The sequence below is a fragment of the Microbulbifer maximicatervae (SeqCode) genome, assembly GCF_056231245.1.
In genome coordinates this window covers 2,844,369-2,902,039 of the sequence record NZ_CP174334.1, presented here as the reverse complement: position 1 = coordinate 2,902,039, position 57,671 = coordinate 2,844,369, and the positions used below count along the sequence as shown (strand labels likewise).

Annotated in this window: 43 protein-coding genes (2 of these 43 cut by a window edge); 34 read left to right on the top strand and 9 right to left on the bottom strand. The window is 45.6% G+C overall.

What is annotated here, in order from left to right:
* A protein-coding gene (locus ACJJIS_RS12490; protein ID WP_475708252.1) for a DUF4279 domain-containing protein crosses the window boundary here: on the bottom strand, positions 1-89 show its 5' end (the start). Its footprint begins 565 nt before the window's first position; the window shows 89 of its 654 coding nt (coding positions 1-89); the start codon lies at positions 87-89; its stop codon lies beyond the left edge, outside the window.
* A 94-nt stretch (positions 90-183) separates the two neighbouring features.
* Positions 184-2,415 (bottom strand): pre-peptidase C-terminal domain-containing protein, encoded by a 2,232-nt coding sequence (locus ACJJIS_RS12485; RefSeq protein ID WP_475708251.1) that lies wholly within the window; start codon positions 2,413-2,415, stop codon positions 184-186.
* A 548-nt stretch (positions 2,416-2,963) separates the two neighbouring features.
* On the opposite strand from ACJJIS_RS12485, the gene ACJJIS_RS12480 reads away from it, so the two are divergent.
* The 4 genes from ACJJIS_RS12480 to ACJJIS_RS12465 all read left to right on the top strand — a co-directional run bounded on the left by ACJJIS_RS12480 (position 2,964) and on the right by ACJJIS_RS12465 (position 6,924).
* Positions 2,964-3,557, top strand: a complete 594-nt coding sequence (locus ACJJIS_RS12480) for a TetR/AcrR family transcriptional regulator (RefSeq protein WP_444894188.1) — start codon at positions 2,964-2,966, stop codon at positions 3,555-3,557.
* 74 nt (positions 3,558-3,631) lie between these two features.
* Positions 3,632-4,762 carry a methyltransferase gene (locus ACJJIS_RS12475; protein WP_475708250.1) on the top strand — a complete coding sequence of 377 codons (1,131 nt, stop codon included), beginning with the start codon at positions 3,632-3,634 and terminating at the stop codon, positions 4,760-4,762.
* A gap of 303 nt (positions 4,763-5,065) precedes the next feature.
* Positions 5,066-5,890 carry a transporter substrate-binding domain-containing protein gene (locus ACJJIS_RS12470; protein ID WP_282933242.1) on the top strand — a complete coding sequence of 275 codons (825 nt, stop codon included), beginning with the start codon at positions 5,066-5,068 and terminating at the stop codon, positions 5,888-5,890.
* Positions 5,891-5,937: 47 nt separating this feature from the next.
* Positions 5,938-6,924: an SMP-30/gluconolactonase/LRE family protein gene (locus ACJJIS_RS12465; RefSeq protein ID WP_475708249.1), complete on the top strand. Its 987-nt coding sequence runs from the start codon at positions 5,938-5,940 to the stop codon at positions 6,922-6,924.
* Positions 6,925-6,930: 6 nt separating this feature from the next.
* Here the strand turns inward: ACJJIS_RS12465 and ACJJIS_RS12460 are convergent, their stop codons facing one another.
* On the bottom strand, positions 6,931-8,313 hold the full coding sequence (locus ACJJIS_RS12460; protein ID WP_475708248.1) for an amidase family protein: 1,383 nt from the start codon (positions 8,311-8,313) through the stop codon (positions 6,931-6,933).
* 180 nt (positions 8,314-8,493) lie between these two features.
* Here ACJJIS_RS12460 and ACJJIS_RS12455 point away from each other — a divergent pair, with 180 nt between their 5' ends.
* The 11 genes from ACJJIS_RS12455 to ACJJIS_RS12405 all read left to right on the top strand — a co-directional run bounded on the left by ACJJIS_RS12455 (position 8,494) and on the right by ACJJIS_RS12405 (position 17,348).
* Complete coding sequence (locus ACJJIS_RS12455; RefSeq protein WP_475708247.1) at positions 8,494-9,090, top strand: HAD family hydrolase; 597 nt, start codon at positions 8,494-8,496, stop codon at positions 9,088-9,090.
* A 471-nt stretch (positions 9,091-9,561) separates the two neighbouring features.
* Positions 9,562-10,008 carry a hypothetical protein gene (locus tag ACJJIS_RS12450; RefSeq protein WP_445356283.1) on the top strand — a complete coding sequence of 149 codons (447 nt, stop codon included), beginning with the start codon at positions 9,562-9,564 and terminating at the stop codon, positions 10,006-10,008.
* A 94-nt stretch (positions 10,009-10,102) separates the two neighbouring features.
* Complete coding sequence (locus ACJJIS_RS12445; RefSeq protein WP_252082835.1) at positions 10,103-10,639, top strand: hypothetical protein; 537 nt, start codon at positions 10,103-10,105, stop codon at positions 10,637-10,639.
* A gap of 206 nt (positions 10,640-10,845) precedes the next feature.
* Positions 10,846-12,210 carry an IS4 family transposase gene (locus tag ACJJIS_RS12440; protein ID WP_445359869.1) on the top strand — a complete coding sequence of 455 codons (1,365 nt, stop codon included), beginning with the start codon at positions 10,846-10,848 and terminating at the stop codon, positions 12,208-12,210.
* A gap of 49 nt (positions 12,211-12,259) precedes the next feature.
* A complete protein-coding gene (locus ACJJIS_RS12435) occupies positions 12,260-12,850 on the top strand; it encodes a hypothetical protein (RefSeq protein WP_475708246.1) in 591 nt (196 codons plus the stop codon).
* A gap of 113 nt (positions 12,851-12,963) precedes the next feature.
* Positions 12,964-13,197 carry a hypothetical protein gene (locus ACJJIS_RS12430; protein ID WP_444892212.1) on the top strand — a complete coding sequence of 78 codons (234 nt, stop codon included), beginning with the start codon at positions 12,964-12,966 and terminating at the stop codon, positions 13,195-13,197.
* A 99-nt stretch (positions 13,198-13,296) separates the two neighbouring features.
* Positions 13,297-13,692: a ribonuclease E inhibitor RraB gene (locus ACJJIS_RS12425; protein WP_475708245.1), complete on the top strand. Its 396-nt coding sequence runs from the start codon at positions 13,297-13,299 to the stop codon at positions 13,690-13,692.
* 612 nt (positions 13,693-14,304) lie between these two features.
* Positions 14,305-15,486, top strand: a complete 1,182-nt coding sequence (gene ltrA / locus ACJJIS_RS12420) for a group II intron reverse transcriptase/maturase (protein WP_475708218.1) — start codon at positions 14,305-14,307, stop codon at positions 15,484-15,486.
* 158 nt (positions 15,487-15,644) lie between these two features.
* Positions 15,645-16,250, top strand: a complete 606-nt coding sequence (locus tag ACJJIS_RS12415; protein WP_475708244.1) for a DUF4145 domain-containing protein — start codon at positions 15,645-15,647, stop codon at positions 16,248-16,250.
* Positions 16,251-16,343: 93 nt separating this feature from the next.
* The gene (locus ACJJIS_RS12410; protein WP_444958399.1) at positions 16,344-16,700 is read left to right on the top strand and encodes a hypothetical protein; all 357 of its coding nucleotides are present in this window, start codon (positions 16,344-16,346) and stop codon (positions 16,698-16,700) included.
* A 102-nt stretch (positions 16,701-16,802) separates the two neighbouring features.
* Complete coding sequence (locus ACJJIS_RS12405) at positions 16,803-17,348, top strand: SLATT domain-containing protein (protein WP_475708243.1); 546 nt, start codon at positions 16,803-16,805, stop codon at positions 17,346-17,348.
* Positions 17,349-17,876: 528 nt separating this feature from the next.
* Here ACJJIS_RS12405 and ACJJIS_RS12400 read toward each other — a convergent pair.
* The 4 genes from ACJJIS_RS12400 to putA form a co-directional block, all read right to left on the bottom strand.
* Positions 17,877-18,560 (bottom strand): hypothetical protein, encoded by a 684-nt coding sequence (locus ACJJIS_RS12400; protein WP_444913475.1) that lies wholly within the window; start codon positions 18,558-18,560, stop codon positions 17,877-17,879.
* Positions 18,561-19,275: 715 nt separating this feature from the next.
* A complete protein-coding gene (locus ACJJIS_RS12395) occupies positions 19,276-21,255 on the bottom strand; it encodes an alkyl/aryl-sulfatase (RefSeq protein WP_444932897.1) in 1,980 nt (659 codons plus the stop codon).
* 556 nt (positions 21,256-21,811) lie between these two features.
* Positions 21,812-22,201 carry a hypothetical protein gene (locus ACJJIS_RS12390; RefSeq protein ID WP_475708242.1) on the bottom strand — a complete coding sequence of 130 codons (390 nt, stop codon included), beginning with the start codon at positions 22,199-22,201 and terminating at the stop codon, positions 21,812-21,814.
* 254 nt (positions 22,202-22,455) lie between these two features.
* Positions 22,456-25,602 (bottom strand): bifunctional proline dehydrogenase/L-glutamate gamma-semialdehyde dehydrogenase PutA, encoded by a 3,147-nt coding sequence (gene putA / locus ACJJIS_RS12385; RefSeq protein WP_475708241.1) that lies wholly within the window; start codon positions 25,600-25,602, stop codon positions 22,456-22,458.
* A gap of 141 nt (positions 25,603-25,743) precedes the next feature.
* On the opposite strand from putA, the gene ACJJIS_RS12380 reads away from it, so the two are divergent.
* The 9 genes from ACJJIS_RS12380 to ACJJIS_RS12340 all read left to right on the top strand — a co-directional run bounded on the left by ACJJIS_RS12380 (position 25,744) and on the right by ACJJIS_RS12340 (position 41,732).
* Positions 25,744-26,253 (top strand): Lrp/AsnC ligand binding domain-containing protein, encoded by a 510-nt coding sequence (locus ACJJIS_RS12380; protein ID WP_108732847.1) that lies wholly within the window; start codon positions 25,744-25,746, stop codon positions 26,251-26,253.
* A gap of 254 nt (positions 26,254-26,507) precedes the next feature.
* Entirely contained in the window at positions 26,508-27,662 is a 1,155-nt protein-coding gene (locus tag ACJJIS_RS12375; protein ID WP_413665396.1) for an acyl-CoA dehydrogenase family protein, read from the top strand.
* A 175-nt stretch (positions 27,663-27,837) separates the two neighbouring features.
* Complete coding sequence (locus ACJJIS_RS12370; RefSeq protein WP_444932900.1) at positions 27,838-29,844, top strand: alkyl/aryl-sulfatase; 2,007 nt, start codon at positions 27,838-27,840, stop codon at positions 29,842-29,844.
* A 67-nt stretch (positions 29,845-29,911) separates the two neighbouring features.
* Complete coding sequence (locus tag ACJJIS_RS12365) at positions 29,912-31,138, top strand: phytanoyl-CoA dioxygenase family protein (protein ID WP_444959627.1); 1,227 nt, start codon at positions 29,912-29,914, stop codon at positions 31,136-31,138.
* A 36-nt stretch (positions 31,139-31,174) separates the two neighbouring features.
* Positions 31,175-32,401, top strand: a complete 1,227-nt coding sequence (locus tag ACJJIS_RS12360; protein WP_445358569.1) for a phytanoyl-CoA dioxygenase family protein — start codon at positions 31,175-31,177, stop codon at positions 32,399-32,401.
* Between the two features lie 617 nt (positions 32,402-33,018).
* Positions 33,019-34,971: a hypothetical protein gene (locus ACJJIS_RS12355; RefSeq protein WP_475708240.1), complete on the top strand. Its 1,953-nt coding sequence runs from the start codon at positions 33,019-33,021 to the stop codon at positions 34,969-34,971.
* A gap of 363 nt (positions 34,972-35,334) precedes the next feature.
* The gene (locus ACJJIS_RS12350; protein ID WP_475708239.1) at positions 35,335-40,158 is read left to right on the top strand and encodes a DUF1308 domain-containing protein; all 4,824 of its coding nucleotides are present in this window, start codon (positions 35,335-35,337) and stop codon (positions 40,156-40,158) included.
* On the top strand, positions 40,159-40,443 hold the full coding sequence (locus tag ACJJIS_RS12345; protein WP_475708238.1) for a hypothetical protein: 285 nt from the start codon (positions 40,159-40,161) through the stop codon (positions 40,441-40,443).
* Between the two features lie 314 nt (positions 40,444-40,757).
* The gene (locus tag ACJJIS_RS12340; RefSeq protein WP_475708237.1) at positions 40,758-41,732 is read left to right on the top strand and encodes a DJ-1/PfpI family protein; all 975 of its coding nucleotides are present in this window, start codon (positions 40,758-40,760) and stop codon (positions 41,730-41,732) included.
* A 749-nt stretch (positions 41,733-42,481) separates the two neighbouring features.
* Here the strand turns inward: ACJJIS_RS12340 and ACJJIS_RS12335 are convergent.
* Complete coding sequence (locus tag ACJJIS_RS12335; protein WP_475708236.1) at positions 42,482-44,011, bottom strand: flavin-containing monooxygenase; 1,530 nt, start codon at positions 44,009-44,011, stop codon at positions 42,482-42,484.
* Positions 44,012-44,126: 115 nt separating this feature from the next.
* Here ACJJIS_RS12335 and ACJJIS_RS12330 point away from each other — a divergent pair, with 115 nt between their 5' ends.
* The gene (locus ACJJIS_RS12330) at positions 44,127-45,164 is read left to right on the top strand and encodes an AraC family transcriptional regulator (RefSeq protein WP_444912791.1); all 1,038 of its coding nucleotides are present in this window, start codon (positions 44,127-44,129) and stop codon (positions 45,162-45,164) included.
* Positions 45,165-45,186: 22 nt separating this feature from the next.
* Here the strand turns inward: ACJJIS_RS12330 and ACJJIS_RS12325 are convergent, their stop codons facing one another.
* Positions 45,187-46,719, bottom strand: coding sequence for a DUF1254 domain-containing protein (locus ACJJIS_RS12325; protein WP_475708235.1), 1,533 nt, complete (start codon positions 46,717-46,719; stop codon positions 45,187-45,189).
* Between the two features lie 880 nt (positions 46,720-47,599).
* On the opposite strand from ACJJIS_RS12325, the gene ACJJIS_RS12320 reads away from it, so the two are divergent.
* The 9 genes from ACJJIS_RS12320 to ACJJIS_RS12280 all read left to right on the top strand — a co-directional run.
* Positions 47,600-49,075 (top strand): class I adenylate-forming enzyme family protein, encoded by a 1,476-nt coding sequence (locus ACJJIS_RS12320; RefSeq protein ID WP_475708234.1) that lies wholly within the window; start codon positions 47,600-47,602, stop codon positions 49,073-49,075.
* Between the two features lie 92 nt (positions 49,076-49,167).
* A complete protein-coding gene (locus tag ACJJIS_RS12315) occupies positions 49,168-50,316 on the top strand; it encodes a type III PLP-dependent enzyme domain-containing protein (RefSeq protein ID WP_475708233.1) in 1,149 nt (382 codons plus the stop codon).
* Positions 50,317-50,319: 3 nt separating this feature from the next.
* Complete coding sequence (locus ACJJIS_RS12310) at positions 50,320-51,360, top strand: hypothetical protein (protein WP_475708232.1); 1,041 nt, start codon at positions 50,320-50,322, stop codon at positions 51,358-51,360.
* Positions 51,357-52,190, top strand: coding sequence for a hypothetical protein (locus ACJJIS_RS12305; protein WP_475708231.1), 834 nt, complete (start codon positions 51,357-51,359; stop codon positions 52,188-52,190). The genes ACJJIS_RS12310 and ACJJIS_RS12305 overlap by 4 nt, the downstream gene beginning before the upstream one ends.
* Complete coding sequence (locus ACJJIS_RS12300) at positions 52,187-52,717, top strand: hypothetical protein (protein ID WP_475708230.1); 531 nt, start codon at positions 52,187-52,189, stop codon at positions 52,715-52,717. Before ACJJIS_RS12305 ends, ACJJIS_RS12300 begins: the two co-directional genes overlap by 4 nt.
* 2 nt (positions 52,718-52,719) lie before the next feature.
* Positions 52,720-53,739, top strand: coding sequence for a hypothetical protein (locus ACJJIS_RS12295; protein WP_475708229.1), 1,020 nt, complete (start codon positions 52,720-52,722; stop codon positions 53,737-53,739).
* Positions 53,732-55,594: an acyl-CoA dehydrogenase family protein gene (locus ACJJIS_RS12290; RefSeq protein WP_475708228.1), complete on the top strand. Its 1,863-nt coding sequence runs from the start codon at positions 53,732-53,734 to the stop codon at positions 55,592-55,594. The genes ACJJIS_RS12295 and ACJJIS_RS12290 overlap by 8 nt, the downstream gene beginning before the upstream one ends.
* Positions 55,591-57,558: an NAD(P)/FAD-dependent oxidoreductase gene (locus ACJJIS_RS12285; protein ID WP_475708227.1), complete on the top strand. Its 1,968-nt coding sequence runs from the start codon at positions 55,591-55,593 to the stop codon at positions 57,556-57,558. Before ACJJIS_RS12290 ends, ACJJIS_RS12285 begins: the two co-directional genes overlap by 4 nt.
* Positions 57,555-57,671: the start of an alpha/beta fold hydrolase gene (locus ACJJIS_RS12280; RefSeq protein ID WP_444959618.1), read on the top strand. 798 nt of this gene lie beyond the right edge of the window; only the first 117 of its 915 coding nucleotides appear in the window; the start codon lies at positions 57,555-57,557; the stop codon falls past the right edge of the window. Before ACJJIS_RS12285 ends, ACJJIS_RS12280 begins: the two co-directional genes overlap by 4 nt.

The following is a 57,671-nucleotide window of genomic DNA, read 5'->3' as shown; positions in this document are numbered from 1 at the left end:
ATAACCTGCAAGTGCTGCATTGTTAGTTCAAATGTAGGTTTGTTAAGTTCTTGAGTAGCTGCTGAAACATACGGCTGCGGATCGGTCATTTTGTATTCAATGATAGGTGTCAGAAAAATAGAGTGGGCAGTAGTGTCAATAAAGGATGACAATCCTACTGCCCGATCACTAGTTATTTATACTTCAATAATCAGCACTAATCCAAACATTTTCAAAGTCGGTATAACCATAGATGGTAATATACCAAGTGCCCGATTGAGGAGCGTTCAAATCTATGGATTCATAGTTGCCCCAGTTTTCAGAAGCGTAGTCGGCATTTGATTCAGTGGCGGGTTCACCGTGCTTGATGTAGAGATCTGCATCACCAACGGAGTTGAATAGAGCTGCGCCCGTAGCTACAGAAAGCTGGGTCGCTCCTTCAGGAACTTCAATCTTAAACTCGAATTGATCTCCTGCATGGCCATTCAGGTCAGAGATAACCTCGCCGGGGATTAAAAATTCATCAGTAGATGATTCAGTAAAAGAGCCGACCAGGGATACTTGATCGAAGTCTGTATAGCCGTGGAGCATGACATGCCAGATTCCGGGAGTTGGGTTTGCTATAGCAACGGACTCCTCATTGCCACCTAAATAGGGCCGATAATCATAGACCGATTCAGTTGGTCTGCTAGCAAAACGAATATAGAGATCCGCATCGCCACTACCACCGGTTATCTCAAATGAAAGGTCGCTGGCATTTTCCGGTACTGTGATGGTGTAGAACAACGACTCTCCTGCACTGGCATTAAGACCGCTGACAGGTTTCTGATTAACCAGAATATTGTCGGACTGATCAGCCAGGGTTACCGTTGCCGTTAAATCTACACCCTCGAAGGAGCGTTCGATAGGAGACAGTAATATGTACCAGCGGCCGGTTTCCGGCGAAGTGATCTCAATATCTTCAATATTACCGCTATTTTCAGAACTGAAGTCAAAATCGGCTGGGGTAGGTTGGCGATTATAGGCCACGTACATATTCATTTCACCGCCCAGTTCATCGCCTGAATTGTCAGTAATAACTGTCAGGGTTTGAGCATTTTCGGGCACGTCAATATGGAATACTTTTTCGCCTTTGCTACTTAAGTTCTCTCGCGTTTTTGATGGGAGGAGAGTTAGCTCTGCCTCCTCATCACAAACTAATGAAATACCCCCTTTAGCGGGGCTGAAGCTAATGCTCCCTTCATTAAGATAAGAATCAATTAATTCAAGCGCTTCGCAGGAGTAGACATCGAGGAGATTGTCCGTAACATCAATATCAGTTAAGAAATGTCGATCCATTACCCACTCGAATTGCGCAGTATCCAAGTAGTTGCCGGCAATATTTAACGTTTCTAGACGTTTAGGTAATTCGGGTAACTCTGTGAGGTTTTCATTAACAGCGGTTAAGTGCTTTAAGTATCGGAATACGTGAATACCTTGCAGTGACTGGATTTCCCCGTTGCCAGGAGTGCGAATTTCTTCAATGCTTGCTGCTTCCAGGCTGTCAATTTCACCATCGTTGTTTGTGTCGAAATAGGACGTCAAATATGACTTGAATGCAGGGTCAGGAATATTAATATTGATCGTGCCATAGTGCGATGCTGCTGCAACCTGATCACCGCCGCCCAAGTCGATACGCTGGGCCATTATACGGCTGAAGTGCTCATAACCCGATTTAGGGATAATAGTCTCTTGCCCATTAACCGAAAATGCACGTGATGGATAGTGCATTACAGACAGGAAGTCATAGTTACTGTAGTTGTGGGTTTGCCGTATATCAAAATTGTGGACATACTCGGGTTTAATATTATCCTCAATGATTTCGACATATTCATCACGATCAGATCGCTGATGTTCATGCCTCATACCAATAACATGACCCAATTCATGGACAATAATGTACTTGGTATCCCAGTTGTTCATGCTGAAGAATTGCCCGCCGCCAGTCTTTCCAACCATGGAGCGGTTTTCAGTTCCGTTTCTTACGTGAACGTAGTCAGATTGATCAGTGCGTCTTAAAAATTGTAAGTCTGCAATTTCTTCCCAGACTTTGGTGGCGTCGATAAAACGCTGTTGATTTTCTTCAGTGACACTATCGTAAAAGTCGTAATATATGATTCCATCAGGCCACTTATTCGCTGATATTTCAACAGCGGACATAATGCTAACTTGACCGGAATCCTCTTGAACTGGCTCCAGCATATCTCCGGTCAGCTGGTATAGCTTGCCATCAATAATGACTTGGCTCGATTTGGGTTGCTCTTCCAATTGAGCAAACTCATTGCCGGTGTAGCTTGGTATCGTTATATCTACAGCCTGGCTGTATGCCATTGCAGACTGAAAAGTTAAAGTTAGGGTTGCTGAAATTCCCAGTGTGGTACTGGTAAATAGTTTCATTTTCATGTTCCTGCTTTGAAAATGTTTTTAAAGTTTTGCCAAACTTTTATCCATAAATAGTCGAGTAGGAGGCATGTCTGATTAACTCTGGCAACAAGTTAAATCAGGATGAATATGCCGCCGCGCGGGAGAATACCGATGTTTGGATTTGAGGTCGATAGGTGGTTTTAAGTTGATTCAGAATGCGAGATTTGATTCGTGGCATTTCTGGAAGGGCGAACTCACGAACGAGATAAAATGTAGAGGATGACTATCAATTTTCGAGTGTATATCTTGGTGTTATTAGCAATACTTGTGTTCTGAATATTAGGGATCACCCAGGTGCTTTGTTAGCTGGGTAAATAGTGCCAGATTCAAATCCACTTGCTCTAAACTACGAATATCTTCGAGACAATTTCATATGAATGAGTGGGGTCGTATCCAGTTTGAGGATATACGGCCACCTCAAGCAGTCGTACAAACCCCTCAAATTGAACAACAAATGGCCTGGAAGGCAGTAGGGTACCCTGTTAGCCTCTCTTGCAAGCTAGATAGGAAGGAGCGGGCCTATGCAGGAGTCGGATGTTGCCAATCGGCTAATCGATGCGGCGCGAGAGTGCTTTTTGAACGATGAGTACCACCGGGTCACAACTCGCCAGATCGCTGCTAAGGCTGGAGTGGCGGTATCGATGATTCGATATTACTTCGGTAGCAAGGATGGCCTCTATGAAGATATGATCCGCCAAACCCTTCTGCCATTGATCGAGGCCGTAGAGCAACTCAGCCTTGATGGCGATTGGGATTTTGGAGATTTCTTTGCCCTTTACTACTCCACCATGCAAGAGAATCCCAAGTTTCCGGCTCTGATCCTGAAAGTCATGGCCCTTAATCAAGGCCCGGGGAAAAATGTGATCCGTCAGCTCCTGGAGCGGGGGCGCCAAAGAGGTTCTCGGCGGTTAGCTGAAATTAAAGGTGAAGAAGCCGAATCTGAAGACCCCAAGTATGATTTGCTCAGGATTTCATTTGTCAGTTTGGCTATGTTGCCGATGTTGGCCAAACCCGTCCTGGAAGAGCAGATGGGGCACGTTATGGACCCCGATTTCTTAAAACAGCTTGCAGAGTTTAATGGCCGACTTCTGAAGTCAGGTTTGCAAAGCTTATAACGATATGGCCTCAGCAAGTTGAGGCCGGTCCCTTATATCTATTTTTAATCAGATGTTATTTCTGAGGAGTTCTTATGCCCCAGTCGATGCAAAGAAATAGGGCCGTAAATTGGGTCTTTCAACGCGCTTCTAATATGATTAATAGTATTTGTAATATTCCTAATGCTCTGATGCCGCCTCCATTTCGAGTAATGCAAATTGGATCGCTATTTTGGCAGTCTAGATGTCTGTATACGGCTGTCCGATTAAATATAGCTGATCATATTAACGGTGAAGTCGTTCCCGTAGAAAAACTGGCAAATGATTGTAATGCAGATAAAGAGCATCTATATCGATTGATGAGGATGTTGTGTGCAATGGGGATTTTTAAGGAGGTAAAAGCAAGGCACTTTTCACATAATCGAAACTCTGAAGTGTTGCGCAGTGATGCCAGCAACAGCGTAAGAAGCATGGTGCTTATGCATAACTCCCCTGAGTTCAGTAAGCCTTGGTTTAATGGGTTTGAAGACCATATTAAAGATGGGAGTGTGCCTTTTGAAGGTGTTTATGATCAGGAAATGTTTGATTATATGAATGATCATCAATCTGTTAGCACGCTGTTTTCGGACGCTATGGATACCGTTGATAATCTTACCGGGCTACAGTATTTACAAGATTTTGATTGGAGCAGGTTTGATAGAATTATTGACTTGGGTGGGGCAAAAGGCAGCAAAAGTGCGAGTGTCCTCTCTTCATATAAAAACATAACGGCGATGGTGGTCGACAGGAATAATGTTGAGGGGACGGCAAGAGAGTACTGGAAAAACTCACTGAGTGATTCAGTTGAAGAGCGATTGGACTTCTTCCCAGCAGATATTATTAACGATAGGCTGCCGGTAGCTAATAGTGATAAGGATATCTACTTGTGTACGGCCGTTTTCCACTTGCTGAATGACAGTAAGGCAAAGCGACTCCTCAATAATATTTACTCTGCCATGCAAGGGCAAAATGCTACGCTCGCCATTGTTGACGCAGTATTACCTGAGAAGGGCGCAGACCTTAATTTGGCTGCCATGGACATGCAGATGTTGATGGGAACTCGTGGGCGGGAGCGAACGTTGAGTGAATGGAATCAACTGTTTGGTGATAGTCCTTTCTACTTGGTGGAGACAGTCTCCGTGCGTACCTTTGCAAAACTGATGGTGTTGAAAAAGAGAAAGGGTTAGGTGCTAAGCAGTAAGTGGGTGTCAACAAGCGCAATGTTATTAATCGTGAAAATGAAAAAACATTGCGCTTATTGTATTGGTGGCACGAATAGTCTGCTTATCAACTATAGATACGCCAGCAAGCCAATATCCGTAGTAGCTTAAAGTGCAGTATCACCTGTATTGGTTTTATATACGCCTATATTTACCTATAGCCTCTTTCTGCTAGTCGACTAAGGTTTCGGCCTTTGGTGTCTCAGTGGATATTACAGAATTACTTAGGGGGCTCTGAGCCAATATATTTGAAATTACTGGATCTTAGCTATGTATCTAGTGTCCCGTCTAATAGGCAGCTTGCTAGTTTTATCGGTTATTTATGTGGGGTATGTTTGGGCTGATCTTGAGGATCGAGAGCTAGTTGCTGGGGTTACTTATGATATTCCAGGGTTGGCGTATAGAGAACCCTCTTCTGGCGCTATAGAAGGCTTTGAGCCTGACCTGGTCAGGGCAATTGGGGAGAAGTTATTTGGCGGCCCTGGCTATATAAGGCTAACCCGTGTGCTGGATGAGGATCGTATAAAGGCACTTGAAGACGGAAGAGTGGATATGGTGGTATCCCAGTTTACCATCACTCCAGAGCGCGAAGAAAAAGTGGACTTTTCGATTCCTTATTACGTCACTGGGGAGGGTTTATTGGTCCATAAAGATAGCGATATTGAGAGCTTTATCGATCTGGAGGGTAAGATAATTGCTGTTACTAAAGGCTCACTTTCCCTAAAAAGAATGCGTGCTGTCCTGCCGTCATTGGAGGGGGCAAGATTGGTTGTAGCGCCCACAAGCTCAGCGACCTTAGAGGCTGTTCAAAGCGGAAATGCTGATGCTGCCTCCAATGACATTATTAACCTGGTACTTTTGCGTAAGGCATCAGCCTATCCGACTTTATATCGTCTGGTGAATATTAGTGGAGACTTCCCGCCAAAGCCCTTTGGTATCGGTGTTAAGAAAGGGAATAAGGAACTGCTCGAACGACTAAATGCCGCTCTAGAGAGCTTAAAGGAGAGTGGGGAGATCAATAGAATGCTGGATAAGGCCGTTTCCAGTGTGGGGTCAGAGAATGACCCTGATGATACCTTCAGCGGCTCACAGTAGAGTAGTCGCAGAACTATCCGTACAGATAAAGTCTAATTAGGGGCGATATGACTACTAAATCCTCCAGTGCCTTCTTTTCTTTGCTTTTCAGCTCAGTCCTTTTCTTGGCTATTACTTACAACAATTATCTACTGGGGAATTCCCCGATGCAGGCTACCCATTCGATCTTGGTGGAAACGGATGCACATGAAGGGCTTGTTTATGTACCCTCCCAGAAACGTCTCTACTTCACCAGTGTTCCAGATTTAGAGATTGAGAATCCACAGATAGCGATCCGTTACTACGACTTTATTACTGGCGAAGTTGTAACCTGGAAACACCGAAGCAATATGGCAAACAGCATGTGGCTTAGCAATGACGGTGAACATTTACTGGTTGCAGAGCAGGGGAAAGGAGCAACCCCGGGCGCTATCAGCCGCAGAAGCCTTTCAGGCGGGCAACGAGAAGTGCTAGTAGATGCCTATAAAGGTAAGCCATTTAATTCACCCAATAAAGTTGTACAGTCACCCTCTGGCTGGATCTACTTCACCGATCCAGATTATGGCTACAACCAAGGCTTCAAGCCTGAGCCAATGTTAACGCCAGCTGTCTATGCTTTTGATCCTTCAACAAAAAAGTTAATTCGCTTGTCAGCGGAGTACATGATGCCTCATGGGTTGGCAATCTCCCCAATAGGCAACCAAATCTATATTGGTGATACTGCAGCTATCGATGGAAAGAATCCTTACAACCCCAAAAAAACAAAAGACATTTATGTAAGCGCTTTGCCATCCCCGGAAAAATTGGAAGAGAAGCAATGGGTGTTGTCGGTACCAGTAGGGATTCCTGATGGTTTTATTGTTACTGGCCCCAAAAATGATCTGTGGGTGGCGGCAGGTGACGGACTGCGACACTATCGAGAGAACGGCTCCCTGGTTAATCTTTACCCTGTTCCCGGCGGTGTATATAGCGTAGCAACTGACGGTAAAGCAATTTACTCATCAAGTAATACCGCTATATGGAAGACAATTCCCCGAGGGGAAGAGGGGGGATAGTTCCTCTTACTTTTGGAGTGTTATTACCTGTTCGATCTGTCTAGCTACGGCAAGTAGTGCCAAATCCGCTCCAGGTAACCCATCTATCTCCAGGCCCACCGGTAATCCATTGGTACCAGGCCCGATGGGGATGCTGATGCTTGGGGCACCGGTAACTGGTGCGGAGACATTGTTGTATATCAGTGTGTCCAGGGTGGGGAGTGTCTGTCCATTTAGCTCCAGTTGGTATGAGGATGTTTCCAGGGGTTGCGCTTCGATTGGCGCAGTTGGAAATACGATCGCGTCCAGTTGATGCTGCTGGATGATCTTCGAATAGCTGTCGCGCACAGCAGGTAACTTCTTTAAGGCCGCTTGATAGGCTGAGTCTGGCGGTGACTTAGGCCCGAGCACTGATTCCTGATAGACCGCTTTCACATCCTCACTCTTGATCATTGCTACCAAACCCTCTAGTTGAGTTTGTGGTTGATAATTCGCCAGGAAATGCCCCATGGCTGTCCGCATCTGATGAAACCCGATGGGAAATCCGATTTCGAGAGCGGCGCTGACTATTGGCGAAAGGTCTACTTCTACCAGGTCTACTCCGGCATCAATAAGGGTACTTATTAGAGCCCTGAAAGACTGGCTTACTCCAGGTGAGAGGTTGTCAAATAGAGGATGGGCTAGCCCCAAGCGCAACTGATTGATTGGCTTGCATTGGGGTACGGAGACCCCTGTCATCACTTCAAACAGATAGATGGTATCTTCGACACTAACAGCCATAGGGCCGATTGTGTCAAATGCAGGCACAGAGGGTACGACTCCGTGGCTGCGAAGGCTGCCAGTTGAAGGGCGAAAGCCAACAATACCAGTTAACGCCGCCGGTAATCTGACGGAGCCGGCGGTATCGGTGCCGAGGCCAGCGGGCACAATCCCCGCAGCTACAGCAACAGCGGTGCCCCCCGATGAACCGCCGGGGAAGCAAGCGATGTCCCACGGATTCCTTACGGCACCAAATGCAGCGTTATTGGAGGTTACGCCAAAGGCAAGTTCATGTAGATTGGTCTTCCCAACCACTATGGCCCCACATCCCTCGAGTCGCTCAACCACTGGGGCAGAGGACTCCGGCAGAAAGTTCATGCCAAGGGTCCCAGCAGTGGTATGCATACCCTTTACATTGATGTTGTCTTTAACAACGATGGGGATACCGGCAAGGGGCCTACGGTGGCTACCGGAGGCCAATTCCCTGTCAATGCATTTGGCTTTTTGAAGGGCGCTATGCCGATCGAGGCAGATAAAAGCATTGAGTTCGGAATGAGCAACTGCATTGTCACAAGCTTCTTCAATCAGTGATACTGCGCTAATCTTTCTTGCGAGCACTATCTCCACAAGCTCATGAAGGGAAGTCGTCATAGTTTGCTTACTAGCTTCTGATTGTACTTGGGATCTTAGATCATAGAGAGGAAGAAAGTGGGACGATAAGAATGATATTGGCTAATTTGATAGCACTAGCCTTGATCTCACCGAGGTGTATCTGATGGTGAGGAGTGAGCAGCGCGTTTCTGACCGTTGAAAATATGAGGGTTATGGGTTTTGAAAGTTGATGTATTACTGTTTGATCTCGGCGGCGTACTAATAGAGCTAAAAGGCCGTCCATTACCAACCGGTAAAGCGCCTGTGACTGATGTTATTATCTCCGGTCCGGTAAGGCAGTTTGAGAGAGGAGAAATCACCACAGAAGAATTTGCAAACGCTTTAAAGTCTCAATTGGAAATAGAGGAATCGATAGAGACGATAATCGATCATTTCACAAACTGGCCTACGGGATTCTATCCAGGAGCAATTGAATTACTCAGTTCTCTAGAGAAAAATTACAGAGTGGCCGCATTGACAAATACCAATGAACTTCACTGGCCACGCATCACTCATGAATTTAATGCACATAACTATTTGGGCCCAATATTCGCTTCCCACCTTATAGGTATGGCAAAGCCCGATGAAGCATTTTTCAAGCACGCGCTTGAGCAGCTGGAAGTTGAAGCCAGTAGTGTTGTCTACATGGATGATATCCCTAGAAATGTAGAGGTGGCGAATAAGGTGGGTATGAATGCGTTTCATACCAAGGGCTTTGATTCGGTGTTGGAGGTTCTAGAGCGTATTAATATTCAAGAGAAGAGCTACAAAAATTAAGATAGATGGGGAGTCTAACTGACCACCTTGAGAGGATAATTTTCTAATTTCTGAAATCTATTCATCCTCCCCAGCAACATACCCTCAAGATGATTGCTGCTATCTAAATTAGCATTTTCAGGGGGCACTCATGATTCGGCTTACTCAATTATCGGGGCAAGCAATATGATTTATGCCAGTTAGTAAGCGCCAGCTTGGTTAAATATGATCATGGTGAGTGTTATTTCTGAGTTAGGCTGAAATTTTGTGGGAAACACCCTGAAATCATTGGGTTACGTGAGCAGGGCGAAATTGAGATAGTAGTCATAGTGATCGTTTTTGTAGTTTGTTCGATCGTGCCATTTTAATATAACCACTTGATTTTCTATGGGAAACTGTAGTGGTGGCGGTAGATTGATTATGAGATAGTAGTCAATATAATAGTGATCAGAATGATTACTATATAGCTGTTAGAAGTACGAAGGAGAATTCGTGGGGCATCATATAGAAGCAATTGTAGCCAAAGGCGATATCGATGCAGAGCTACTAAGGAAATTCGAGTTGCCGTGTGTCAACCATGAGGGGTTCTCGATCGTAGGTCTAAATGCAGGGCATTCAGATCATTGGGCAGAAAAACTGTTAATATCAAATGAAAGTAATGGGAAAATTGTTTTAAACTGCCCTGTTACCCATTATTTTGCTAAAGAGCTGGGCTTAAAGAGGTATGCAATTATTTTTACCGACTACTTTGGTGGTATCGGTAAGCAATACGCTGCGGTGTATTCTGATAGTAAAGTTGTAATGGAAGAAACTGAAGGCGGTATTAACCAAGCATTAAGAAATATTGGTGTATTCAAGAAAAGAGATCTAGACGAGTTTGATACGATCTGTCTTGGTCGCTACAGGTCATTTGATGAGCACTTTGCACAATACTTCTAACAAGTTTGTCAAACACCGCTACACACCTTCGGTGCTCCGCTGGACTCGCTCTTGCGTCGCTCGCCGTTTACAAAAGCGTTAGGGCAATTGGTAGATGAACGTATTTAAGAGGTTAGAAGAGCTCAGTAATGATGGTAGCTTCTACCTGAAGGCCTTTGATTTGAGTTTTCAACCATTTGAAGTAGAAAGTGATCTTTCTATCTTTAGTGCTCTAGCTACTGAGCTTGAAACCGAACATGCAGGTTATGAAACTCTGCTACTTGATGTGAATTGGCGTTCGCACTTAATTGCATGTATGTGCCTCATTGTCTCGGAGAATAAGTCGCACCTGGAAGAGCTAAAGAACCGCTTCAAAAATGGTAGTATGGTTAGCCCACAAATTGCTGTTGCAATGGCTCGCCTTCATTTCAGGGAAATGATGGACTTTTTTCCCAGCTATATAAATGGCGGGCATGGGCCGGAGTCTTCTACCCAGATAGGGGCGGCACTAGTACTCTTGCAATCGATGTTCGTGCGTGAATTCACGTTTCCAAAATCACAGCTGAACATCGAGCGTTTCTACTTAGGGCTGTCGGTTGCACAGCATCATTCTGGGTTTTGGCTTAAGCATAGAGGCAGTGCCCGGGGTTAGCCCTAACAAAGCGCTGCAAGGCGACGTCTTACTTTGTGCACTTTATGCGCAGTCGCTTTGCTCCTATTTTCGCGCATAAAGCGCCCAAAGTAAGCCGCCTCTGAGCGCGGCGCTAAGTTTTATACACAAGTTTTTTCAGTTTTATTATAAAAATCAATGAGTTACAGTTTGTACGTTATAGGGGCTACAAATTTGGCTGGATAATTATGCAGGACTGGGTCAGGGACGAAGTGAAAAATCAGGTTATGGGTGATACACGATTGAATAAGCGCTTGTCCAATATTCTCAGTAATTTAAGTTCCGACCCAAAGGGTAGCATTCCCTGTGCAAACAAGTCTTGGGCAGAAACCTTTGCAGCCTATCGATTTATCGAAAATGATAAAGTCAGCTTTGACTCCATTATGAGTGGCCATAAATCAGCCACTCTTGAAAGAATCAAGGTTCAACCAGTTGTTCTTATCCCTCAGGATACCACTTTCCTAAATTTTGCTACCGATTTAGAAAGCAAAGAAATGGGAACACTCCGACGCAAAGAGACTAATCAGCAGCTCCTACATACGTCTATCGCTATAACACCATCCAGAGATAATCTGGGTATTATTGAGGGTAGCATGTGGCAGCGAGATAAAGAATCTAGTGCTAATTCTCGCTATACCAAGTCGATACAAGATAAAGAGAGTCGACGCTGGTTAGACCATTATGAATCAGCTTGTGAGATACAAGAGCGCTGCCCTGAAACCACGATTGTGAGCATCGCGGATAGAGAGGGGGATATTCATGAGTGGTTTCAATTAGCTGAAGATCAAAATGAACAGCGGCGTGCAAGCTATATTATTCGAGCCAAGGCTAATCGTAGTTTAGAGATCGAAGGAGAAGATACGACTTTACTTTGGGACTATATGACCAAGCAGAAGTCCATCGGGAAATACTCAGTAGGTATCCCCAAAAGGAATGGACAGCCAGAAAGGGAAGCTAAGGTCAGTGTATCCATTGCAGAAGTAAGATTGCAGGGAAAAGGAAAATCAAAACGACCTCTTTCTCTCTACGCAGTCTTTGCTAAGGAATTAAGCCCACCAGAAGGGGAAAAAGGTATTGAATGGATGCTGCTGACCGATCTTGCAGTTGAGGACTTTAAGCAAGCGAGGATCATTATTGAGTGGTATCGAAGTCGATGGGAAATTGAAACCTATTTCCGAGTGGTGAAAGGCGGATGCCAGATAGAAAGTAATCGCTTTAGAACCGAGCAGCGAATGCTGAACTGTATTGCAATCTATATGATTATTGGGTGGCGTCTACACTCCATGACAACACGGGCACGAACGCTTCCTGATACGTCGTGTACGAAAGTCTACTCTGAAAAAGAGTGGCGTATGATATGGATAATGCAAGCTAAAACCTCCCCACCAAATGAAGCTCCAAGTATGAGAGATATAACTCGTATGTTGGCAGGACTTGGAGGCTTTCTGGGGCGGAGCGGCGATGGTGAGCCTGGAGTTAAAACCGTTTGGCAGGGGTACACTAAACTTCTCCATTATATGGAGGCAGCAGAGGCTTTAAATGAACTTAAATGATGTGTATAAAACACAGGCGCGGCGTTACCTGTCTAGGAGAAAATAACATATGGGTTTGCATGTGCACTCGTTGACTAATATTCCCAAAAGTGAAAATAGAGATTATTTGATCTATTTGCTTGAGTATGGGTGGCATGAGTCTTTAGCCAGAGCGCTAAACGAAAATTTCGATAAAATGGCAAACCTTGCTGCCCAAAATCGGGCTGTAGTAATAAAGGGGACTGAATTGGCTCATTTTGATAATGAGGTTTTTTCTTGGCACCAAATTAACAATGAAAGGGGCGAGGATGTATTGCCAGCGATATTGGTTACAAATGCGCACCCTTCATATTTCTTAGAAAACAATCATGGCTACAGTCGCAGGCGAGGTCTATACCGGGAGCAAGAGGAGAGTGACCTAAAACTTGTTCTAATTCCCTTGAAAAAGTTTTGCTCTACTACAACCGAGGTTGTAGCTTTAGTCGAAAGACTATTTTCGGACATAGAATTAGGGAAAGACCTTTCTGACTTCAGCATTGCTAAAGAAGCACAGAAAGGAATCGGGTCGGCTATTGTAGATTCAATTATATTAGAGCCAAATATATCAGGGGTGGGGTTTAGTTTTAAAAAATTGGGGAGCTTCTTACGTGGCAACAGGTAACAAGTCAAATCACTCGGACTTGGTAAAGCTGTCACCTTTTTTGTTCCAAAAAAGCCGCCAACATCACCAATCCGGTGTTTGAGGCGTTATAGCTCCTTAATGGATAATGCGGAATGTACGAGCTGTTTAATATTTCCAATATCGAAGCCCTGGGTATATTGCTATGGTTTTGTGTTGTATTAGCTCTTAGCTATATGCTAGCTATCAAAAAAACCTTAAAGGTTAAACGAGCGGTTGTAGTTGGTGGATTTATGGCATTATTACCTCCTCTGGCAATTATATATTTGGTCTCGCTGCTACTTAGAAAAAGCCTTTCTGTATCAGAGAGATTAGATGAGACGTTATAACAAAACGCTGAAAATTCGCCCCCAAAAAACGTGGGCTGGACCTCCGGCAAAAAAATGCCTCCGGCCTTTTAGCTTTGCGTTAAATTACCAAGGAAAGTCATGAGGAAGCTTCTTATTTCAATAATGGCCGCGCTAGGGTTTAGTGGCGCTCAAGCGGCCGAATTTCCACCAAATATGGAAATGAATGGCAAAACGATTCAAGCGCTCATTGATGCTGGTTCTGATCCAAGTAAACCGCACCCTCTTGAGCATCATTTTTATTGCTTTAGCTCTAACTCACTTAAAGAGCTTATGGCTAAAGGAGAATCTCTTGGTTACCGTGTAGCTAATGTCGGTGACAACGTACATGAAGGCACTCATTACTGGTATGGCGACTTAATTAAAGAGACCATTTTAGACATTAAAGTAATTAACAGTGAAAACTCTTTAATGCTCAAGCTGGCAAACGAGTTTGATGCTGATTATGACGGCTGGGGAACTCCGGTTGTTGAGTAATTTAACAAGTCAATTAACTACGCGCCTACGGCGCCGGACAGCTAAAAGCGTGGCTGCGCCACAACGCTGCCGGTTATTGAGGCGTGTGTGCCAGGCATGGCATTTAACTAGAGAGGTGAAAGTCCTCTTACCAGGTATTCGTGGAGCCGAAGGTTAGCGAAAGGGCAAGGTTAATATCGCGAGGTATTAGCTGGAGGAAGCTCAACGCAAATTCACGGGGTGATGAACAAGAACTGGATATGAGGTGTGACGTAGGTGGAGCCAGTGGGCACGTGACCATAAAGCTCTCCATCCACAATTGGCCTACGTTTTATAAATCCAGCATCTACGTGAAGAAAGTTAAATGTCTTACCCTGGGAGGTCTATGGGTTGTTAATGGAATAACTGAAAACTGAGAGATTGGTTTTGACCGACCCATAGAAGTCAGCAGAGGGCATAGTAGGTAGATTTCGTGCTACTGAAGGCCTGAACAATTCTGGACAGTATTATTAATGCAGAGCTTGATGACTGCATCTGACAAGTAACTTAGTTGCCAGAAAAAAAATATTTTTTTCTGGATGAACATCAAACTGGAAACTTAATCATACATTGTCCAATTTCCCATCTCTTTTAATGCAGCGAATTCTAGATAGGAATAATCTGTTTCGAGCATTACAACAAGTTTCTCGTAACCAGGGTGCGCCAGGTCTCGATGGTATGACGGTAAAACAGTTGCCGGAACATCTTAAGCAGACCTGGATTGCTACCCGACAAAAGGTGTTAAGTAGTAGCTATCGTCCTCAACCGGTGAAACGCGTCTTTATACCAAAAGGCAATGGAGGCCTGCGTCCATTGGGTATACCCACTGTGCAAGATAGGTTGATCCAACAAGCTATCGCACAGATACTCAGTGAGCAATGGGAGCCGAAGTTTCATGCTCTTAGTTTTGGTTTTAGACCAAATCGATCGGCACACCAGGCGATTAGACAGGTCCAAAACTTTGTCCGGCAAGGAAAGCGCTGGACGATCGATATGGACTTGAAATCCTTCTTTGATGAAGTGAATCATGACAAGCTCATGCTAACACTGAAGCAAAGCGGAATACCGGCTGATGTGCTGGGGTTGATAAACCGATACCTAAAAGCGCCAACGGTAGTCGATGGCAAGGTAATAGCTACAATAAAAGGCGTCCCGCAAGGTGGGCCGTTATCTCCGCTTCTAGCGAATATTGTGCTTAATGAACTGGACTGGGAGCTGCACAAGCGGCAACTCAGTTTTGTACGATATGCCGATGATTTTCAAATACTGGTGGGAAGTCGTCGGTCTGCAGAGCGGATAAAAGTAAGCCTTACGCACTTCATCAAATGTAAGCTGAAGCTCACAGTAAATACTGAGAAGAGTGCAGAGGATCACTTCTGGAAGCGGAGTTTTCTAGGATTTAGATTGCTGAAGAAGGATGCCCGGATAAAGGTATCAGAATCATCGATTAATAAATTGAAGGCAAAGATCAGAATGGTCACCCGCCGAACACGAGGCCGCAAGTTTACTCAGATCATAGAAGAGTTAAAGAAGTCCCTGCTTGGTTGGAAAGCGTACTTTGACATCAGTGAAGTACTGAGCCCTCTGAAAGATCTGGACAAGTGGATAAGGCGGAAGTTGCGATGTTATTTATGGAAGCAATGGGGACGTAGTGGTTACCGCAGATTAAGAAGGCTGGGCGTTGATCGTTTTTTTAGCGTGGAACACGGCCAAATCAGCGCATGGACCATGGAGGCTAAGCAAAAGTCCTGCCCTTTACAGAGCATTGCCAAATAGATACTTTAGGAACTTGGGGCTGCCGGAATTGGCAGATAGGAAGGGGAATAGAATTGAACCGCCATGGTACGTGACCCGTATGCCTGGTGGTGTGGGAGGAGGGGCATCGTGAGGTGCCTCCCTATCCCGATTAGGCATAATCAAATCGGAAGAAATTTATGCAATTTTTTGAGAAAGGAAAGTACAACTGGCGATCACTTCAAGATATTCCAAATGTACCCTTTGACTGTGGTTATTGCGGCGTTTACGTCTCTTCTGACAAAGGGTATAAAATAGGAGCGCACGGTGATGGCAGCGGACAACAAGTTGGTGGCATTTACATTTGTTCAAATTGTCACGGACCGAGTTTTTTTGACTTAAGTGCAAATCGGCATCCGTCAGCATCATTCGGAAATTCAGTTAATCATGTTCCCGAAGAACTTGAATCGCTTTATAACGAAGCTAGGCGCTGTACATCACAGAACTGCCATACAGCAGCAGTATTACTCTGTAGAAAAATGTTGATGAATATCGCGGTAAACCAAGGGGCCAAAGAGGGGCTCCGTTTCATTGAGTATGTTAACTACCTTTCCGATAACGGGTATACACCACCTAATGGAAAGCATTGGGTCGACCATATTCGTAAAAAAGGCAATGAGGCAACCCATGAAATCGCATTAATGAACGAAATTGATGCAAAAGAGCTTATCGCTTTCACTGAAATGCTACTCAAATTTATTTACGAGTTCCCTGCAATTGTCCCTCAACCAGAGCCAGCTGCCTAACAAAGCCAGCCAGAGGGACCAAAAAAACCGCCGCTTCGCTCTGGTTTTTCGGCCCCTGCTGGCAACGTTAAACACCTAAAGTATGGAGCAGCAATGCTGCAGAAAGTTGGATTAATTCATCTACTGTTTGCCATTTTCACGTTAGCTTACTGCGTGTTTGCTGTTGTGATCGGTAAAGTAATTGGTTATAAACGAGCTGGGCTCTCAGAAACAATCAGTATTGATATTGAACCAGAGAGATTTTGGGGTATCGTGTTGCTTTATGTAGGTATAGCATTAATTATGGTTATACTAAGTATAAAAAAGAACTTCCCCAAAAAACTTTATGAGCTCATTGATTTTGGTATCCATTCCAAACTATCCATTTTGCAAGTTATATTTATAATCAGCTTTACCGCTTTAATGTACATCACTATTTTTTGGTTAGCTGGGGTGTTAGCAAATGCTTAACAAGTACAAGCAGGTTACTGCGGGCCTTTGGCCCTTCGCGGGACAGCCTACGCTACGCTCCGGCCACCCCTGTTGTAGTCGTTAGCCTTACAAGGAGGAATGATGGATAAAAAGGAAACACTCCTAATTGAATTTGAAAGGATAGAGATGAATGCAGCAACTTGTAAGTTTGCGCATTTTAAATCATCCAGCTCCAAACAAAATCTGACGCTAATTCTTGGAGTTCCGGTTGTTATAATAAATGTATTTATTGGCTCAACCTTGATTAAGTCTTTAGGCGATTATTCGGGCACAATAATCTCTGTGTTATCACTTCTGGCAGCAACTCTTGCAGGAGTTCAAACATACTTAAGCTACCAGAAAAAATCTATGCTACATATTGAAGTCGGTAATTTGTACTCTGACATTGAGAGAGAGTCCAGGATATCGAAAGGAAAAATAAAAGCAGATGTAATGAGCATAGAAGAAGGTTGGGCATCAGTTTCCGCGTTAGAATCAAAATATAGCGAAGCAAATAAAAAGGCACAGGAATGCCCAATATCTGACTCAGCTTTGAGTGGCGCTAGAAATAAGTTTCACTCGCTAAAAAAGGCTAACAAGTCAAACCAAAGGGCGAAACAAGGCTGCGCCTCTGCTAAAGGAAGTTGAAATCTCTCCTTTTCGAGTAGATGCTTGCCTTTTGAATAGGGTAGAAGAGTGCGCCTAAAATAGTAAGTGAAAAACGCGTTATTGGGTACGCATCAGAGCTCAAAGTTGGAGTTGTAGCTCCAGCTGAAGATCTTCAAGTCGATATGGTTACTATTGCCAAATTAATGAGAGTGTATCCAGTGGTGATATTTACGAGACGACAAATAACTTAAGTTATCGATACTGCCCAAATCCTAAACATGGATAGGCAAATAAGGTTTGGCTTTCAGTTGGTAAATATTTAATCAGATGACTTGCTGAATGTTAGCTAACAGTTCTTGCAAAAGCTCTCAGTGCAGTTAGGTGGATTTATTTATAGCTTGTGTTGCAAATAGAATCATAGAAATATAGATGGAAACTGACAAGGGCGCTCAGTGCTTTATCTCTGCCGCCCTTGCCACTAGCAATAACTCATGCAATTAAGTTGTACTCTAATTTTTAACTGCATACCACAATGAACTCGATGTATTGTTGGAGTTGTTAATTTTGTTAGTCCTCAGGGGGTGGCGGTGGTGGTGGAGGGGGCGGCGGTGGTTCGCTAGGGCTGTGCGGTGCGAGGGCAATTAGTAGAGTAACAACGCAGATTGCCTTCATTGTGAGGCCGCCAAGCAAACAAAAAATTAAAGCAAGAGAGTCGTCGTGAAGGTAGGTTAAGACGGGAAACAGCTGTGGTCTTTCCGGTGGTCGACCTTCCTGAATAGCCTCAACTAGGCGCTTTCCTTCTTCGCTAATTTCTATTCTGCTTAAAAGTGCTTGTCGAAGAGTTAAGAGCCATTTCTCCGTAGTGCCATACTTTTTTAAACCTTCTTTAAGCGCTGTCGCCAATGTTTCATCGACCTCTGTATTGGCGCGTATCTGTATTAAAAGTGAATCCGCATCAAGCCTTAGAATTTCTGAAAGACTATCCTTGAGTTGATCAAGAGATTCAAGTGCAACCTGAGACGCTTCAATCATGCATTCAAGTGATTGAAGCATATACAACGACCAGACATTTAATGCCCCGGAGGAAGTTAGCAACTCATCGTAGTATTTTGAATCTACCGCAAGACCATCTTCAATCCTTGTTGCTGCAAGGATTTTGGTGCGAAATGATCGATAAGACTTAAAGTCCCTGGCTGTCGTATCTGTTGCAGCAATCTTTGTTGCTACCGAAAGTTCCATTATATCTTCCATTGTCCATTTCCATTGTCCAATACGATTTAATAATGCGGTGTGGACAGTAAATATTTTATGTGAGCCAATCAAGCCGTTGTAAGGTTTTGTAATTTTCGATGTTGACGGCTAGAAGAACTATTACGTATTTGTTGTTTGGTGCGTAATATCAATAAATAGTAATAGGTTTGATTTGTGCGTGTTGTCTATTTCTATTGTGAGTAAATTGAGGGTTTTTAAGTTGGATTTAATATATGGTTGGCTTAGGTTGTGATTCTGCGGTTATAGGTTTTATTCGTGGTTTATAGCAGGTTGGCTTTTAGGGCGGAGTGAGGTGGGGTGGTGAGTAATCTTATTATGTGCCGAGATTATCTTAATCACTGCAGAGGCTGTTTTAGAGGCTCTTGTAAATTAATCTATCTAAGAAGTTTCCTGCAGAACTTTGCATTCTGTGTGTCATGATTTTCAATTTGGTTGAACAGTTATTGAATGCTGATGCAGGTTTGAAATAGACGAATGGGTAGTTAGTTTGGCAGATGGGTTCACGTGCTATGCGGGGCACATTCTATCAATCGGTAGTATGACTTTCTTGGGTAGGGAGAATTTAGCCTTGTAAACATACAGAGCCCAAAAGGCTCTGTATTGTTTGGGTTGGTATGGGTCAGATATCTGCTGTTATCAGGCGTATTACAGTTTGTGGTTAGTTAGAATTTTACACGCTGGGCGCTTAACTTCTTCAAGGTGTTACAAGGCTAAAATTACGATCAAATTTATCAAATAACCGCCCAAATTTTATTAGTGCCAAAGGATTTCCGCTCACCTTGAGTCTACCATCTTTGATTAGAGTAGGGGCGCCTACTAACCCGCTAAACATCATACGTAAGTCGGTACTGTTCAGAGCGAGGCTGGCAGAGGGCTCGCTACTGTGTCGGCCTGGGTAGCCGTGCAGCACCCCATTTTGTACTACGACTAAGTACTTTTCTCCAGTGTCAGTCATATCGATATTTAAGCGGATATCTGCATCTGCCGCTTTCTCACCATTAAGGCGCACCGCCATCGCGTCGAAAAGCAGCTGGAGAGGGACTCGTGCTACTATTTCTTCATCGGGCAGTATTTCTTCACGGTATTCAATACCATGGCGTAATTCCTTGGCTCCGGAGAGATAAAAGTTGCGCCAGATACCAGATTCTGCCTGGTAGCCGAGTTGCTCCAAGCTATCAGCCAATAGATAACGGGCTTGCTCGTTCTCAGGTTCAGCGAAAACCAAGTGCTTTAGCACCATGGCTACCCAGCGATAATTGCCCTGGGCAAAATCCTGTCGGGCCCGAGCCATAATGGCTTCTCCCCCGCCCATGTAGTCGATGTAGTGCTCTGCAGCTTCTTCCTGAGGAATAGGGTGGAGGTTTGCTGGGTTGCCATCGAAATAACCCAGATAGCGATTGTAAACTGCCTTGGCTCCAACATTGACAGTGCCGTAGTATCCTCGATTGGCCCAAGCCTGAGAGAGGTTCTCGGGCAGCTCAAGGCGCTCTGCGACTTCGACCATATCGTAACCGTGGTTAGCTAGGCGCAGGGTTTGGTCGTGGATGTACTTATAAAGATCCCTCTGCTTAGCCAGGTAATCCATTGCTTCATCTTTGCCCCAGGTGGGCCAGTGGTGGCTGCTGAAAACCACCTCGGTCTTATCGCCAAATTTCTCCATGGCGTACTCAATATAGCGACTCCAGGCCTTGGCATCGCGGGTTTTCGCACCACGCAGAGTGTAAATATTATGCAGTGTATGGTTGGCGATCTCACTCATGCAGAGTGCGTTAAATTGAGGGAAGAAAAACACAATCTCTGCGGGTGCTTCGGCCCCGGGCGTGTTAATGAAGACGATGTCCACTCCATCAACTGTCATCTCTGCACCGGTTTCAGTAATCTCTATTGTTGGCGTAGCTATTCCGTGCTCACCATCTGATACTCGGTTGCCTAAGCCGGAAGAGACAAAACCCTCCGGACTGGAGGGCAGTAAATTTCCAAATTGGTATAACGCACGGCGTTGCATCACGTTTCCGGTGCGCACATTCTCGCTAATCGCCTCCTCAGCAAAACCCTCTGGTGCAATAATGTCGATAGAACCGCTCGCGAGCTGTTCTTTAGTTAGAACTCCAGTTATTCCGGCGAAATGGTCTGCGTGGCTATGGGTAAAGATAACTGCACTTACCGGTTGCTCTCCTAGTGCCTTGTTGGCCAGTGCAAGTGCTGCGGCTGCAGTCTCCGCAGAAGTGAGAGGGTCGATAACAATCCAGCCGTTTTCTCCCTGCACCAGAGTCATATTGGCCAGATCCAGCGAGCGCACCTGATAGATACCATCTACCACTTTGAACAGGCCGTTATTCAGGACGTTGAGCTGGGCCTGACGCCAAAGGCTGGGGTTGACGGTATCAGGAGGGGTACCTTGTAAAAATTGCATCTGGGATAGCCCATAGACTTCCCGACCTTCGGTATTTTTCACTTGGGCGCCGGGAATAGATTCAATAAAGCCTCGTTTAGCCAGCAGAAAATCAGTTTCATCGCCGAAGGGGAGTTGTTTTGCCAGGGATCTATTGTGGGAAATAGTTGCCTTGGAGGCGGGTTTGATCTCGGTATTTAAATTTTCTGTGTGAGTTTTCGGTTCACTACCACAGGCAATCAAAAAGAAGGACAGCAACCACATCAGTATCAGCGAGCGCATTGAGACTCCCCAAAATCGGTGTACATGAAACTTCATTTTTATACTGGGACAGGGTTTTTATTGCCCAGAGTGGCCTTAGCTTCTCCCACCTGCGGTGGCGCGTCAAGACAAGAATTGTCCCTTTGGCGGCGTAAAAGTCTTTCTGCAAGGGAAGCAGTTTCATGTTACCCACTGGTTAACCAGTTTTGTCATTGGGCTTTGTATTTTCTACCAATACAGTCACGATTGTCGGCATTGTGATGTGTGAAGAGTTTGTGGTTCCTGAATCGAAGACGCTGGATTGTCGTAGCTGATAGTTTAATCTGGTCTGTTTTTATATGCCCTTAGGGATTTTATATTTAACAGGTTTAGGAAGGTTTCTATGATAGTAGATGGTCGTAAAGGTAAGTTTATTTTTAGCTTTTTTCTGTTGGTGCTAGTACCAAGCTAGCCATTCAAAACAGGGTGTCTTATTTATCAAATTCTATTTTAAAAATAAGACACCATCTGGCTGGAATTTGAACAGGTCGCCGATCAAAAATTCTTTAACTTCTATTAATCTTAACTCGAGAGGTAATTAAGCGGCAGGTGATATATTTACGCTCTTTCTAGAGAGCGTTGCGCTTAAGAATGCGCAAAATGCCAGAGCTACGATATGAGGCAGGTAAAGTGTGTATTCACTGGTGTGGAAAAAATACAGAGTGGCTTCGCAGGCAATAATGGCAATTGCTGCAGTTGCCCATGGATGCAGTTTTATCAGCCTAGATGCTAAGAAAATGAGTGTGAAAACAATTAGTCCATATCCTAGTAAATGGACAACAAAAATTTCCCAAAGGACAGCCCCTCCATCTGAAAGGAGTGCTCTGAAAGCTTCGGGTATAGCGATGGCTGCAGAATATTCTGTAATTAATGGGCCTAAGTATCCGGCGACTAAGCCTATTATTATTCCAGCTATTGTATTTTTCATTGAATCCATTCTATTTTTATAGAGTTGGCCAACTATACCTTATGTGGGGCTGTTAAAGAAAATACATGGCTTGTTGCTGCAAAAGGCTGCGGTTGAAATTGAAGTAATTGCTTTGATTCATCCGATTATTTTACAGGGGCTGAGAAATTTACGGGGAAGGGAAGCTTGGAGTTGGTACTTTGTGGGTGGTTAGCGAAATGTTTCTCCACAAAAAAGCGGGCTAAAAGCCCGCTCTCTCGTTGTTTTATGGGAGCTTATTGCCCCAATGTAAACAGTGCAGTGTTACCGCCGGTGGCAACAGTGTTAATAGTTTTGGTTTTTTCGCTGGCGAAGCGGAATAGGTAGTGCGGGCCACCGGCTTTGGGGCCGGTGCCGGATAGGCCGTGGCCGCCGAAGGGGTTAACACCTACTACTGCACCAACCATATCGCGGTTTACATAGCAGTTGCCGACGTTGATACGCTTGAATACCGCGTGGGCGCGGCCTTCGATGCGGGAGTGCAGTCCGAAGGTAAGGCCGTAGCCGGTGGCATTAATGCGGCGGATTACGTCTTCCAGCTCGTCTGCCTTGAAGCGAACTACATGTAGGAAAGGTCCGAAAGTCTCGCGCTTGAGCACGGAGAAATCTTCAATTTCTACTACCTGCGGGCCGAAGAAGGTGCCTTTGCTGGGCTTCTTCGCTTCCTCAAATGCAAATAGCGGCTTGGCTTCTTTCGCCATGCGCTCGCGGTGGGATTCCAGCATGCCGAGGGCTTTTTCGTCGATAACCGGACCGATATCGGTATCCAGTTTACCGGGATCGCCGAGGGTCAGTTCTTCACACGCGCCTTTCAGCATATTCAGCAGGTTATCGGCGATAACATCCTGTACACACAGGATACGCAGAGCGGAACAGCGCTGACCGGCACTGAGGAAGGCGGATTGAATCACATCGTCTACCACCTGCTCGGGCAGGGCAGTGGAGTCTACGACCATGACATTCTGACCGCCGGTTTCGGCGATCAGCGGTACAATCGGACCTTCTTTCGCTGCCAGCTGCTGGTTGATCAGGCGTGCGGTTTCGGTGGAGCCGGTGAAGGCTACACCGCCCAGGCGGGGATCTTCGATCAGCAGTTTGCCCACTGCAGCGCCGGTACCTGTGATCAAGTGCAGTACTTTTGGCGGCACGCCGGCATCGAGCATCAAGCGCACGGCGTGTGCAGCGATGATGGGGGTTTGCTCTGCGGGTTTGGCCAGTACGGCATTACCGGCGGCAAGTGCGGCAACTACCTGGCCGGTAAAGATTGCCAGGGGGAAGTTCCAAGGGCTGATGCACACGAAGGTGCCACGGCCACTCAAATACAGCTGATTTTGTTCACCGGTAGGGCCGGGTAGTTCGGTGGGTTCACTGAAATGCTGGCGTGCGCCGTTGGCGTAGTAGCGGCAGAAGTCGATAGCTTCGCGCACTTCACTAATGCCATCATTTAGGGTGCGGCCCGCTTCAATGCAAATAATTGCAGCCAGTTCATTGGCTTTATCTTCGTAGAGATCAGCAATTCTATCGAGAATATCCGCGCGGTGTTTTCCACCCTGGCGATCCCAGTCGATCTGCGCTTCAGTGGCGGAGGCATAGGCCTGCTCAATCAGGTGTTTATCAGTATTCGCGGTGTGTCCAACTTTTTCGCCGGTTGCCGGGTTGAAAACCGGTTCTTCCGCTTCGCCCATGGTGCCGTTGACGATAGGGCCACCGAGGAAATGCTTTTCGCGTTGCTGCTCAAGCTCTTTCAGCAGGGGATCAACGGAGAGTGGATCAGTCAGTTCGATGCCGTGTGAGTTTTTCCGTGGCAGGGCTTCTGCGCCCATATAAATATTCTCCGGGACAGGAATTTGCGGGTGACGGTAGGGGTTGCAGGCTTCGCTTTGTTCCAGGGTGTCCTGGACCAGGGCTTCAACCGGCGTTGCCTCGTCCATAAAGCGGTTAACAAAGGAGCTATTAGCTCCGTTTTCCAGCAGGCGGCGAACCAAGTAGGGCAGTAAGTCACGATGTGCCCCTACGGGTGCGTAGACGCGTACGGGTACACGCTTGCCGTGTACCGCTTCAATTTGTGCGTACAGCAAGTGGCCCATGCCGTGCAGGCGCTGGAATTCAAAGTCGGTGCGGCCATTAGCCAACTCAAGAATCAGCCCGACGGTGTAGGCGTTGTGGGTGGCAAATTGTGGATAGATTGCATCGCCAGCTTCCAACAGTTTTTTCGCACAGACCTGATATGACAGATCGGTGTGGCATTTGCGCGTGTACACCGGGTAGTCCGGCAGGCCCATCTGCTGGGAGTGTTTGATTTCACTATCCCAGTAAGCGCCTTTAACCAGGCGCACCATCAGTTTGCGGCCGGTATCGCGGCCCAGGGCAATCAGCCAGTCGGCGACGTGGGGGGCGCGCTTTTGGTAGGCCTGGAGTACAAAGCCCAATCCTTGCCAGTCTTTAATTTCGGGGTCGCGGGCGAGGGCCTCGAAGATATCCAGCGAGATATCCAGGCGGTCTGCCTCTTCTGCATCGATATTCAGGCCCATATCGTATTGGGCTGCGGCGACACAAAGACGCTTCACCTGGGGCAGCAATTCGTCCATTACGCGATCCCGCTGCAGCACACTGTAGCGGGGGTGCAGGGCGGAAAGCTTGATGGAAATACCGTTGGCCTCAACCACATCCCGCTGGGTGTTGTCTTTGCCGATCTCTTCGATAGCCATCATATAGGCATCGAAGTAGCGGTGGGCGTCGGCCATTGTGCGGGCGCCTTCGCCCAGCATGTCGAAGGAAAAGCGGGTGCCCGGGAGGTTTTCTTTGGGGCCGCGTTTCAGGGCTTCCTTGATGGTGCGGCCGAGCACGTACTGGCCACCCATAATTTTCATGGCCTGCATCATGGAGGTGCGCACCATGGGCTCGCCGATACGGCTAACCAGGCGTTTCATCCAGTGGGAGGGACGCTCGGTGATATCTGGGTCTAGCTCCACCACGCTGCCGGTGAGCATCAGGCCCCAGGTTGAGGCGTTCACAAACAGGGAGTCGGACTGGCCACGATGGCTGGACCAGTTGCCGGAATGCACTTTCTCGGCGATTAGTTTGTCGGCAGTATCGGCGTCTGGTACCCGGAGCAGGGACTCCGCCAGACACATCAATGCAACCCCTTCCTTATTGGAAAGGCCGAATTGCTGAAGGAAAGCGTCCAGCGTTCCGCGCTTGCTGCGCTGCTGTCGCGAATGATGAACCAGTGCGCGCGAGGTGTTCAGAATTTTCTTGCGCATCTCGTCGCTGGGGCGTGGCGCAGCCAGCAGCTCGCTCACGCAGAGGTTTTCGTCGGCGTGCAAATACTCGCGTGCCCGGTCTCGGGCATTCTGGAGGTCTCCGGCGAAGTTTGTCGACATATCGTCTCCCAAGCTCTATATCTAGGGTCAGAATAAAAAACCGGATTATGTGCGAAAATCGTTAGAATTAATCGCCATAATGTTGCGAGTTGTGGTTAAATATCACGCCTAATTGCGTGATTACCAGTAGGGTATTTTGTAATGTCTCGACAGTTGGAAGATCTTGATCGTATTGATCGCCAAATACTGCGAATTCTGCAACGTCACGGCCGCTTGCCGAATGTGGAATTGGCGCGCCGGGTTAACCTTAGTCCCACCCCTTGCCTGGAGCGAGTCAAGCGGCTCGAAAGGGAAGGATTTATTCGCGACTATGTAGCGCTACTCGACCCGCTCAAAGTTCATGCGGGCCTGGTGGTCTATATCCAGGTGACCCTGAACAATACTGCAACTGAGGCTTTGGAAGCCTTTAATGAGCATGTGGCTGGACTGGAGGAGGTCCAGGAGTGCCATATGGTTGCCGGTGGTTTTGATTACCTGGTGAAAATTCGTATTAAGGATATGCTGGGTTATCGTCGCTTCCTCGGTGAAAAGCTGGCATCCGTACCGGGAGTACGGGAAACCCACACCTATGTGGTGATGGAGGAAGTGAAGACTGATACCGCTGTAGCGGTACCGGACCCAGAACCCAGTGTGAAAGGTTCGCGGCGCTAATTGAGCGCAGTCAAATATCCTGTGCGGAGTGAAAGAACTGTAGCGATTTTGCTGGTTGGCTTTTTTATGAACCTGGGTAGGAATCTGAATTCTCTCCTCAGGCCTCAATCATAGGGATTGATTGCTGATTTCATGGATGAACAGATGGAATTGGCAACCATTGTCGGCGCGGTTTTTATTATGCTCGGCATAGCGATGCGGTACCAAGGTGGGTGCCGTGTGATTTGTCCGTAATAACTATAAGTAGGTACTGTATGGATTTTTCACTGAGCGAAGAACAGCAGATGATTCAGGATGCGGCAAAGCAATTTGCTGACAGTGAACTGAAACCCATTGCTGCCGAACTCGACAAGACCGGTAATAGAGAGCTCTTGTTGGAGAAGCTCAAGCAATTGGCAGAGCTGGGCTTTATGGGAATCAATATTGATCCCAATTACGGCGGTACTGGTGCTGGTACTGTCGCATTCTCCCTGGCGATTGCCGAGCTGGCGCGGGGCTGTGCCTCTGTTGCAACGACCACGTCCGTAACCAATATGGTGGCAGAGGTTATTCAGGCGGTAGGTTCGGAAGAGCAGCGCCAAAAATACCTCCCCAAAATCTGTAGTGGAGAATACCCCGCGGGTTCTTTCTGTCTCACCGAGCCCGGTTCCGGTTCGGATGCGGCCTCTATGCGCACCCGCGCGGAAAAGCAGGGTGATGAATACGTTCTTAATGGCAGTAAGCTCTTTATTAGTAGCGCCGAATTTGCCGGTATTTTTGTTGTTTGGGCAGTGACAGATTCTTCCGCGCCTAAAGGCAAAGGTATTTCCTGCTTCCTGGTTGAAGCCGGCACACCTGGCCTGGTGATTGGCAAGGCCGAAGAAAAAATGGGACAGAAAGCCTCTGTTACCAATGAGGTTTCTTTCGACAATTGTCGTATTCCTGCCTCCCATCTTTTGGGTGAAGAAAATCGCGGCTTTCGCATTGCTGCAGGTGAACTCGCAGGAGGTCGAATCGGTATTGGCTCCCTGGCGCTGGGTATCGGCTTTGAAGCTCTGGATTGCGCCCGGGCCTATCTGCATGAGCGGGAGCAGTTTGGTAAAAAACTGGCGGAATTCCAAGGGCTGCAATGGCAGCTCGCCGATAAATATACTGAGATGGAAGGTGCGCGACTCCTATTGCTGCAAGCCGCTTGGCAGAAAGATGCCGGAATGCCGTTTGGCCCTGCCGCTTCAATGGGCAAACTGTTCGCCAGTGAGAAGGCTAACGAGGCATGTTATTTAGCTCTGCAAATGCACGGTGGTGTGGGCTATACCCGTGAATATCCACTCGAACGTATGAGTCGGGATGTGAGAATCACTACAATCTACGAAGGTACCAGTGAGATCCAGCGCCTGATTATTGCCAGGCATTTGCTGGATGTCAGATAATATTTAATGACAAAAAAGCCGGCGCTCTTCGCCGGCTTTTTTGTTTCTTTCCCCTAAATTTGTCAGATATTCTTCTGATACCGGCATAAATACCCGCCCGCTTAATAGTTTCCTACCTATCCTCTACAAGGGGCTCTGCCGCATCACTTTGCGAATCATGGAAAGGAAACAACTGATGAACGTTAACAAGCTGCCGCTGTTTTCGCTGTTCCTAGTATTCCTTGCCTGTTCGCTAACGATCGTAAGTGTCATGGCGCAAGAACCCAATCCCGCCAGTGTCGTCACAATGAAATCAAACCAGGCTGTACTGAAAGAGCTCCCCTTTGCAAATCGGAAGGACTTTGAGGATGTAAAGCGGGGGTTTATTGCTCCTCTACCAAATAATGGTGTTATTAAAAACAGCAAAGGCGATACGGTATGGAACTTGGAGCAATTTCAATTTGCTCGCGATAAAGAGGCTCCTGACAGTGCCAACCCCAGTCTGTGGAGGCAACTGCAATTAATTTCGGAGGGAGGTCTCTATGAGGTGATACCGCGAATCTACCAGGTTCGCAGTGCGGACCTCTCCAATATAACTTTTATTGAGGGCGATACCGGGGTCATTGTTATGGACCCGCTGATTTCTGCCGAGACGGCTGAAGCAGCGTTGAACCTCTATCGGCAGCATCGCGGAAACAAGCCTGTCGTTGCTGTGATCTACACCCACAGTCACGTTGACCACTATGGGGGTGTTCGCGGTGTTATCGACGAAGAAGATGTAAAATCAGGCAAGGTTAAGGTAATAGCCCCGCAAGATTTCCTGATTGAAGCTGTTAGTGAAAATGTCTTTGCAGGAAATCATATGGCGCGTCGTGCCAGTTTTATGTACGGGAACCTGATCCCTAAAGATCCCAAAGGTACCTTAGGGTCTGGCCTCGGTCTTGAAACCTCCACTGGCACCATCACACTGATAGAACCGACAGACTCCATTGTTGAGACCGGGCAAACTTTGGAACTGGATGGACTTATCTTTGAGTTTCTCTTGGCGCCGGGCTCTGAAGCGCCGGCAGAAATGCACTTCTATATTCCTCAACTCAAAGCCGTAACCGCTGCTGAGAATGCAACCCACACCTTACATAACCTTTACACCTTGCGGGGAGCAAAGGTCCGAAATGCTCGTGACTGGTCTCGCTACCTCAATGAAACCGTGCAGCGCTGGGGTGGAAAAGCCGAAGTTCTGTTTGCACCCCATCATTGGCCAACCTGGGGACCAGAGAATGTGGTGAATCATCTGAAAAAGCAGCGAGACCTATACAAGTACCTCAACGATCAAACCCTACGATTAGCCAATCACGGGTACAACATGGTTCAAACGGCTGAGCTGATGGAGTTGCCTCCAGAGCTCTCACAATATTGGGCCAATCGCGGCTATTACGGCAGTGTAAATCACGATACCCGTGCGGTATGGAATTATTATTTAGGGTTTTTTGATGGCAATCCCGCTCGCCTGTATCCAATGCCACCGACGGCCGCGGGAATAAAGTACGTCGAGTATATGGGCGGGGCCGCCAATATTATCAAGCAAGCAAAGAAAGACTATGAGGCAGGAGAGTACCGCTGGGTTGCGGAGGTGCTCGATAAATTGGTTTCCGCAGAGCCTAATAATCGTGCAGCAAGAGACCTATTGGCAGATGCGTTAGAGCAATTGGGTTATCAGCAGGAGAATGGCACCTGGAGAAATTTTTTCTTAAGTGGTGCCAGGGAGTTGCGGGATGGTATCCAGAGATACCCTGTCCCTCTGACTGCGAGCCCGGACACTATTCGCAGTATGCCGGCTGGTTTGATTTTTGATTATCTGGGAATTCGACTCAACGGCCCAAAGGCAACTGGCAAAAAGCTCTCCATCAATATCAATATGCCGGACGTAAAAGAAAAGTATGCGCTTGTGCTTGAGAATGCGGTGTTGAACTATGGCCCCCCAGTTGAGAATCCAGGAAGCAGTGTGCAGATAAACCGCTCAGATCTCAATGATATCATCTTGGGTAGTGCATCTATCCAGGAGAAGATGGAGGATGGGAAAATCAAAATTGAGGGCGATGCGGGAGAGTTGAAGATATTACTTTCTTTAATGGACCGGTTTGATTTCTGGTGGAACCTGGTTACGCCTGAACCGATGGATAAGATGGTGCCAAAGGATTTCTAAGATCGGGTTGACTCAGAAGTAAGCGGATTGCGAAAAAGTATTGATCCATAGGAATAGGGTGAAGTGAATGGCAAATAAGGGAAGTACTCTATCTGAGATGTTGAAAGGGATAGGTACTTTGGAGGATAGTGCCGATTTCACTATTTCTTGGTTTCAGAGGTTACATATATATTTGGCAATCATAGGTTTTGTTATCTATCGCCTCTTGATTACCCCATGGAAAGTGCGGAAGAAAAGGAAATTCTTTTCAGATCTGGATGCCCTGAAGAACTTGCCTCTTAGACTCCCACAGCCTGATGAAATAAATGAGGAGGGGGAGAGCAACTTCCTTAAACAGGGTGAATTGGATTTCTTCAAAAAAAATGGCTTTTTGGTCCCATTTTCTGTTGTTTCAGAGGGTGAGGCTGTCAAGCTGAAGGGGCTTGCCCTTGATGAATATGATAAAAGTTTCCATGGAATTAGTTTTCTCGGGGATAAGGTTCGTGATATCGGAATTAGGCATGGGGACTGGCCGATAGAAGATGCTGGAGCCTATCAGGCACTAAGTCCCCCTTCATTTCGAGAGCTTCTAAGAAAGCCTAAAATATCGCACCGTTTAGCTAGTCTACTTGGCAACGAAGTTATTTGTTGGCGAAGTCAATTTTTCCATAAGATGCCGGGAACTGGCCCCACTGTCTGGCATCAAAATGCAACTTTCCGTGAGACAGGTAAATATGCCAAGCTTCAACCAGCGTTAGATGCAGACCCAGCGATAGTTCAGCTGAATGCGTGGGTGGCTCTAACTGATGCTGCTCGTGAAAATGGCTGCTTACTTTTACTTCCTGGATCGTTTTCGGATGCGAGAATTAGTTACCTATATGAATATATGCAAACCAATAGATTCTTCTATCTGTCGCAGCTTCCGCTTTCACTTCCTCATTTATACTTTATGGCAAAAATCGGCTTCTATGGCTCTATATTTGCAAAGAGTGCCTTGGTGTTTTTCACAGCTGTGGAGATTTTAGGGGAGGATTTTTTTGAAAATTTCGAGGTTCTTGATGTTGAAATGAAGGCGGGAGAATGTCTTATTTTTTCTGCCTTAAATATGCATGCATCTTACCCGAACATAACAAAAATTGACTGCCGGTTCTCCTTTCTTGGGAGGTGTACCACAACTCATGTAAAGGTTTCCCCTTCTGGTAAAGATAGATTTCCTAGTGCTGAAGGCATGGTTGAGTTTGAGTTGCCAGAGGTTAGTTCATTTCAGATATATGGTGGTGATTCGTATGGGTACAACAAAGTAATGCGAAACTAGTGGGGGGTAGTCATTACTTGAATGAGGTTAAGTTTTATGGAGACTGGAAAAAGTACTTTTTCGGAGATGCTGAAGGGATTTGGTTCTATGGGGGATGCTGCAGATTTTGCGATCTCCAAAGTGCAAGCCTTTCAAGTTCTAATAATGATCACTGTTGTTTTGCTTTATAAGCTATTAATCCTCCCATGGCGTGGTTCGAAAAAGAAGCAGATGTTTGATGAGCTGGATAAGCTTAGAAATATGACGGTGACTATTCCGAGAAAAAATGTCTCAAGGGATGGTGGTAAGGATGATTTCCTAACAGAAGAGCAAATTTGTTACTTTGAAAAAAATGGTTATTTGCCACCATTTCAGTTGGTTTCTGAAGATCAGGCAGCAAGTTTACGTAAAGAGGCTGAAGACGCATTTGCTGAAGACTTTCAAGGGGTAAGCTATGTTGGCAGTAAAGTAAGAGAGATAGAAAAGCGGCATGGACAATGGGTAATTGAAAGTGCTGGACTTTACCAGGCTCTTAGAATGAAGTCTTTTAGGGAGCTGTTGAGGAATCCAAAATTATCGCACAAGCTTGCCAGTCTATTGGGTGATGAGGTGATGTGTTGGCGATCACAGTTTTTCGATAAATTTCCTGGTGCTAGCGGCACTATATGGCACCAAAATGCGACTTTTAGGGAGACTGGTAAATATGCGAAACTGCAGCCTACAAAAGATACTGATCCCGCAGTGATACAGCTTACTGCTTGGGTCGCTCTATCAGAATCTACTATTGAAAATGGCTGTTTGAGATTTTTGCCGGGGTCGTTTAGTGATGCAAGAATGGATTTTCTATACAGCTTTATACAAGATAATAAGTTATTTTATATTTCTTTGCTTCCTTTTTCATTCCGATATTTTTTTGATGTTTTTAAGGTGGTTTTGTTTGGTCGGATTTTCACTAAGAGTATATTTGTCTTTCTTACGGCAGCGAAGCTCTTAGGAGAGGATTTCTTTGATAAGTTCAAAGTTAAAGATATGGAGATGAAGCCGGGTGAGTGCATTGTGTTTTCATCTCTAAATATGCATGCATCATATCCAAATACATGTAGTAGTAATTCTCGGTTTTCCTTTGTGGGAAGATGTACGGCAAATCATGTACGGGTCGCACCGGGAGGTAAGGATGTATACTCAACAGCGGAGGGAATGGTGGAGTATGAACTTCCAGAGGTAGGTAGCTTTCAAGTTTATGGTAAGGATTCTTTTGGCTACAACAAGATATTGAAAGATTAACCTTTATGTACCTTTAAAAGAGAGCGTCTTACTTGGTCTCTTGTAGTTTGCTCTTTATATTGTGTTGTAGAGTTATATGCGGTCTGCAGTTGGAAATCCTCACTTGTTACTTTGCTGTATAAGTTTTCTGGCTGAAATACTTTGAAAAACCAGCCTCTTCTTCAGGTGTAGTTGATGTGTTTGACCTATCTATGATAGGAGAGAGGCTGAATTCAGGTGGCGGAGTTTTTGACTATATTTGTGTGTTAGTTTGGTTTTTTATTTGCTTTTCTATCCTATCATTAGGTTAGTGTTGGATACTGCCCTATTTAATATCTTTTTATCTTTTTATCTTTTTATCTTTTTATCTTTTTATCTTTTTATCTTTTTATCTTTTTATCTTTTTATCTTTTTATCTTTCGATGCCTGGAGTTTGTACGCCTTATTTAGGGTCCTGTCGGTGTTGAATGTCTCATTTTTAAGCTTCCTTATTGTGTTCATATTTTTTTAAGTTACGCACAGAATTAAATTTCGTTTCCGCTAAAATTTCGCCCACTTTTGCATTTCATGACTGTCCGGAACTTATATTTTGGACAGTACCTAACACCAAAATAAAAAACACGGCACTTAAGGCGATTATGGAAAAGTTATTCGGGCAGAAATTATTGGTAATTGCACTAACCGCGGCACTTGCAGCTTGTGGTGGAGGGGGAGGTTCGTCGGATTCTGACTCCGATTCACCACCTGTGAGCGATGGCGGAGATGATAATAGTGGGGGTAATCAAGATGGAGGAAGTGGAACAGGTGATAGCGGGTCAGATGATAGCGGGGATGACTCCTCATTGCCTGATAATGACCCATCGACTGTAACCGTTGGAGATGTGTCAACAGCTGAACTCGGGTTTGCAACAATTACCGCTACAGATATCACTTTGCCTAACGCAATGGTAAATGCTCAGGAAGTTTACCAGCTGGCCCACTATATTGGCCGTACGGACAGTGAGCAGGATGAGGAAAATATTGATATTCCTATCCGTAGCTATACGGCCTCCTGTGCTACGGATACTGCCCAGCCAAAAATGTATGTATCCACAACTTTGTCAGAGGGGAATAGTGCCTCTGATACAACCTATGGGTCCGTTTACGAGCTTCAATATAACCCAGATAGCATGAGCTTCGAGCAGACGGGTAACGCCACCATTCTGAATCAATGCTATGAGTCACATGGTATTACGGCCAGTTCGGATTGCTCCAGGGTAGCTGTTTTATGCAATACCGAATATAAGGCCAGTGAGCGATATGATATCGAAAAAGATCTGGTAGAAGAGTACGGTACAACCTGGATGAAGATTGAAGACAATCTTGACAGTGTTGCAGGCACCGATAATGAGAAGAAGTATAATGACCAGATCTGGCTAATGGAGTGGGATAACAAGCCTATAACTGAAACTCCAGATGCCTATGTTGTCAATAAAATGCACGGCGGGACTCATTTAGGAGCTCAAGAGCTATTGTACGTAGAGGCTGATAGCCAGGGGCGCACAAGTTATGCGTTTTCCGTGACAGCTCGTGTTCTTGTTAGCGGTTCGCATTATTCGGCAGGGCTGACAGTTATCAATCGGGATGACTGGTCAATGTCCTTCTCTGGAGATGATCACCGGGGTTGGTACTGGGCGTGTGGCCATGGCCACGTTCTGAATATTCGAGCCTTTTACAACCCGGGGAATGAGATGTACGGGGCTCTGTGTACCAGCGACGGAAATAAATATTATCCATCCCCGGGCCTGAATGCGATCGCCATTAAAATGGAGGACAGTGGATCTTCTGTTTATGAAGGCACCTATAATCATTTAGTGCCCTCGACAAGTGCAATGATATCCAACGGTGGTGGCCATACGGTTGTCCCGGTTGATGCCGATACAAATCTCTCAGTTATTGTATCTCCGAAGTACATTGAAGATGCGAACATGGATATGTTCTTACAGGACGAGCTGGGCATCGATATTAGTGGCGATGGACCCTTCGATGAGCAATGTGCTGATAGCGGCATTCGCAATTGCTTCTTCTCATATATCGACAGTGGTGAATATCCCGTAATTTCGAGGCAGGGTCTCTACTCTGGAGATGCCTTGGATACTACTTCCCTGACACGTGTAGGTATTGCAAAAGTTGATGGGGAAGGCAGTATTGAAGGCAATGGTATTGAGTGGCTGGCAACGGATTCCGATTGCCAAATTAGTGATCCTCAGTTGGTTGATCTGAAAAATGGCCGTTACTTATTTGGTTACGCACAGTTCCAATGTATCTCCGATAACCTCCCGTACAATCGCAGTTACAATAAGAGTGGTGATGCCATGCGTATGCTGGTGCCAAAAGCCTACTATGTAATGGAAATTGATGCAGACTTAAATGTACTTGAGGGGCCGGTAAAACTGACTGACTACGGTTGGGGTGGTTTGGATGAGCCTATGTACTTGGGTAATGGTAAGGTTGCCTGGAGCTATATTAAGAATCCTACCCTGGATAATTATATAGGTGGCCAACAAAATGTTTGGCAGGCAATAGTTTATCATTCTGACAGTGTAAATTAATTGTGCTGATTTGGGGTAAGCTTAGGCTTGCCCCAAATTAAATTATACCTCTGCATCTGTGGTATTTATCTCCCTCCCTTTAAGTTGTTTCCGTAACTCATATATACGTGCCATTACAATAGGGTGCATCATTTTTTATTGTGCTCCTGTGTAATCCATTTCCCAATTTTACCTCAGTATAATCGCGCGGCTTTCCCGTTCCGAAAAATACTTTTCGTTTACAGCGGTGACAGAAGTTGCGACTCCCTGAGTTGCGAAGACTGAAATTGGAAATGACAGAGTATTTTAGTGGACTTTATTTTGCTTTGAGCTGGCAGCGAAGGAATGTTGCATGGCTGGTTCGTAATCAATAAAGAGTGAGCTATGCAGCTATTTGTTGAGAATACATATGGAATTGTTTACCTGGCTCGAAGAGGGGGCGGTTTTAGCTCCGGATACTCACTGCCAACTAGTGCTGAGCAAACCCTGGAAATGTTCAGTGTTTCAGCTCTTCAAGAAATTTACGATTACTTCCTGGGTATGGGAGGGAGTTGTTCAGATCCTCTTCAACCAGGCAAGCAGCCTGATAGGTGGGGTGATTTATCAGCCTCATTCCATTTAGATGTTCCTTCAAGCTACTCCTGGGTTGAGAGAGCTATTTATAAGGAGTTAGTTCAAAACCGCTTGGTAATCGAAGAGGCTCCATTTGCTGATGCGGTGCTAGCCGACAAGCAGTCCCAATTGATTCCTAAAGTCGATACAGGCCTTCAGTATATTGTTGACCTAGGGCGAGTTAATTCAAGGTTATCGAACAATGAATCTACTGATCAGAGTGACTTTACCGGAGGGCTAGCAATATGGCGTAAAGATTTATCTGAAGTAGAGACTTTGGTGAGTTCTATTCGCCCTTTGATGGCGCAGGGGTGCACCGCTAAGAACTATCTGCTGTATGAAAAGAGCATTGAAAAGCAAGATGAAAAATCTATACCGACTTCTAGCAGATCCCTAGTAGATGCGCTTGGTTTCGATGCCAATAAAGTTACCCAGCAGCACTTAGAGTTAGCCTTTGAAGTAGCTGAAACTTTATACCAGGATGCGAGGATACGTGAAACAAGTTTACGTTTCTTCCGCGATTACTTAAAAGCTCTATACGCATCCGAGGTTGCCCTACCAGAAAATGGCCTTTTTGAGATTATCTTAACATTCGCCATGGTGGCATCCGTGAGCGATTCCAACGCTGTCGAGATTTCCAAAGATAATGCAGGCTTACTGAGGTCTCTTCAGGGCGTTAGTAACCTAATGCTGGAATTTGCCAAAATCAAAAAGCGTCGCAATGTATTTTTCCATAAACGCGCAGGAAATGCTGAGGGTAATAAGGCGAGCTTCTCTGATCTGAGTTCTTCTGAAGTTGTAGTACCATCTTCCTCCGGCGGGCAAACATCAAGTACAGGAGCGTCGCAAAGCGGTAAAGGAACAGTCAACGATAATTCTGAAGCGGGTTCTGAAAGCAGCCAGGGTTCGCAGAGTTCTCAGAATACAATCTCTGACCAGCCTGATAAAGCTGGGACCATAACCGGCACAAACCATACTGGGAAGGAAGTTCCTAATAATAGTTGTGCTATTGAAGGCGGTGATCCCATAAACTTAAAAACCGGGGAAGAGCGTTTGACCTTAGTTGATACGCTATTAGACGGACCACTCCCCCTTGTTTTTGAGCGCACTTACCGCAGTAGTAATCCCAAAGATTTCGGTTTGGGTCATGGTTGGACTCACACCCTGGGAGAGAGACTAATACCGGCGACCAATAAAAGCGTACAGTTTATGGACGCTGAGGGTCGGATAATTAGTTTTCCCTCTCCGGGGGATAGTGACCGCAGCCACAATGTTGTTGAGCAATTAACACTTACTCGTGTCGCCGGCGATCATTGGATTATTACCCCTTACGGGGCTCCCAATGGCGTGCAAAAACACTTTAAGGCAACCGGTGTAACAGGAGGACTTAAGCTTGCGGAAATACGTGATGGTTATGGCAATTACTACCTGTTTCACTATATCGGTGAACGTTTAATATGCATTGAGAGCAGCCTCGGTGAAGCCCTGCATATCAGCCCTCCGCAAGGGCAGCCGAACAGCCTGCGTATCGGTGAGCTTAAGAAGGAAACTCGCGACGGCCACATTAAATTACTCGCAAGCTATGAGTACAGCGATGTTGGCGACCTGGTTAAAGCCACCGACGCCGATGGTTACAGTGAACAGTACCAATACCATCACCATGTAATTAAGCAGCGCACCTTAAAAACTGGCTACCGTTTCCATTTTGAGTGGGATGTCGAAGGCCCCTCCGCCCGCTGTGTGAGACAGTGGGGTGACTCAATCGATGGTCAGGCGACTTACAATTACCAGTTTGACTGGGACGATGATGGTAAGGGCGTTACTGTTACTGATACCCGTGGTGGCAAAGAGCGCTACCGCTTTAACGACCGGGCCCTGCCGATCTATCACCGCGATCCCGAAGGTGCAGAGACTCTCTACAGCTACAACAACCTGGGGCAGGTTACTCGGGTAGAACTGCCCAGCGACGATGGCAGCCTTCGTGAGGAAATTTACCAGTACGATGACCAGGGCCGCCTGATACAAAAGAGCGATGCCGCCGGCAATAACCATCGTATCGAATACAATGCTGAAGGCCTGCCCGCAAAAGTTACCGACCCCGCTGGTAATAACTGGCAAAGGGAGTACAACGAAAATGGCCAGATCGTGGCCAGCAAAGATCCCCTCGGTAACAAGACCCAATACGGCTATAACCCTGTTGGTTTGATCGGCAGTGTTACCGATCCTCTCGGCAATACCACGCGTTATCTGTGGAACCCCGAAGGCAAGCTCGCCGCAGTAAAAGACCCTATGGGCCGTGCCCAGCACTACCGGTACGACAGTGCTCGCCGACTGGAAGAAGTGCAACACGCCCCCGGCCAGCTGACCCGCTATGAATACGACGCTCAGGATCGTATCCATGCGGTGACCACTCCAGACGGTGCCCGCACACAGTACAGCTACAACCCCCATGGATTACTTACCGAAGTCATTGACTCTGAAGGCCGCAGTACCTGCTATGCCTACGATGGCCTCAGCCAGGTAAAGACCCGCACCAACCCGGATGGCAGCTGCCTGGAATATCACTATGACGGCGAGCGTAACCTAATCGGGCTCACCAATGAAAACGGCGAGCGCTACCAGCTAAAATACGATTTCAACGAACGCCTGATTGAAGAAGTAGGCTTCGACGGCCGCGTTACCCGCTATGCCTACAACCGTGCCGGCCACTTGGTAAGCTCCAGAGCCGTGACCGATACGGACAGCGGTAAAGGTATCGATACTATCTTCGAGCGCGATCCCTTTGGCCGCTTGTTGGAAGAGGTCACCCCGGACGGCAATACCAATTTCCGCTACAATCGCAGTGGGCAATTGATAGAGGCGGAAAATGCCCACCGCAAATTGCGTTGGGAATACGATGCCAATGGCCGAGTTACCGGCGACTGGCAGGGCAAAGAAAAGCTTAGCCACCGATACGATGCAGCAGGTAATCGTATTGCCACGACCTTGCCCGATGGAGAAGTACTTAAGTTTACTTTTAACCCTGCCGGACAATTCCAAAGCCTGCACCGTCGCCCTTTAGGTAGTGATACTGATGAGTTAATCACCCGTGTCAGCCATGATGAACAAGGTAGGGAAGGCCTTCGTCAACACGGCAATGGGCTGGAAAGCCAGAGAGACTACGATCCCCAAGGCCGCCTGCAGAAACTCAGACTGGGCAAAACAAGTAATTTAAATCAGAAACCAGTGTCCGATCCCACTTCAGACACAAACCCAGTCCTTGAGCGTGGCTACCAGTACAACAAAGCTGGTCAGATAGCCAAAATTGAAGACAGCCTGCGCGGTAATCACAGCTACCACTACGATGCCCTGGACCGCCTTACCCAGGTAGAGGGCCCCAACCCAGAGTATTTTGTACACGACCCTGCGCACAATATCCTTGCCGCTGCCAACTCAAAAGACGAAGCCAAACAGCAAGCCAGCGCTACCCAGGTAAAAGGCAATCGTCTCGCTTTTCGCGGTGATACTCACTATCGCTACGATATTCATGGTAATCGGATTGCTGAACTGCGTGGTAAAGGACAAAAACTGCAGACGCGTTATCACTACAACAGTCGCCAGCAGCTGGTGCGTGTAGAGAAACTAAAGGTGGAAGAGGGTGTAGAACACCTTCAACAAGATATCCACTACCAGTACGACCCGCTGGGTCGCCGTATTAGTAAGGCTGTAAACAAAGAGAAAAATGATTTCCTTTGGGATGGCGACACTCTTCTAAAGGAAACTAATACCGATAATCAAACCAAACAGGACCTCAGCGCCCGTACCTACTACTTCGAACCGGGCACCTTTAAACCGGTTGCTCTAAAAGAAAGTAATCTAGATAAAGAAGAGGTCTACTACTATCACCTGGACCACCTTGGTACCCCAGATACCCTTACCAACCATGCTGGTGAAATGGTATGGAGTGTTACTTACAAGAGCTATGGCAATATCGCCTTAGCCTATGAAAATCAGATAGAGCAGCCGATCCGTTTCCAGGGGCAGTATTTTGATGAAGAAACTGGGCTGCATTACAACCGGTTTAGGTACTATGATCCGGGTGTTGGGGAGTTTACCCAGCAGGATCCGGTGGGGCTTTTGGGGGGAGTCAATAACTATCAGTACGTACCAAATCCAGTAACGTGGGTTGACCCATTTGGGCTTGACTGTAAGGAAATAAATATTGATACAGGTAGTGCAATAGCATTTATTTCTGAAGGGTCGTCCCAGAGGGGTTATCTTAAGTCAATTGTAAAAGATAAAAAAATGATAATGACTAAAATGGCCAAGGCCGAATTTGAGAATATAGTCTCTGGCGTGGCTGGAGAAAAAGAAAAAGCTAGAGCTAAGCGATTTCTTGAAAAAGTCAAAGTAGTAGAGGATGATCCATCTGAAAGAGCGAAAAAATTGATCCCTAGTAAAAAGGTTGGTGAAAATGATATTGTTATCTTTGGAACGGGAGATAAAAGGAGGGCCATTACATTGACGGCAGATAAGAAGTTTCTAAGTGGAGCCTCTTATCAAAAGGTTGATTTTGATGCAATTGTTCATGATCCAGTACCACTTAAGGGGGATTGAGTGAGTATACCTCAGCATTTGGTTACTACCGTTCGGCTAATTCAGTGCGCCTTTCCTAAAGGTATAGACGAAGTTTCTTATTTGATTTTAATCAAAATTTTGAGTGAAGAAATGTCAGATAGAAATCTTGCAGATTGTATTTCTTATTGTTCGGAAAAAAATCTATCAGAAGTGATGAATGATGTGTATAAGGCGCGGTGCGCAGATTATTCTCATCAAGATATAAGTAAAGTGTTACATAAGTTGGAGGGTTGCGGATATAATGAATGGCTAGAAGAAGAGTGAAAGAGTTGATTGTAATTAATGCAAGAGTCCAGGTGTTTGCGTCAGTTAAGTAGTATTATAATCTAGCATTTATAGAGAGTGTTTAAAACTCTCATATTTATCTCAAAAACTATCATTGAGACATGAATCTTTTACATTCAATTATCGATGTCTGAATTTGTCGACTTTATGTCATTCGTGATCAAATTCACTAGCTTACACTTCCAGCTGTATCCCCAATAGATACCTTGATTATATGTTTGCGCTTAACGTGTGATATCCAATAAACGCTAAAGCATATATCTCTACTTGCCTAAAATAAAAAGGAAATAGCCATGCGGTCCTTAATCTGGGCTGGCCTATGTTCGCTACTGTTTAGCAATATGGTCTGGGCCCACTCCACATCTAAAGATGCCTTTCATATTGGAATATTATTGTACGATGGTGCACAAACTATTGATTATGCCGGGCCCTATGAAGTTTTTGGGCAAGCCAATTATCGTTTAACAACGGTTTCGGAAGATGGTGGAACCATTACTTCAGCCATGGGGCTTAAAGTGGCTCCAGATACCAGCTTCGATCAGGACAATCAATTTGATGCTGTAATTATCCCTGGGGGCAGTATTAATGAAGCAATGGAGAGTCCGGAAGTATTACAGTGGATTAAAGAGCAGTCCAAACAGGCTCAGTACGTTCTATCGGTATGTAACGGTGCCTTTATCCTGGCAAATACTGGGCTTCTGGATGGTAAGAAAGCAACCACCATTCGCGGAGCATTTGGTTCTTTCGAGAAGAACTTCTCAGATGTTGAATTGGTAAAGAATAAAAAGTTTGTTGATAACGGCAAGTTTATTACTACAGCTGGCCTTTCATCTGGTATAGACGGCGCTTTATATCTGGTAAGTAAGGTTGATACGATTGAAAAAGCCAAAAGTGTTGCAGCGAAGATTGAGTACCTGTGGGTGCCAGAGGGGGGCTATATCCGGGGGATGATGGCGGATAAAATCATGCCAAACCTTGGTGACTTGCCTGAGTCAATTCAGTTTGTTTCTAAGGAGTATAGCTATGGTAGCCTGGAAGAATGGTACACTGCGTTTCAGCTTTCCGGTAATGTGGAAACTGTAAAAGCCTGGTTAAGTGAGCAAATGAAAGAAAATCCTGAGTGGAGTAAGGGGCAGGGTAAGTCTATTGACAATAAATGGGTGTATCAGTTTTCTGATGATCGTACTGTATTGCAAGTTGACTTTGTTGCTCCCTCTGATATCAATCCTTGGGTACTTAAGTTAAGCATATTAGATCAAGCGTCATAATTTGGTAGCTTTCATTAAAGGTGTGCGGGTTTTGTACTCAATTCCCACTTTAAGGTTTGTTTTGTGCAGTTGTAGCGCGGGCGATATCTGGTTGTCGTGTGCTAGGCGAAATCTATAAAGGTAAAGGTGGAGACGATAAAACCTAGAATATAGGAAAAGTATTTGCTTTCTGGTCTTCAGATTGAACATACCGTTTGCACCGCCACATCGTCATTTTTGAATTACATTGGGAAGGTTCTTCATTCCGGCGATAGCATATTTGATAGGGCTTGGAAATTGACCAGCCTCTCTTAATGTTATTAAATGTTTGAAAATTTGTGAACGACGGGTTTTTTCCGCCGGTAACTTGAATTTGACAAATTCTGTCCCAGTTTTCTAGTTGTATACTTACAGAAGACGCCATTGAAGCTATTGATAGCGAGGACAAAATTAAAAAAATACTCACAGCTCTCACAGTAAGCCATCCCGTCTGGTGACCTAATATTCGGATTTGCTACCCCAAGATTATATGGTTACGTGAAGCCCGTAACGAATTTCGAGAAGGCATCGGTGGCGGATTAATTAGAAGTGTTTGTTACTTTTTTGTGAGGCGCGACTGTTAGGTCAAATTATGTTGATAGCGGTTGTTCACTATGGGGTTTTAGTCTGAGCTTGGAGTTAGGGATTTTGTGCGGCCTCTATATCCGTCTACCTGATGAAAAGTAAAATAGATGCGAGCCGAGGCTCGCATTCTTAATGCTACCTGAAATTTAAATACTGCTTACTTCGATAGAGGATATGTTGTTTTTATCTTGTGCCTTTTGAGTTTTCTCGGTGTCAATTTGGTGGGGCAAAAAAGTTAAAAATTCATCCTCAATCGCTGAATCAAGGAGTATCTTACAGTCCTCTTCATAGTTATTTAACAGGCGCCATGGATAGCGCTTACCTTGCCTGGGAAGTTCTCCATTTGCCCGTTTTACATAGCCAGAGTCCAGGCTGCTCATTACCGAACCTTGTTCAGAACTGCCTTCGCTATCTATCGCTGTACACACTTGAAAGTTATTTGTTTCCATATACTTGAATAATCGGCAAATATAGCGAGCGGTAATGTCTGCTTTAAGAGTCCAGGGAGCGTTGGTATAGCCGAATACCCATGAGATGTTAGGAACCCCCTCCATTAGCACTGCTTTGTAAGTCAGCTTTTGATTGACTGCTACCGGTGCACCATCAATACAGAGCTTGATACCTCCTAGCACTTGTAACTTTAATCCGGTCGCACTGATAACAATGTCTGCGTCTAATTGTTGCCCTGACGTAAGCAGGATACCCTTATCTGAGAAAGTTTCTATTTCACCGGTGGCAACAGAAGCTTTTCCTGAGCAGATTGAGGAGAACAGATCTCCATCGGGTACAACGCAGAGACGTTGATCCCAGGGGTTGTAACTGGGATCGAAGTGACTGAGATCGTAATTAGCTGGAAGGCTTTTTCTTACATCTTTTAATAGTAACTTTCTAATAAAGTTAGGCCAGCGCTTAGCAGCTTTAAAAATCCAGCGCTGTAACTTGATATTGCGCCAGCGTCCTAGCCTGTGGACCCAGGGTGCTGGCAGAAATTTTGATAGTACACGAGAGATTTTATCGATAGATGGAACTGAAATGATATAGCTTGGGGAGCGTTGCAACATGGTGACATGTTGGGCGGTGGTTGCGAGCGAAGGGACCAGGGTAACAGCGGTAGCGCCGCTGCCGATTACGATAATACGCTTGCTGCGGTAGTCCAGATTTTCTGGCCAATGTTGGGGATGAATCAGTTTTCCTTGATAGTTTTCTATACCTGGATATTGCGGCAAGTAGCCCTCTTTATGGTCGTAATACCCAGTACAGGCAATCAGAAAACTACAGGTATATCTCACTGGGCTGCCAGATTCGGTGTTGTGACCTTCCAGAGTCCAAGCTCGGTCTGTATTGGACCAGTTCGCCGTAGTTAAATTTATTCCAAAGTGAATTCTCTTTTTAACGTCGTATTGCTTTGCGGTGGTTTCAATATATTTTTGGATAGATGGGCCATCCGCGAGTATTTTCTCGCCGGACCAGGGCTGGAAGTCATAGCCGAAGCTGTACATATCGGAATCAGATCGAATGCCCGGGTATTTAAAGAGGTCCCAGGTGCCGCCGACTTGTGCCCGACGCTCGATAATGGCGAAGCTGCGCCTGGGGCATTCGCGACTCAAATGACAAGCCATTCCTACCCCTGAGAGTCCCGCGCCGATAATTAATACATCGAAATGAGTCGATTTCACAATCCCTATCCCTGCAAATTTCTATGCCTTATAGACTGGGTAGATGTGCCCGTGATTTATTGTTAGATTGCGACAAATAATTGTCTTTCCGCGCCACAAAGATGGGGAGCAAGTTATGGGTAGCCTTGTACGAGTCAGTATTCTTTCCGGTTTCAGTGAATTCGTGGAGCAGCTTGGGGGCAGGGGGGAAGCCTTCTTGGCCGAGTTCGGTATGCCTTGTGATATCAGCCCGGCGGATTCCCGCTTGGTATCATTTGTTGAGGTCGCGCGCCTGCTGGAAACTGCAGCACGCCGGTTAGATCGCCCCGATTTGGGGCTGTGCCTCGCATCGCGACAAGGGGTGGAAGGCTTGGGTGGGATAGGTGTAGTTGCATGCAATGCGGCCACTCCCCGGCAAGCCTTGCTATCCGTTAGGCGCTTTCTTTCTCTTCATAGTTCATCCCTCAGTATGCAACTGGAACCATTAAGTGAGGGAGATGTACTACGTATTGTTTTTGATTGGCAGGACCCAGCTCTCAATAGCTATCGCCAGATCCGAGAGCAGGTGCTGGGAAATACGCTGACGATGATACGGATGTTGGTAGAGACTGAGTGTTGCCCGCAAAACGTACTGCTGCCTCATGGTCCTCAAATGGTAGAGGGTGACTACTGCAATTACTTTGGGTGTGGGGTTCTGTTTAGCTCGGGCTATTGTGCGATGGACTTCCCAGCTGCATTTCTGGATACACCACTGAAGTCTGCCGATCCAGTGGTTGAGCGATTGGCCATTCACCATTTGGAGCAGCAGAGTGCGACGCTGCCCGTTCCTCTAACTGTAGAAATTCGACAATTACTCAGTGAAATACTGCCCAGCGGCAGATCTCAGCTCGGCACTGTGGCAGGGGCGCTGAAGCTCCACCCCAGAACTTTACAGCGCCGCCTGGCTGCGGAAGGGCTTAGGTTCGAAGAACTATTGGATAACGTGCGGCGGGATCTGGCGACTCGATACTTATCCGATCCGAATCTGGCCTTGGGGCAGATTACGGGTTTGTTGGGGTACTCCGAGCAGAGTACATTTCAGCGAGCTTGTCGACGTTGGTTTGCGGAGACTCCCCGGAATCACCGCATACGCCTTGCAGGCAGCGCAATTGTGGGGCGGCCAGAATCTCCGTGAAAGCCTGGAGGGGGCAGTTCTTTCAATATTCAGTAGGCTCCACCTCTCCAGGACGCCAGGTTTTCTCCAGCCATGGCCCCAAGGGTCCATACAGTCTCAGGATTACGAAAAAACCTTTGTTAGGTAAGGTCTCCAGCCAGTTTTTCTCAAACCCTTTTGGCGCCTTGGGTCCAAAATAAACGTCATAAGAACCATCGGAATTTTGTCTTATCCCTTTCGACTGGCTGCTTACTGCGGGAAAGGGTTGGCTGGTTTTTAACATTGAGCGCGTTTGGCTGTCGTAGATATTTACTGCCCAAAAGGCATTGACCGGTACATCGGGGGGCAGGTGCAATTTGTATTTTCTAGAGCCATCAAAAGGCTCTTTGTTTTCATCGACAAAGGCAATGGCGTAATCAGAACCTTTGCCAGGTTCAATAGCAGTCATTGCTGGGCTGACACCGGTATAGGGGTAGAAGTAGCTGACTCGGGCGTCACTATTAATGGTTTTGCCATCGGGGCCATTGAAGAAGATGTTCTTGCCGGGAAACGCCATTACCCAGGCGCTATCTGTGCCTGGGTAGATTTTGATATCGGAGAGGGATTTGTCTGTCCGTGGGTACCAAACAATTGAGCGGGCTATACCATTACCAATTGCAACTGCGTCCGTAAGAATTTTGGTCATTCTTTTATCTGGACTGAAGGCTTTCCCTTTTTCAATGCCAATTGAGGCAAAGAGGCCGCGCGTTTCTGGGTTAAGCATCCCAACCCACTCGTATTGAACGACTTCATTAAGGTGCTTATAGAATTGATAGTCATTAGGGTGGATGGTGTTGAAGGCCTTTCCAGACGCACTGATAAAGACCATCCTTGGCGGGTTACCTTTTTGAGCCAGGGGGTAGATTCTCAAGTTGTCTTTGATGTTTTGTACGGCCTCCGGCAAAGGCTGGTGACTTGGCGAGCGCATAAACACCCACAGTCGGAAGGAGCGAGGGTAGATGGGAATGTAGCCGAAGGGAATATTGCCTTTATAGTCTGGTGGCAGTAACAGAAACTTTCCCCCGCGCCCCTTATCCGGGCCAGAGGAGCCGATATCTTCAACAAAGCGGAACCACGCATCATTAAACGCGCCCATAACGTCGGGCGGCGAGTGAAACACAGTTGGTCCGTCTCGTTTTAGATCTAAAAAAGCCAGCGTATAGATAGTCGAAGTATTGCCTGTGAGAAAAAGAGACTCAGAGTTCATTAATCGATCGAAAATCAAGACTTCATTGGCAGACTTAGCGCCAAGCTCTCTTCCCCCTTTCATCAGAGCATGTACTGATGCTCCCTGAATTCCTTTGAGGAAACTATCTACCGCACGCATATGATCCAAATAGTCGTAGAGCTTTTCTGCGGTCTGGGGGTAGGGAGCGCCATCGCGGAATTCGAGGGTGCCAATACTACTGTCCACCTTATCTGGAGTACTGATTGATTTCAGAGTCTCTGGATGTAAATCGGCGCAAAGCGGCAGAGAGCTGGTTAACAGAAGAAAAACTCCGACAGACCCAAATGCGTACTGAAGTAATCGAATCAAAATAGCTACCTCTATATGCAAGGCGTGCGTGATACGTAAGTGTGTGGTATTGCTTCCTCTATTGGGGTTATTTCGTGCCAATTTTTTGTGTTAACTGCCGGATTATAAAGATGGCTATCCCCAGGCGTAACTTGGGTATCTTTAGCGATAAGTTTGGCTTAATTTTGATCTGGTGAGGCCGGTGATTCAAAAGGTCAATTTTATTGTAATTATTGGTCTGTAGTATTTAGGCTGGCGCCCATGTTTTGTCTGGCAGACCCGGATTTAAAGGTTTACTTGAAGTCAGTAATTTCACGCCGCTACTGATTTGGTCTCTGTAATCGAAATTATTACATTAACTTGCATTCAAATATTTATCTGGCTTTCAGCGCCGGTAGCCGATCACTTGTAAAAGAAATCTCTCAAGGTTTCATGGTTCTCAAAAACCACCTTCAGAAATAAGTTTGAGTAATTTTTAATATTTGCCCATCCTATTTTGTGACCATTCGGCCCAAATTTTTTGGGCTTTATAGGGTTTTACTACCAAAAAAATTATTTTCTTTTTTTTGGTCATTTGATGGAATTAAATCCTGAATAAATTGGTTTTTCATTGCCTATTTTTTTACTTGGTAGTGGTGCGAGATCGGAAAAAGGGTTTATTAACTTCTTGATTTATTTGTCTTTTGGAATGTTTGTAATGTTTAGTCAGATCGAATAATTTCTAACAGGATGAAACTTTTCATGGATTGATAAAGAGGTTGTCATAAGCTTTACAGAAAATGCTTGTCATTATTGGGTCATCCGATTTATAAAATGATCGTCCCATGTAGCCGGTTTGAATAGTTTTTTTTAGGCTTATTCGGACTAGATCAAAAATCTTAGAATAATAAATGGACTAAAAATGTTTTCTCTTGCCAGCCTGTTCGAGAAAGTTGTGGAAAAATGTTGGCAAGGTCGTCTGGAAAATCTGGATGGCGAGGTTTTGACCGCGGCTCACTGTGAGAATGCGTGGCTCTCACTTACAAATGAAGAAGTTTGTTTCAGTGCTGGCGACCGCATTTTAGTGTGTACTCAGTCTGAAATAGAGGCGGTCGCCATTATGTTGGCGGCGTGGAAGATGGGGTTGGTGGTTGTACCTGCAAAGGGGGATCTGAGCCATTCTTCAATTAAAATGATCGCTTCAGACTGTAATGCCAAGGCGATATGGCGTGCTGGAAAAATTCAGGCCTTGCCCGATTATCAGCAGGAATGCTCAGAGTTTGAAGTGTCTTCTATTCCAGTGGTCACAGGCGTAGATCTGGCTCTGGTGATCTATACCTCAGGAAGTACTGGTAAGCCAAAAGGCATTATGCTTACCCATCAAAATGTTCTGACCTCCTTGGCCTCAATATCCCAATATTTGGGCCTGACAGCACAGGACAGAATTTTGTGCTTATCCCCTTTATCATTTGACTACGGTCTTTATCAGGTACTATTTGCGCTATATAGCAACTGTACAACCATCCTCTACGACAAACCATTTAATCCCATACAAGCCCTTAAAACGATTTCAGAGAGGGATATATCTGTTCTTCCGATCGTGCCAGCAATGGGGGCTGCCCTGGTGAAACTGGTGGGTTTGGTTAAACCTGATCTCAGCAATCTGCGCAGTATCACCAATACTGGGGGCCATTTATCTGAGTACATGATTCGCGCCTGGAAGGAGTACTGCCCAAATCTAAATGTTTTCTCTATGTATGGTTTGACTGAGTGCAAGCGAGCCTTGTACTTGGAGCCAGAGCTTTGGGAAGAAAAGATGGGTTCAGTTGGCAAGCCGATCCCTGGCCTGGATGCACGTGTATTTATACCTCACTCAGAGGTCAGTAAATTTAGAGAAGCAAAAGCTGATGAGGTAGGTGAGCTTTATGTTCGTGGGACGGCAGTGATGCAAGGCTACTATAACCCCGCCGCTCAAGGTGGTGCAGAAATCTTTTCGGGCAGATATCGGGACGACAACTGGTTGGCGACGGGAGACCTTTTTACCCGTGATCAGGATGGCTTTTTCTATTTTAAAGGGCGTTCAAAAGACTTAATAAAACAAGGTGGATTTTGCCTGTTTCCAAAGGACTTGGAAAATCATATTGATATGTGCCCATTGGTGCATATCAATGCAGTCATCGGCACTAAAGATAAGCTCGAGAATGAAGTGGCTACTTGTGTTGTGGAGCTTCATGAGAATACCGTTGACAATCAGAAGCAGTTTCGCACTTGGCTGAAAGCGAACATAGATACTGACTACATGCCGAGAGATATCAGGTTTGTTGATGGAATTCAATTAACCGCTAATAGCAAGGTCGATAGGAAGCGCTTAGAACAGGATTTACAAGTCCATGCCTAATGATCTGAGTATATTTAGGTGGGATCCCGCCTAAGACATAAAACGCTAACTTAATAAAAATATAAACGATACGTTTAACCCTTGGGGGAGTTATGGGTGCACTGTCAGATGCGCTGGTTCAACAGTTGGGCCAAAATAAGAAACAGCTATCTACACCTTGTTATATCTATTCCGTTAAAACTGCTCACGATAACTACAAGCAGCTGAAGGAAGCTCTGGGCACGGGATTGATATACTCTCTAAAAGCCAATAGTTGTCTTGATTTAATACTTCGTTGTGGGCACATCTTTGAAGACGGTATTGAGATTGCATCTATAGGCGAACTAAATCTACTTCCCAAAGGGAATAGTCCCCGATTTGTCAATAACCCATCGGCAGATAAGGCCTTTATACGCGCTGCCATTGCGAGTAAGTGCCATTTAATTATCGACAACCTGAATCAATTAGCTTTGGTTGAGGAGTTGAAGGCAAGGCGGCCAGTAAACCCTGTCGTTTTAAGGCTTAACCCCTCAATCTTGAGTCACTTTGATAGGAGTCAAAAGGGATTAAGAAAAGATCATTTTGGTTTCGACTGGAATGGCTGCCTTGAGGCTTTGGATTTTTGCAAGAAACATGAGATTCCAGTTTTAGGTTTTCATTTGTTCAGGGGCTCATACTCCTTTAATAAAGGTGCTTTCGATACTGCCAAAGTGGCTTTACAAGTTGTTTATAAGTTTGAGGAAATACTGGGATACCCTCTGTCATTAGCCAATCTAGGTGGTGGGTTTGACCCCAATTGGCGGGAGCAGGAGTTTGATTTTGAGCAATATAGAAATTTGATTGCTGAATTTCCAGATCATATCAAGGTAGTTCACGAGAGTGGTCGAGCAGTTATGGGCTCAGCCGGTTATTTCGTCACGGAAGTTCGCTATAAAAAGTCCATTAACGGTGACAAGTACGCCGTATGTGATGGGGGAATGGCCCAAAATTTTCTGTTGGCGAAAACGGAAAGTACCTTTAAACGATTCCAGCAACCTCATGTTTTGCGTAATGGGACTCCTCTAAAAGGGAATGATGAGGGGCAGAAAGTCCTTTTAGTGGGCACTTCTTGCAATAAGGAAGATGTGATTGGGGAAGTCAACAATATTGACCTTCGAGAAGGGGACTTAGTCATATTTGATGGATGTGGTGCCTATAACGCAAGTTATACCGTAGCACCTTTCCTCAAGTTGCCGGCTCCGAACTCTTATCTGGTGGAGTAGATCATGGAAATGCAATCGGTTGTAGGCGGTTTTGTTCTCAATCAATTATCCAGTATTTCACCAGTGCCCAGCACATTGAAATCGCTGTTAGAAAATTCTTGTGCTCGGCTATTCGATGCATCAATGATTATCGAAGATCCTTTGACAGAGCTTGCACCACTTAGGGACGCTTCGGTTCAGCAGCCATTAGAGCAGTTTGAGCAGACCTTTGTTATTGATCAAATTATTGACACTGTCCGGGATGAAGGACTGGATAATCACTTTCACAATATGATCGGGCTATTTGGCTCGATTATGTTGAGCCTGACTGCTACAGATGATCAGCTTGCCCAGGTCAATAAATGGGTGGAGCAGGGGATTTTCGGCCACTTCCTTATGACAGACCCCGGCGGCCCGAGCCTTATGGGTTGGAAGACAGAGCTGGTTGAAACTGATAGCGACATGCTACTGAATGTCGACAAGATCCACGGCATTGAGGCACATAAGCTTGGCTTTGCCATGGTAGTTACCAAGCAACCGGGAAGGCCTTTTCCCCTGACAGTGATGTTGCCGCCAGAACTCTGTAACCAACTACGGCAGAGTACTGTAGGAGAGCCGTTTTTAAATGGTACCTTACAGCTGGGAAATTGTAAGGGTAAAGTATCAATTACCAAAGATATGTTGTTGAGCAAAGGTGGGTTGGGTAGCGTCAATCGATTTTTAACACTGGTTCGCCCGCGCTTTGTTAAATCACTAATGCACTTTGTGCTTTGGCTACATGACTGTAAAGAAGCTCATTTAACCAGCGAAGATCAGGCTCATATAGAGTATCTAATTTATTTGTGTAATCAGCAGGTAGCTGCAACCACTTTCTCTATGCACAGCGTAAACCGTGTACTGGCAACGAAATTTACCAGCAATGAGCTTTTGCTGAACCTGGTCTTGTCAGGAAAGATCAAATCTGTGAATCGACAGCGCGATCTGTTGGCTTTCACAAAAATGGAAGGCAGTTCATATCGGTGCTTTTTTGAGATATATAGCAAATTTAAGGGGCTGCGGGTATGAGCCTGTATTTACGATCTGCAGCTTTTATCCCTATAGAAGGTATCACTGTCTCATCCAGTAGTGATGTTTCAACTGCCTTTGGTGATATTGCCAGGATTATCCGAAGACAGACAGATAGTGTATTAGATGCCGCTCCAGAGATAAAAGATTCGAAAATAGATCGCCATTTTTTATGCTCTACCATGATTGAACTTCCTTTGAGTTCATCGGCGATTAGTGAGCAGGACTTCAATTACGGTGATAATGCAAGAGCGCCAATTACCAGCTTTGTTAATACCTATGAATGTGCATCTTGGGGTTATAGCCTTCGACATTACCTGAAACAAAATCCGGAATCGCGCTACTTAGTGGTAAGTATTCTTGACGCCAATGTTTTAGATCTAACGTTTTGGCGAGAAAATGAAAATTGGGGTGATAGTGGTTTTGGTCTCTGTACACTGTTGTTTGAAGTACGAAATCTTGACAGTATAAACCTTAATGCATCCTGCACGATTACTTATAATACAACTCCGGAATTTGCCACTGTCATCCGAAAAATGGCTGTTGGACGAGATGACCTGACTTTATCTTTACCATTCTTTCCAGAGAATATTCGCCAGATTTTCTCCAAATTGTTGTCGGCCAATCAAAAGTTACCAGACTTGCATGATCGATGGGGGCATTGTTTTGGTAGTGATCCCTGGCTGAATATTATTTGCCAAGGCGCTGAAAAAGGCTTTGACAAGCAAGAAAATTTTCTGGCTTGTTCGATTGCATTGAATGGCTATTATTGCACTGTAGAAGTTACCGTTGATGAACAAAGTCACTTCTATCTAATGGAGGCCGCGTGATGAAGACTGTTGAGCTATCAACGTGTCTCGAACGTAACCCCTATCCGGACACATTGAAATCCTGCTTAGCACAAATGCTGCCGTTGAGTACTGAGCAGGACTATCTTGCATTATCCAGCCTACCAGTTAATTCCAGTCCGGTGCTACTGAATCATTCGGAGCACTATCAATTACTGGTGGATATTCTGCGATACTTTGAAGATTCTGAACTGGATATAGACTTAATCTTGATAAAAATGCAGATGCCCGCTGGTGGGCGTATGCCAAGTGCTCTATTACAAGACACCGTTTTAATGCTTCATGACCTGGCTGGTGAAGAAGCGATATTGGTTAGAGAAGGAAAACGATATATAGCTATTGAAGATAGCTTGGTTCGCCACCCATTTGAAGCGGGAACAAACCAGCTGAAAATCAGGTTGGCAGTGGATATTGATTGCCATGATCTCTTAATTGAGGGGCTTTCTAAACTACTTATCGAGTGCGGTTTCGGTGATATAACAATAAACACCATGGACGGGACAGCATAAAGATGTTTATTAAAAACCTATGGGTAGACAGTGGTGGGCAGGTTGATCGATTACTTGATGCCTTGAGAGGACACCTGGATCAATATGATTTGTTACCAGAACTTATCTATGTGGTTTCTGCGGGAGAGGCTAATGTTCTACAGGATAGTCGGGTTGTAGAGTTTATAGCAGACTTAGAAGACGGTGGGCATAATATTCGATTTGTGGGTAGCGCCTGCACCAGCTTCCATGCTGCAGTATTGAGTTTTTCAAAGTGTAGTGAAGCCGAAGCTTTGATCTTAAATCTCGAACTGGGCAAAGAGCGGCAACAAGAGTGCCTGGATTCATTGGGAATTGGAGTTGGACCTGATCAAGATGGCTTAGATGTTCTTGTAGGTGTGGCGGCTACCTGGATCTGTCGAGAGTATTGTGAAACACATCTCTGTCAAATATCCAGCTGCGATATTCTCTCTCAAGCGCCATCTTTATCTGGCGCACCAGATTTAGTAAAGAGTATTAAGCAGGTAATCTCAACCAGCTCTAGTGATGATACTCGAGTAGTATCCTTTGATATCCGCTCGAAATGGGCCAAGGGGCTCCTGAAAGGGTTTTCGCACAGCGACAAGGCCTCATGGTTACCCAGTATTGAAGAGGACGGCTGGCACTATTTGAGTATTAAACCTCTCTCTGAATTGATCAGTTATTACATTGAGGAAAAGGTGACTGATCTATGGCTGTTAACTCTAGGGGGTGGCGGCAGGGTAGGTTGCTTGAAAATAGACATTCCTTCGCCCAATTTTCAGGGATTTCTTTCAAGACTGGTAAATGTTGAGAAATTGATGTTGGAAGACGCCTATATAGATTTTAGTTCCGCCCAGCACCTGGGTGACACTCTAGGCCAGGATTACCTTTCGCATATTCGTGAGGCATTAAGGTATCCCAAGAGGATTTACCGTGGAAGACACAATCAGATATTTGACTGGGTATTAGGTGCAGGTAGTTGGCGTACGCTGTTGGAATATCAAGGAGCAAGACATGGATAATAATATTTATAAAACTGATATAAGAGAATTTAAATTCCTTATTGAAGAACAGTTCCATGAAGCTAAAACTCTGTTCAGCGACCAGATGTTTAAAGGGTGCTCACCAGAGATTCTCCATGAAATTTTAGTTCGGGCTAAAAAATTCTCTTATGAGATTCTCGGGCCGGGATACCAGGATTCAGATCGAGAGGGATGCCAGTTAGAGAATGGGAAAGTAAAGCTCCCGAGCGCATTCCCTGAGATGTGGCAGAGGTTTAAGGAAGACTGGGGGAATATTTCCTCACTTGAGGGCGAACAAAATACAACTATTCCGCCCTTTGTAATGCAAATGCTCCTGGAAATGTTTATGGGGGCAAATCCAAGTTTTATGACTTATGGTGGTTTTTGCTTGCCGTCCTCCACCTTGGTGGAAAAATATGGAACCGATCTGCAAAAAGACCTGTTCAGGGACAAATTAGCCACCTCAGAGTGGACATCTTGTCTCTGTCTCACTGAACCCCAGGCGGGAAGTGATGTATCCCTTGTAGAGACTCGCGCTGCGAAACAGGAAGATGGCACTTATTTGTTAACGGGCGAAAAATACCTGATCAGTGCCGGTATGCACGACCTGACAGAAAACACCGTTTATTTCGTTATGGGTCGTGGCGAAAAAAGCGGCTCGGGCACCTACGGATTGTCCTGCTTTATTGTGCCTAAGTACTGGGTTGAAGAGGATGGGAGTCTCGGCGAGTTTAATAATATCGAATGCATTTCTCTAGCCGAGAAAATGGGCTTTAAAGGGTGTGCAAACACTCACCTTAGGTTTGGAGACAATGGCCCCTGTAGAGCTTACCTACTGGGGAACCGTGAGAATGTAGGCTTGTTGCAGTTTCTTACCTTGATGAATCAGGCACGTATCAGCACAGGTGTCTACGCCTTGGGTATGGCTTCCTCAGCCTACTACAATGCACTTTCCTATTCGACAAAGCGTCTACAGGGCAAGAGATTTCACGAGAGCTTTAGCTCTACCGCAAGCCGGGTCAATATCGTTGAGCATACCGATGTCCAGCGTATGTTGTTGGAAATGAAATCCAAGGTAGAGGGCTGTAGAGCACTGATTGCTAAACTGACATTGTCAGAGAGCTTAGTCAAAATCTACCAGGGGCAGGAAGACAAAAAGGATCGCATTGCTCACTACCAGGGTTTAATGAACCTGCTAACTCCAGTTGTTAAAGCCTATATCAGCGACCAGGCTTGGCGTATCTGTGAATTGGCAATTCAAACCTGTGGTGGTCAGGGGTATCTCAAGGATCTGGGTATAGAGCAATATGCCCGGGATATTAAAGTGCTGGCAATCTGGGAGGGAACGAATTATATCCAGAGCCAGGACTTGATCCGCGATAAGTTAGGATTGGGTAATTCCAGTAAGCTATTCCAATTCTATCAGGCAGAAATTGATAATTTCCTCGATCGGGCCACGGACTATCCTCAGTTTGAGATTGAATTTGAGCGCTTAAAGACCTCGTTTGGACATTTCGAAGCAGCACTGAAAGCTGTGCAGGTATGGGTGAAGACAAAAGAAATGTTCAAAATCCCTGCCTATAGCACACGTATTCTACATATGCTTGGTGATATAACCTTGGCCTGGCTTTTATTGGAGGCTGCATGCGCGTCATCAGATAAGTTGAGTCAGGACCTGAACGATACTGATGAGGAGTTCTATCGCTCGAAAATAGTCAGTGCTAAATTCTTTATTCGCAATGAGTTACCCCGCACCAAGCTGGTGCTGGATATCCTTCAGGATCAGGACTCTTTTTGTGAAATGGACGCTTCCTCCTGGAATTCATTATTGTCAAATGTGGAGGCTGTCTCATGAACAAGCTTGATCAGCTGGAATCCAATTACGATGTAGTGATTATCGGTGGTGGATGGGCTGGCTTAACCCTGGCCCGTCAGCTTAAACTCAATAAGGATGCTTTAACCATATTGGTTGTTGAGGCAAATACTGAATTTAAGGCCAAAGTTGGTGAAGCGACAGTGGAGATGACCGGCCACTACTTTATGAAGCAGTTGGGCTTGGTGAATTATCTCTATAGGAATCACTTGCCTAAAAATGGTCTGCGTTTTTTCTACGATAACCCTGAGCATACACTGTCATTAACAGAGATGAGTGAGCACGGAACCACCAGTATTCCGCCTCATCCAGCTTTTCAAATTGACCGGGCCAGATTGGAATCCGACCTTGTCGATATGAATAGGGCGAATGGCATAGAGGTTATTCAGGGCGTAAAAGCAAAAAATCTTAACATACAGCCAGGTGATGAACTCCATTCTATAGAGCTTATGGAAGATGGCGCTAGCGGAGTGGTTAACGCCCGCTGGTTAGTAGATTGCAGTGGTCGAAATCGGGTTGCTAAGAAGCATAAGAAGCTTACCCGAGTTGAGAATGTCCCTAAACACTTCTCTGCCTGGGGTCGGTTTAAGAACATACAGGATATCGATTCCATGGGAGATATGAATTGGAGAAAGAAGGCCTTTGGACGCTTTCTTTCAACGAATCATTTTTCTGGAGATGGTTACTGGGTTTGGTTTATACCCTTAAGTGGTGGCTATACCAGTGTAGGTATCGTTGGTGAGAATAGTAAATTCGACAAGCCGCCCACAAAGAAGCAAGATTTCCTAGATTTTTTGTTGGCTTATAGAGCTATTTCAGAGCTTCTGGAAGGCGCCGAGCTTATTGATTTCGAGGCTTGGGGACAGCTTGCCTATAGAGCGGATGAGTTTATCTTTGAGGACCGCTGGGCTACCTCCGGATTTTCCTCGATGTTCCTTGATCCTCTGTTTAGTGGTGGGGGCGATATGATAGCCCTGTTTAATGACCATATTTGTAAGTACATTGTTGCCGATATCTCAGACAATAATCGTGATGAAGCTCAGCAGCGGCTTGCAAAAGAATTGCCGATCGCAAATCAAGTGGTCACAGAATTTTACCAGGGCCTTTATGCCCATGTAGCAAATGTATACCCGGTTATTGACTCTGCTGAACTGTGTTCTCCTTTGCTGGCCTACAATACCGCTGCTTATTTCCTGGAGAGTGCCTGGGATTATATGTCAGGTAATTATCTGGATCAGGAGTACTGGCTACGCAAAAGTTACCTGCGCCGTGGATACATGGCCCTTGAGTTAATCCTGCAACGCCTTTTAGTTGAAACGACAAAAGAGCTTAAAGCTCAGAATCGATATTTTCGCAGAAATAGTGAAGGTTTCTTTGAGTCCGGTGCCGATCACTATAAGTACTTTGTATATTTAATGGGAACCCAAGGCCGGGACGGTTGGCGAATCGATCTGCGGGTCAAACTTTGGGTTGAAGTTTTCCTGAGTGTTGTCCAGGCGCGACTCGACCTCCCTAAACTGGCAAACCGGATGGTTGTTCAGCAGGCTATTACCCTACCTGATCTTTTACAAAAGCCAAATATGAATGGGGCTGACCTCAATTGGCTGCTTGAGAAGTTATCTATCAAGCTTACAGATCTAGTCAATGAGGATATGGCAGATCCAGTGAGCGTTATTGTATCGGAAGAGTCCTTCCACACAGATACGATTGAAGTTATGGATCTTGCGGGTAGCTACTCCAATAAAGAACTTGCTGAGGTTAACAAGAAAGCAAAATCTATCTGGGTGCAGACTCAGGAGTATATTGCGATCCCCAGTATGGTTCCTGTATTTCTTGCTTTTGCACGCAGTCAGCCGGATAGCATAATGGATTCGGTCATTGACCAGCGTGAAGCTATGCGCACAACTGAATTAGACTCTGCTCATGCGGATTCGGAGGTTGTGTGATTCAGGAGTTCTTTCAGGCGCGGGATGGAAAAAAACTCTCCTTTCGCTGGTTGCCATGCGATGAATCTGACTTGGTGCTTGTCTGCATGCACGGGAGCACGTTCAGTAGCCAG

Excerpts from the sequence above, each read along its gene's own strand:
- ACJJIS_RS12480 (WP_444894188.1), top strand. The coding sequence starts at position 2,964 with ATGCAGGAGTCGGATGTTGCCAATCGGCTAATCGATGCGGCGCGAGAG.
- ACJJIS_RS12405 (WP_475708243.1), top strand. The coding sequence starts at position 16,803 with ATGGATAAAAAGGAAACACTCCTAATTGAATTTGAAAGGATAGAGATG.
- ACJJIS_RS12390 (WP_475708242.1), bottom strand. The coding sequence starts at position 22,201 with ATGAAAAATACAATAGCTGGAATAATAATAGGCTTAGTCGCCGGATAC.
- ACJJIS_RS12305 (WP_475708231.1), top strand. The coding sequence starts at position 51,357 with ATGAGCCTGTATTTACGATCTGCAGCTTTTATCCCTATAGAAGGTATC.
- ACJJIS_RS12470 (WP_282933242.1), top strand. The coding sequence starts at position 5,066 with ATGTATCTAGTGTCCCGTCTAATAGGCAGCTTGCTAGTTTTATCGGTT.
- ACJJIS_RS12395 (WP_444932897.1), bottom strand. The coding sequence starts at position 21,255 with ATGCGCTCGCTGATACTGATGTGGTTGCTGTCCTTCTTTTTGATTGCC.
- ACJJIS_RS12330 (WP_444912791.1), top strand. The coding sequence starts at position 44,127 with ATGGGTAGCCTTGTACGAGTCAGTATTCTTTCCGGTTTCAGTGAATTC.
- ACJJIS_RS12465 (WP_475708249.1), top strand. The coding sequence starts at position 5,938 with ATGACTACTAAATCCTCCAGTGCCTTCTTTTCTTTGCTTTTCAGCTCA.
- ACJJIS_RS12355 (WP_475708240.1), top strand. The coding sequence starts at position 33,019 with ATGGAAAAGTTATTCGGGCAGAAATTATTGGTAATTGCACTAACCGCG.
- ACJJIS_RS12485 (WP_475708251.1), bottom strand. The coding sequence starts at position 2,415 with ATGAAACTATTTACCAGTACCACACTGGGAATTTCAGCAACCCTAACT.
- ACJJIS_RS12285 (WP_475708227.1), top strand. The coding sequence starts at position 55,591 with ATGAACAAGCTTGATCAGCTGGAATCCAATTACGATGTAGTGATTATC.
- ltrA (WP_475708218.1), top strand. The coding sequence starts at position 14,305 with ATGCAGCGAATTCTAGATAGGAATAATCTGTTTCGAGCATTACAACAA.
- ACJJIS_RS12365 (WP_444959627.1), top strand. The coding sequence starts at position 29,912 with ATGGCAAATAAGGGAAGTACTCTATCTGAGATGTTGAAAGGGATAGGT.
- ACJJIS_RS12310 (WP_475708232.1), top strand. The coding sequence starts at position 50,320 with ATGGAAATGCAATCGGTTGTAGGCGGTTTTGTTCTCAATCAATTATCC.
- ACJJIS_RS12445 (WP_252082835.1), top strand. The coding sequence starts at position 10,103 with ATGAACGTATTTAAGAGGTTAGAAGAGCTCAGTAATGATGGTAGCTTC.
- ACJJIS_RS12460 (WP_475708248.1), bottom strand. The coding sequence starts at position 8,313 with ATGACGACTTCCCTTCATGAGCTTGTGGAGATAGTGCTCGCAAGAAAG.
- ACJJIS_RS12410 (WP_444958399.1), top strand. The coding sequence starts at position 16,344 with ATGCTGCAGAAAGTTGGATTAATTCATCTACTGTTTGCCATTTTCACG.
- ACJJIS_RS12370 (WP_444932900.1), top strand. The coding sequence starts at position 27,838 with ATGAACGTTAACAAGCTGCCGCTGTTTTCGCTGTTCCTAGTATTCCTT.
- ACJJIS_RS12425 (WP_475708245.1), top strand. The coding sequence starts at position 13,297 with ATGAGGAAGCTTCTTATTTCAATAATGGCCGCGCTAGGGTTTAGTGGC.
- ACJJIS_RS12440 (WP_445359869.1), top strand. The coding sequence starts at position 10,846 with ATGCAGGACTGGGTCAGGGACGAAGTGAAAAATCAGGTTATGGGTGAT.
- ACJJIS_RS12375 (WP_413665396.1), top strand. The coding sequence starts at position 26,508 with ATGGATTTTTCACTGAGCGAAGAACAGCAGATGATTCAGGATGCGGCA.
- ACJJIS_RS12400 (WP_444913475.1), bottom strand. The coding sequence starts at position 18,560 with ATGGAAGATATAATGGAACTTTCGGTAGCAACAAAGATTGCTGCAACA.
- ACJJIS_RS12430 (WP_444892212.1), top strand. The coding sequence starts at position 12,964 with ATGTACGAGCTGTTTAATATTTCCAATATCGAAGCCCTGGGTATATTG.
- ACJJIS_RS12340 (WP_475708237.1), top strand. The coding sequence starts at position 40,758 with ATGCGGTCCTTAATCTGGGCTGGCCTATGTTCGCTACTGTTTAGCAAT.
- ACJJIS_RS12350 (WP_475708239.1), top strand. The coding sequence starts at position 35,335 with ATGCAGCTATTTGTTGAGAATACATATGGAATTGTTTACCTGGCTCGA.
- ACJJIS_RS12315 (WP_475708233.1), top strand. The coding sequence starts at position 49,168 with ATGGGTGCACTGTCAGATGCGCTGGTTCAACAGTTGGGCCAAAATAAG.
- putA (WP_475708241.1), bottom strand. The coding sequence starts at position 25,602 with ATGTCGACAAACTTCGCCGGAGACCTCCAGAATGCCCGAGACCGGGCA.
- ACJJIS_RS12415 (WP_475708244.1), top strand. The coding sequence starts at position 15,645 with ATGCAATTTTTTGAGAAAGGAAAGTACAACTGGCGATCACTTCAAGAT.
- ACJJIS_RS12475 (WP_475708250.1), top strand. The coding sequence starts at position 3,632 with ATGCCCCAGTCGATGCAAAGAAATAGGGCCGTAAATTGGGTCTTTCAA.
- ACJJIS_RS12290 (WP_475708228.1), top strand. The coding sequence starts at position 53,732 with ATGGATAATAATATTTATAAAACTGATATAAGAGAATTTAAATTCCTT.
- ACJJIS_RS12435 (WP_475708246.1), top strand. The coding sequence starts at position 12,260 with ATGGGTTTGCATGTGCACTCGTTGACTAATATTCCCAAAAGTGAAAAT.
- ACJJIS_RS12295 (WP_475708229.1), top strand. The coding sequence starts at position 52,720 with ATGTTTATTAAAAACCTATGGGTAGACAGTGGTGGGCAGGTTGATCGA.
- ACJJIS_RS12360 (WP_445358569.1), top strand. The coding sequence starts at position 31,175 with ATGGAGACTGGAAAAAGTACTTTTTCGGAGATGCTGAAGGGATTTGGT.
- ACJJIS_RS12320 (WP_475708234.1), top strand. The coding sequence starts at position 47,600 with ATGTTTTCTCTTGCCAGCCTGTTCGAGAAAGTTGTGGAAAAATGTTGG.
- ACJJIS_RS12380 (WP_108732847.1), top strand. The coding sequence starts at position 25,744 with ATGTCTCGACAGTTGGAAGATCTTGATCGTATTGATCGCCAAATACTG.